The sequence below is a fragment of the Marinilabilia sp. genome (genome assembly GCF_016278715.1).
Taxonomy (GTDB): domain Bacteria; phylum Bacteroidota; class Bacteroidia; order Bacteroidales; family Marinilabiliaceae; genus Marinilabilia.
In genome coordinates this window covers 1-45,636 of record NZ_JADQBH010000130.1, presented here as the reverse complement: position 1 = coordinate 45,636, position 45,636 = coordinate 1, and the positions used below count along the sequence as shown (strand labels likewise).

The 45,636-nt window shown below is 40.7% G+C and carries 28 protein-coding genes; 8 read left to right on the top strand and 20 right to left on the bottom strand.

From position 1 onward, the window contains the following. The 4 genes from QZZ43_RS08220 to QZZ43_RS08205 form a co-directional block, all read right to left on the bottom strand. A partial coding sequence (locus tag QZZ43_RS08220) for an aldo/keto reductase (RefSeq protein WP_291857822.1) occupies positions 1 to 941 on the bottom strand: 941 nt, incomplete at its 3' end. Positions 942 to 1,501: 560 nt separating this feature from the next. Continuing rightward, positions 1,502 to 2,578, bottom strand: coding sequence for a glycosyltransferase family protein (locus QZZ43_RS08215; RefSeq protein ID WP_291857820.1), 1,077 nt, complete (start codon positions 2,576 to 2,578; stop codon positions 1,502 to 1,504). 19 nt (positions 2,579 to 2,597) lie between these two features. After that, positions 2,598 to 3,452 (bottom strand): UDP-2,3-diacylglucosamine diphosphatase, encoded by an 855-nt coding sequence (locus tag QZZ43_RS08210; RefSeq protein ID WP_291857818.1) that lies wholly within the window; start codon positions 3,450 to 3,452, stop codon positions 2,598 to 2,600. A 207-nt stretch (positions 3,453 to 3,659) separates the two neighbouring features. Next, complete coding sequence (locus QZZ43_RS08205) at positions 3,660 to 4,781, bottom strand: 4-phosphoerythronate dehydrogenase (RefSeq protein ID WP_291857816.1); 1,122 nt, start codon at positions 4,779 to 4,781, stop codon at positions 3,660 to 3,662. A 317-nt stretch (positions 4,782 to 5,098) separates the two neighbouring features. On the opposite strand from QZZ43_RS08205, the gene QZZ43_RS08200 reads away from it, so the two are divergent. Together QZZ43_RS08200 and rimM are read left to right on the top strand one after the other, a co-directional pair. Next, a complete protein-coding gene (locus QZZ43_RS08200) occupies positions 5,099 to 7,126 on the top strand; it encodes a transketolase (protein ID WP_291857815.1) in 2,028 nt (675 codons plus the stop codon). A 135-nt stretch (positions 7,127 to 7,261) separates the two neighbouring features. Then, a complete protein-coding gene (rimM, locus tag QZZ43_RS08195) occupies positions 7,262 to 7,792 on the top strand; it encodes a ribosome maturation factor RimM (protein ID WP_291857814.1) in 531 nt (176 codons plus the stop codon). A gap of 13 nt (positions 7,793 to 7,805) precedes the next feature. Here the strand turns inward: rimM and QZZ43_RS08190 are convergent, their stop codons facing one another. The 16 genes from QZZ43_RS08190 to QZZ43_RS08115 all read right to left on the bottom strand — a co-directional run bounded on the left by QZZ43_RS08190 (position 7,806) and on the right by QZZ43_RS08115 (position 37,583). Next, the gene (locus QZZ43_RS08190; protein ID WP_291857813.1) at positions 7,806 to 10,211 is read right to left on the bottom strand and encodes a glycoside hydrolase family 95 protein; all 2,406 of its coding nucleotides are present in this window, start codon (positions 10,209 to 10,211) and stop codon (positions 7,806 to 7,808) included. 126 nt (positions 10,212 to 10,337) lie between these two features. Continuing rightward, the gene (locus QZZ43_RS08185; RefSeq protein WP_291857811.1) at positions 10,338 to 11,750 is read right to left on the bottom strand and encodes a glycosyl hydrolase family 28 protein; all 1,413 of its coding nucleotides are present in this window, start codon (positions 11,748 to 11,750) and stop codon (positions 10,338 to 10,340) included. A 38-nt stretch (positions 11,751 to 11,788) separates the two neighbouring features. Then, a complete protein-coding gene (locus QZZ43_RS08180; RefSeq protein WP_291857810.1) occupies positions 11,789 to 15,823 on the bottom strand; it encodes a hybrid sensor histidine kinase/response regulator transcription factor in 4,035 nt (1,344 codons plus the stop codon). 179 nt (positions 15,824 to 16,002) lie between these two features. Continuing rightward, the gene (locus QZZ43_RS08175; RefSeq protein WP_291857809.1) at positions 16,003 to 17,238 is read right to left on the bottom strand and encodes a DUF5009 domain-containing protein; all 1,236 of its coding nucleotides are present in this window, start codon (positions 17,236 to 17,238) and stop codon (positions 16,003 to 16,005) included. Position 17,239: 1 nt separating this feature from the next. Continuing rightward, a complete protein-coding gene (locus QZZ43_RS08170) occupies positions 17,240 to 19,471 on the bottom strand; it encodes an alpha-N-acetylglucosaminidase (RefSeq protein ID WP_291857808.1) in 2,232 nt (743 codons plus the stop codon). Between the two features lie 8 nt (positions 19,472 to 19,479). After that, the gene (locus tag QZZ43_RS08165; RefSeq protein WP_291857806.1) at positions 19,480 to 21,030 is read right to left on the bottom strand and encodes a glycoside hydrolase family 28 protein; all 1,551 of its coding nucleotides are present in this window, start codon (positions 21,028 to 21,030) and stop codon (positions 19,480 to 19,482) included. A gap of 55 nt (positions 21,031 to 21,085) precedes the next feature. Next, positions 21,086 to 23,404, bottom strand: a complete 2,319-nt coding sequence (locus tag QZZ43_RS08160; RefSeq protein WP_291857804.1) for a GH92 family glycosyl hydrolase — start codon at positions 23,402 to 23,404, stop codon at positions 21,086 to 21,088. Between the two features lie 49 nt (positions 23,405 to 23,453). Next, complete coding sequence (locus QZZ43_RS08155) at positions 23,454 to 24,425, bottom strand: family 43 glycosylhydrolase (RefSeq protein WP_291857802.1); 972 nt, start codon at positions 24,423 to 24,425, stop codon at positions 23,454 to 23,456. 24 nt (positions 24,426 to 24,449) lie between these two features. Continuing rightward, positions 24,450 to 26,774 (bottom strand): GH92 family glycosyl hydrolase, encoded by a 2,325-nt coding sequence (locus tag QZZ43_RS08150; protein WP_291857801.1) that lies wholly within the window; start codon positions 26,772 to 26,774, stop codon positions 24,450 to 24,452. 299 nt (positions 26,775 to 27,073) lie between these two features. Beyond that, complete coding sequence (locus QZZ43_RS08145; RefSeq protein WP_291857825.1) at positions 27,074 to 28,654, bottom strand: RagB/SusD family nutrient uptake outer membrane protein; 1,581 nt, start codon at positions 28,652 to 28,654, stop codon at positions 27,074 to 27,076. A gap of 54 nt (positions 28,655 to 28,708) precedes the next feature. Further along, positions 28,709 to 31,705 (bottom strand): TonB-dependent receptor, encoded by a 2,997-nt coding sequence (locus QZZ43_RS08140; protein WP_291857800.1) that lies wholly within the window; start codon positions 31,703 to 31,705, stop codon positions 28,709 to 28,711. A 368-nt stretch (positions 31,706 to 32,073) separates the two neighbouring features. Continuing rightward, positions 32,074 to 33,906, bottom strand: a complete 1,833-nt coding sequence (locus QZZ43_RS08135) for a metallophosphoesterase (protein WP_291857798.1) — start codon at positions 33,904 to 33,906, stop codon at positions 32,074 to 32,076. 50 nt (positions 33,907 to 33,956) lie between these two features. Beyond that, positions 33,957 to 34,391 (bottom strand): thioesterase family protein, encoded by a 435-nt coding sequence (locus QZZ43_RS08130; protein ID WP_291857796.1) that lies wholly within the window; start codon positions 34,389 to 34,391, stop codon positions 33,957 to 33,959. A 71-nt stretch (positions 34,392 to 34,462) separates the two neighbouring features. Continuing rightward, the gene (locus QZZ43_RS08125; RefSeq protein ID WP_291857794.1) at positions 34,463 to 35,032 is read right to left on the bottom strand and encodes an L-threonylcarbamoyladenylate synthase; all 570 of its coding nucleotides are present in this window, start codon (positions 35,030 to 35,032) and stop codon (positions 34,463 to 34,465) included. A gap of 388 nt (positions 35,033 to 35,420) precedes the next feature. Then, positions 35,421 to 36,239 carry a 2,3,4,5-tetrahydropyridine-2,6-dicarboxylate N-succinyltransferase gene (locus QZZ43_RS08120; RefSeq protein WP_291857792.1) on the bottom strand — a complete coding sequence of 273 codons (819 nt, stop codon included), beginning with the start codon at positions 36,237 to 36,239 and terminating at the stop codon, positions 35,421 to 35,423. A gap of 444 nt (positions 36,240 to 36,683) precedes the next feature. Further along, positions 36,684 to 37,583 (bottom strand): diaminopimelate dehydrogenase, encoded by a 900-nt coding sequence (locus QZZ43_RS08115; protein ID WP_291857790.1) that lies wholly within the window; start codon positions 37,581 to 37,583, stop codon positions 36,684 to 36,686. A gap of 212 nt (positions 37,584 to 37,795) precedes the next feature. On the opposite strand from QZZ43_RS08115, the gene QZZ43_RS08110 reads away from it, so the two are divergent. The 6 genes from QZZ43_RS08110 to QZZ43_RS08085 form a co-directional block, all read left to right on the top strand. Then, positions 37,796 to 38,524 (top strand): carboxypeptidase-like regulatory domain-containing protein, encoded by a 729-nt coding sequence (locus QZZ43_RS08110; RefSeq protein ID WP_291857788.1) that lies wholly within the window; start codon positions 37,796 to 37,798, stop codon positions 38,522 to 38,524. A 571-nt stretch (positions 38,525 to 39,095) separates the two neighbouring features. Then, complete coding sequence (gene ilvD / locus QZZ43_RS08105; protein WP_291857786.1) at positions 39,096 to 40,922, top strand: dihydroxy-acid dehydratase; 1,827 nt, start codon at positions 39,096 to 39,098, stop codon at positions 40,920 to 40,922. Between the two features lie 144 nt (positions 40,923 to 41,066). Then, positions 41,067 to 42,800, top strand: coding sequence for a biosynthetic-type acetolactate synthase large subunit (gene ilvB / locus QZZ43_RS08100; protein WP_291857784.1), 1,734 nt, complete (start codon positions 41,067 to 41,069; stop codon positions 42,798 to 42,800). 79 nt (positions 42,801 to 42,879) lie between these two features. Then, positions 42,880 to 43,434, top strand: a complete 555-nt coding sequence (gene ilvN, locus QZZ43_RS08095) for an acetolactate synthase small subunit (RefSeq protein ID WP_291857782.1) — start codon at positions 42,880 to 42,882, stop codon at positions 43,432 to 43,434. Positions 43,435 to 43,456: 22 nt separating this feature from the next. Continuing rightward, positions 43,457 to 44,509, top strand: coding sequence for a ketol-acid reductoisomerase (ilvC, locus tag QZZ43_RS08090; RefSeq protein ID WP_291857780.1), 1,053 nt, complete (start codon positions 43,457 to 43,459; stop codon positions 44,507 to 44,509). Between the two features lie 162 nt (positions 44,510 to 44,671). Next, the coding region (locus QZZ43_RS08085; protein ID WP_291857778.1) for a 2-isopropylmalate synthase at positions 44,672 to 45,636 on the top strand (965 nt) is incomplete at its 3' end.

Genomic DNA, 45,636 nt, shown 5'->3' with positions numbered 1-45,636 from the left:
AGTTTCTCCAATTCATCAGGAGACAATTCCACATCTACCGATTTGAGGTTATCAGTAAGCTGATCTGGTTTTTTAGCCCCCACAATTACAGAGGTGACCACCGGCTGATGCAAAAGCCAGGCAAGGGCAATTTGGGCAACAGTAACCTTTTTGGATTCTGCAATCTGCTGCATTACATCAATAATATCAAAAGCCTTCTCCTTATTGACTGGGGGGAAATCGAAATTAACGCGGCGACCCTCTTTGGTTTCGGTATTTCGATTGTATTTTCCACTTAACAAACCTCCGGCTAAGGGGCTCCAAACCATCAGTCCCATTTTCTGATCCAGCATCATAGGAACAAGTTCACGCTCCAAATCACGCCCTGCAATAGTATAGTAAGCCTGAAGAGAGACAAATTTGCTTAGGTGATTTAGATTAGAAATACCCAGTGCTTTCATTATCTGCCAGGCCGCAAGATTGCTACATCCGATGTATCTCACCTTCCCACTTTGCACCAACGAATCCAAGGCTTCCAGTGTTTCCTCTATGGGGGTAAGGGCATCAAAGCCGTGAATCTGATAAAGGTCAATATAATCGGTGTTCAGCCTTTCTAAGCTCTCATGTGCCTGCTGAAGAATATGCTTCCGACTGAGGCCTGAATCGTTGGGCCCTTCACCCATAGATCCCCTTACTTTAGTGGCAAGAACCAGGTCATCCCGCTTTAGTCCAAGATCACGGATGGCTTGCCCCGTCATTTGTTCGCTCAAGCCTTCACTGTAAACATTGGCGGTATCGATAAAGTTGATCCCACTTTCAACAGACATTTTTACCAATTCATTGGTCTTTTCCTGAGGTAACGCACCGATGGCTGTCCACATCCCACGCCCGCCAAAGGTCATGGTTCCCAGGCAAAGTTCCGAGACTTTTAATCCTGTGTTTCCTAACATGTTGTACTTCATGGCTTCATGTTTTTTAGTGTTCAACGTATCTTTTTTCTTTGGGAAAGGCAGTATTTTATCTTTGTAAAAAATATCTATGTTATTGGTTTGATGAAACTCGTATGATTAAATTTAATACATATTCCTATTGGGCAAACATTGCCATGCTCGTTTCATATAGTGAAATAATACCAAATAAATCTTGCTTCAGATTCTGATATTCGAAGCACTACCAGGCCTGTAGAAAAAGCTCCCACTCAAAAAGAGGGGCTAAAAAGACCAAGCCGGGGTTCCTCCTGAAGATATGATAAAAAAAGCCCTTGTGCCCTGAATGGATTAACCGACACATGCACATATTGTTCATTCCCAACCCAATAATCAAACAAAAGAATCGACAGAGATAATTAAAGTAAATCGAATGGATTTTTGTTAAAAGAAACCAAACCTGTCCTATCCTGAATCAAAGACTTCAAAAAGTCAACGACAGAACCTGAACATGACTTTCTCCTTTCGGGAAGCAAAATAGGGCCCCCTCACATCAATACAATCTCTGCTTTGATGTAAAACAATCCGTGCATTATTCAGCGGACGTTCCCAACAGTTACATGTGCCATTTTCCGATGAAATGACAGGAAAGGAAACAATGGTCGAAAAGAAGTCTCTAATTCCCGCGCCTCAGCCATTTCCATTACCCGCTCCACTACCTCAGGAACATTGTCCGGATAGTTTACACTAAATACTTGCGCCTCCCGGGTCCATTGACGAATTTTCGAAACGCTGGCCGCAGACATTTTTTGAAGCACAGGAATTCCCATGCTTCTCAGCATTTCGGCATTACAAGCTTGTTCGTATTGATGTTTCATGGGAATTACACACAATTTCTTGCCCAGAAACAATGCCTCGGATGGAGTTTCGAACCCTGCATTGCAGAGTACACCAGCACTTCCGGCAAGGCTTCGTATAAACCCCTCGTTTTGCACCGGACGCACCGAGATATTATTAAACGAATAAGAAACGGATATGTGTTTCGAGAACACCTCCCATTTAACATCTCTTATTTCAGCAAGAACGCTGATAATATGAATATCGGCCCAGGCAGGAAGATAAACTGTATAGTGGCCCTGATTTCCGGGAACAAGTTCTCTTACAGACTTACGAATTACCGGTGTGGAGATATGCTCGTTTAATGCTTTAAAATGAAAACCGGTGTTTTGAGTAGCGGGTGCATAATACTTTAGAATGACTTTTCCCCACCAATTGCACACCGATGGTCGGGGTGCTTCAACATCCACCACGGCTGACTGGTGACTCATGCCAAAGCAATCCTTACCTCGCAACCTGCACGCCCAGGCTGATACAGGTTCAAAGTCTGAAACCACTAAATCGTATTCGTGAACAGGCAAGTCCACCACCTCTCTGAAGAATTTTCCTACAGAATTTCTGCGCCAGGTTTTTCCCAAATCAATCCCTCCTTTCTTTCCGAAAAAAAACCCCAGTCCCTGAACCCGGTACTTTACATCAAAAGGGAGTTCAAGCTCACAATGTTTCCCGCTTAACAGCACATCCACTTCGCCGTATTTTTTAAACTCAGGAACCAGGTCGGTAGCCCGGGCAACATGACCGTTTCCGGTTCCCTGTATGGCATACAAAATCTTCATAACAAATAATTAAAAAAAATCAACTACCCATTACCTCATTAAATGCACTAATAAATACCGCTTTTGATGGCCGTGCAAAGGTTTCTTCAGCTACAACGTCGCTGACTTCTGCCCAATGAGGTTCCCAATATTTCAGGTTCCACCCTCCGTTCTCATATTCCAGGGCCGTCATGTTCTCCACCCAGTCGCCTGAATTCAAATAACGAATTTGACCTTTTCCAGTATCAATCAGCTTATCCGCCGGGGTATGAATATGTCCGCAAATAACATAATTGTAACCCTTCTCCACGCCCAGCCCCGCAACGGTTCGCTCAAACCTGGAAACGGCGTTACCACTCCCCTTTACTCGTTCTTTGATTGATTTAGAAATAGAAAGACGCCTTTTGCCGAAAAAAGCCATCAGGCCATTTACCAGCTTATTCATGATGGTAAGAATACCATATCCTTTGGCTCCCAGGCGTGCCAACCATTTGGAATGATGCATAAAAACATCGAAGACATCACCGTGAAAAATCCACGTCTTCTTACCGTCCAAGTTCAGGACCACCTTATTTACAAAAGAAAAATTGCCCAGTTTGATTCCGGAAAAGCGACGCATTACCTCATCGTGATTCCCGGCAACGTAAATTACCCTGGTCCCCCCTTCCATCATCTTGATAATCTGACGAACCACTTTTAAATGGGAAGCAGGAAAATAAGAACGGGAGAATTGCCATCCGTCCACAATATCACCATTGAGCACTAACGTTTCCGGATCAATTCCCCTCAGATAATCAAGAACCTGAGGTGCTTTACAACCATAGGTTCCCAAATGAAGGTCGGAGATTACGGCTACCCTTATTTTGCGTCTTAGAATGTGTTTTGTTGTTTGCATCAGCATTGGATTAAAATATCTGATGCAAGATTAGTAATGCTGTAAGAACTAAATGTAACCGTTGGGAAAACAAATTGTTAAGAAAAATCCAATTTGGGGATAAAATGAATGTTGGTCGTCAGTTTTTAGTCAGTGAGCGTGTTGGGGGTTAGGGATAAGGTATCAGAAAACTACTTTAAGTTCGCATATCTTTGTGGCGTGAAGTTTTCAAACTACCTGAAAACCCAATAACTCAAATGATTTTTTTAGCTCATCATTTCCTTCAGGCACCCGGATAGTCCAGGCCGGAAATTCCCGGCGAATCGGATAATGGCCTCTGATGGCTTCAAAATTTCCCGGATCTTCAGCCAGTCTTTTTGCATCTACTCGGACATCATAAGTGGAAAAAACGGCTTTGGCAAGTTTTAAGTTCAAACGTTCATCCACATCACTGACAGATAAAGACATATTATCCAGCAGGGGAAGTTCCGAGGGTTTCCAATTGTCCAGGCCAAATCCAAACCGGCGGCTCATGAATTGCACAGCAGCCGAAGTTCCATTGGCTTTCCCGTCAACAGAATATCCGGCGATATGAGGTGTCCCAAGCATCAAACGATCCAGCATATCACGTGAGATATCAGGTTCATTCTCCCAAACATCCAGGATGGCTCTGTCGATTAATCCCGAGCTGATGCCTTTCATCAGGACTCTCTGTTCAACCACTTCCCCCCGGGAGGTATTTATCAACACACTTCCCCGTTTCATCATCAACAGAGTCGTATCATTCAACAGATATTGGGTAGGATATTCCCCTTCACAAGTAAGTGGCACATGAAAAGTAACCACATCCGACAATTGCAGCAAAACATTGAGATCAACATTGGGAAAATCAGTCTCGTCCGCAGCACGTGGAGGATCATTTAGCAAAACCTTCATACCAAAAGCTTCGCCAACTTTGGCCACCTTGCTACCAACATTTCCAACTCCCACAACTCCTAAAGTTTTTCCTCTCAAAGGATAGTAATTCTCTTCCAAACTGGCAAAAACGGATGCAATGTATTGCTTTACTGAGCCTGAGTTGCATCCGGGTGCATTGGCCCAGGCAATGTTGTTTTCTTCCAGCCAAGGGATGTCCATGTGATCGGTTCCAATGGTTGAGGACACTACCGCTTTTACGGAACTTCCTTTCAGCAGAGAACTATCAACCTTTGTTCGGGTACGGATGATGAGTCCGTCTGCATTTTTTACGTCTTCCGGGCCAATGTCAATTCCCGGAATATAAACAACCCGGGCGTGAGGCTCTAGTACACCTTTCAAAAAAGGGATTTTATCGTCGGCAACTATCAACATGGTTTTTTAAACTTTGATTTCTGAATACCAAAGTAACAATAAATAGCCAAAACTATGGCTATTTGCATGTAGAGAATTTCATAGCCAATCAGAAACCGGAGATTTGCAATAACACACAAAAAAATACAAATCTTTTAAAGGTATTTTTTACCCTTATTCCCCCGATACTAAAAAAATTACTTACTTTTGTCATTGAAAAATAATGATTAAGTGTTTTTTAACTCAAAAAAATAAGTTGTTTTTATATATTTGCAGTCCAAAGACATAAAGAACAGACCAGAACAGTCAAAGTCATAAAACTAAAAATCAAAAATATTATGAGCACAGACATCGCAAAAAGATCAGCAGACAACATACGCGTGCTTTCGGCAGCTATGGTCGAGAAAGCCAAATCAGGACACCCGGGGGGAGCCATGGGAGGTGCAGACTTCATACACATTCTCTTCTCAGAATTTATGGAATTTGACCCCACCGACCGAGGATGGGCTATGCGCGACCGTTTCTTTCTGGATCCGGGACACATGTCGCCCATGCTTTATTCTCAGCTGGCACTGACAGGTGCTTACACAATGGAAGAACTTGCTAACTTCCGTCAGTGGGGAAGTCCTACTCCCGGCCACCCGGAAGTAGATTTTGAGCGTGGCGTGGAAAACACTTCAGGTCCTCTGGGACAAGGTCATACCATGGCCGTTGGTGCAGCTATCTCCGAGCGTTTTCTGGCACAAAAATTTGGTCTCTGGAGTGCCCATAATATTTATACTTTTATTTCAGACGGAGGTGTTCAGGAAGAGATCTCTCAGGGAGCAGGTCGTCTGGCCGGATACCTGGGACTTGGCAACCTGGTCATGTTCTACGATTCCAACGACATTCAATTGTCGACCGAAACCAATGCTGTATCAATTGAAGATACCGCAATGAAATACGAAGCATGGGGGTGGAAAGTTAAAACCATTGATGGACACGATCACGCACAAATTCGTGAAGCCCTCGAAGAATCTAAAAAAATTACAGATCAGCCCTATCTCATTATTGGAAAAACCATCATGGGAAAAGGTGCTTTAACTGAAGATGGAAATTCCTTTGAGCGTAAAGTATCCACCCACGGACAGCCTTTGGGTGCCGCCGGTGCTTCTTTCCGCAAAACCATTGAGAATTTGGGTGGTGATTCAGATCAACCTTTTGCAATCTTTCCTGACGTAGCCGAGTACTACAAAAAATGTATGGAGGAAAAAGCAGTACATGCCAGCCGCAAAAAAGCTGAGCAGGAAACCTGGGAAAAAGCCAATCCTGAACTGGCTGCTCAACTCCACAAGTTCTTCTCCAAAGAAGCTCCTGAAATTGACTATGCTTCTATCGAACAAAAAGCTGACAATGCATCCCGCGGTTCATCAGGAACTGTTTTGGCTCATTTTGCCGACAAGGTTGAAAACATGATAGTCATGTCAGCCGACCTCAGCAACTCGGACAAGACCGACGGATTCCTGAAGAAAACCCACCCAATGGTCAAAGGCGACTATTCCGGGCAATTTGTTCACACAGGAGTATCGGAGCTTACTATGGGAGCGCTTGCCAACGGCATGGCCCTCCACGGAGGTGTAATCCCGGTTTGTGGAACCTTCTTTGTATTTTCTGGTTACATGAAGCCTGCCGCTCGTTTGGCCGCACTCATGCAATTACCTGTCAAGTACGTCTGGACCCACGATGCTTTCCGCGTAGGAGAAGACGGCCCTACTCATCAACCGGTTGAGCAGGAAGCACAAATCAGACTACTGGAAAAACTGAAAAACCACCATGGAGATAACAGTATGTTGGTAATGCGTCCTGCTGATGCCAACGAAAGCACTGTCGCATGGCAAATGGCTATGGAAAATACAAAAACTCCATCTGCTTTGATACTGTCGCGTCAGAACATCCCCAACTTACCCGGAAGTTCTTACGAAACCGCTCTCAAAGCCAAAAAAGGTGCTTACATCGTTCAGAAGGACGAAGGAAAACTCGACCTTGTAATGGTTGGTAATGGCTCTGAAGTATCTACTATGGTTGAAGGTGCTGAATTGCTCCGCAAAGATAAAGGCCTTAAAATACAGATAGTTTCAGCTATTTCTGAAGGGCTGTTCCGCAATCAGTCGGCCGAATATCAGGAAGAAGTACTTCCCGCGGATGTGCCTCGCTACGGTCTGACTGCCGGCTTACCAGTGACCATTGAAGGCCTGACCGGAGCCAACGGAATTGCTAACGGGCTGGACCATTTCGGATATTCTGCTCCATACAATGTCCTGGACGAGGAATTTGGATTCACCGGGAAAGCGGTTTACGATGCGGTTTGCAAGTTTCTGAAACTGTAATTTTTCTGATCCATGAGTTTGGCTCTTAAGAAACCTTTTTGACCGGACTCATCCAATTAATACAAAATCCTTCTCAATTTACTTTGGGGAGGATTTTTTTATTTATCATCTCTGTTAAAATTGTAAATTTACCCCATGCTAAAAAAATCAGAATTCATAAATATTGGCACCTTATCCAAACCACACGGTGTTTCCGGAGAAATTGCCATCAGATTGCTATCTGAAATAGCCGAACAGGATCTTAATCCGTCATTTATATTTCTGGATATCGATAACGGACTGGTTCCTTTCCGGGTAGGTGGATTTCGCTACAAATCAGATAATGTCCTGTTGGTAAAACTTCCGTTGCTGGAGTCGGAAGAGGAGATCCGTAATCTCATGGACACTGCTGTCTATCTGAAGGAAGACGAAATTATCGATTCGGAGAAGGAAGTGAACAACATAACGGCTTTTAACGGGTTCAGGATAAGTGATATCAACGAAGGAGAATTAGGGATAGTAGAGAGCATTCAGGACATTTCAGGGAATCCGCTCTTTATCATCCATGGAGAAAAAGGAGAATTACTGATTCCGGTGGCTGAAGAGTTCATTGTAAATATTGATGAAGAGGCAAAAACCATAGAAGTAGAGCTGCCTGAGGGATTAGTGAACCTAAATGAGGGATAAATCTTTATACTCATTACCACGCAACCTCAACTTGCTGGCCAGCTTCAAGCATAATATCCTTCTGCAGGCTTCCATAAACCAAAGTTGTTTTACCGCTAACCTTTGCCTTAACAATAGTTCTAGTCAACTTCATCTCTTTCCATTCGAGCAAAATTTCAAGTCCCCCTCTGGCACAAATTCCATTAATACTACCTGTGACCCAGGAATCGGGTAAAGCCGGTAATAATATAATTTTATCTTCACCCGACTGCATCAGCATTTCGATTACTGCCGCAGCCCCTCCAAAATTCCCATCAATTTGAAAGGGTGGATGGGCATCTAAAAGGTTTGGATATGTTCCACCATGATGATCTTCTTGAGTAACATGCAAAGCATCCGGCTTGACATATTGCAATAGTTCACGGTACATTTTATAGGCACGATTTCCATCTCCTAACCGGGCCCAAAGATTAATACGCCATCCTTTAGACCATCCGGTTGTTTCATCGCCTTTTATTTCCAGGGTTGTTTTACAGGCATTGGCCAATTCAGGTGTTTCCATAGGAGAAATATGATGCCCCGGAAATAACCCAAATAAGTGAGACTGATGTCGGTGTTGAGGATCTTCATCTTCCCAGTCGAAATACCACTCTTGCAGATTGCCTTTCGCTCCGACCTTATAGGGGAGGATATTTGCAAGAACATCATTCGCCCGCTGTTGTAAATCTCCATTAATATTTAGCACCTTTGATGCCTTCAGGAAACTGGTTAGAAGTTCACGAATCATTGCCAAATCAGCGCTTCCTCCATAGAACGTAGATCCATGATATCCTGTAGAAGTAATGTATTTATTTTCAGGAGAAGTACATGGAGAGGTAATCCAATATCCATCTTTATTCTTAATCATCCACTCCAACGAAAAAGTAACAGCTCCTTTTAATAACTCATAGGCAAAATCATTAAGATAAGTACTATCCTGAGAAAATGTATAGTGCTCCCACAAATGAGTCGCCAGCCAGACTCCACCCATATTCCAGTTGGCCCAATTGGGATCGCCACCGCCAAAATCACCCACCGGATTACTCAAAGCCCAGATATCAGAATTCTGACAGACCGTCCATCCATTTACACCATAATAGGTTTTGGCAATGACTTTTCCGGTTTTTGATACATTCCTGATAAAACCCAACAATGGTTGGTGCAACTCCGACAAATTAGCAATTTCCGCAAGCCAGTAATTCTCCTCAACATTAATATTCACAGTATAATTACTACTCCATGGTGGCTGAATATATGGGTTCCAAATACCCTGCAGATTTGCAGGTACATCTTTGGTTCGTGATGATGAGATCAACAAATACCGTCCATATTGAAAATACAACATCTCTAACCCTTTATCCTCATTGCCCTTATCATATTGAAGTAATCTATCATCAGTTGGTAATTCATTGTGGTCAGGCCCTTCAAGATTCAGGCTCACTCTATTAAAAAAGGACTTATAATCTGTGAGGTGGCTTTGTTTTAACGATGAATATGGCTTTTCAATGCCGTTTTGTAATTGTGTGAAGGCAATTGACTGGTTATCCACACCTTCTTTTGCCGGATCTTTATCAAACCCATTAAAACTGGTTGCTATGGAAATATAAATTATTGCTTCACTACAATTACTTAATACGAGTGTGCTATCGGTAGAAGAGACTTTACCATCTTTATGACTAATTTTAAATAAGGATGTAAAACGCGTTCCTCTCTCCTGATCAAACAAAACGGCATTGGGCATATCGCCCCTATAGCTTGGTTCAGCATGATAGGGAGCATACCCATTCACCGTTAGCACTTCATCGGAGACTGTTGCTTTAAACTTTAACAGACTCTCAAAACGAATAGTGCAATTCAACGACCTTTTTTTACTGCTGGTTAGTTTGATTGCCATTATTTTATCAGGGTGCGACACAAAATACTCGCGTTGATATTTTACTCCATTTACATCGTAACTGACCTTTGAAACTGCGTTCCTTATATCTAACTCTCTCTTATAATCGGAAAATGCTTCCTGATTATCAAAATCAATATACATTGTGCCTAAGGGGGCAAACGACTGCGAATATGCCCCCTGCAAATAGCGATTTAGAGAATCGGCTAAGGCATAGTTCTCCTCTCGTAATGCTTCCCTAACCTTATCAACGTATTTATAAGCTTCGGGATTATTATTGGGATTGAAAGGTTCTCCTGACCAAAGCGTTGCATCGTTCAAATAGATCTTCTCCAATTGAACACCTCCAAACACAGTGGCCCCCATCTTACCATTTCCCAGAACGATAGCCTCTTCGAAATGATTGGCAGGCTCATCATACCATAACGAAAGACTGGATTGCGCTTTAATACAAAAGCCACTAAATAAAAACGTGAGAAGAAGTATTAATGAGGTTTTTTTCATCATGACTAATTATTTTTACTTAGACAGATTCATTTTTAATAAAGTCCTCTGTCCCTTGTGCCATTATTGCACATTATGAAGATATAGGAATTTGATCTTCAATCCAACAAACCAATCGACCAAAACAGCTTACCGGATTTTGGTTCCCGGGATGGATGTGTTTGTTCGATGAATCAAATCTCCCATATTTAATGGAGGATTGGCTCCAAGGCGAATATCACAATCCCGAACCTGAACATCATTGGCGTTATCAATGAAAAAAGCCGAAGTTTTTGCTTTAACCAGGCCTTCACCTTCGCAGGGTCTGCGATCGTAGATTCCACCTTCATAATCGGTAACTCTGTTTAACACCACCGAAACACCATCAAACAGAATATGATTGATTTTGTCCTTTGATTCAGCACTTACGTAAATACCATTTTCTGAGCGACATTGAATATTTTGAAATGTTATATCATTCACCTGCCCCACAAAACCTTCTGTTGCTCCTTCAGGAAATCTCCAGCTGGCATCCTTATGGTCAATATTTGCTCTACGATAAGCAGTTACATATATAGGTTCTGATTTCCCCCACCATACATCACTAAAAAACCTGCTTTCAACAATAATATTTGAAAACAGTACGTTTTGCACCACACCCTCATCTCGGTTTTGAATACCAATACCTCTGTTACTGGCAAGAATAGTACAATTGTTTACAGTTACATTTTGAATAGTATCCATATTTTCCGATCCAATTTTAAAAGCGCACGAACGGGAACTCATCAGACAATTGGTAACTACAATATTTTCACAATTCCCATATTCTTTGAATTCTCTTCTGTTTTTCAAACAAATACTATCATCGCCACTTTTGATATTACAATTACTAATACGGATGTTCTTACTATGATCTAAATCTATCCCGTCACTATTCCTGATTTTCAAACTGTTATCGATGGTAATTCCGTTGATTACTCCATCATCACACCCAATCAGGTGGACAGTCCAATATGCAGAATGTCTGAAAGTCACATTCTCAATTCGTAAGTTATGGACATTTACAAGGGTCAACACATGTGGACGGGGATCTTTAACCTCAAAAGGTAAAAGCTCATAAGAGTCTTCCAACTCTTCTCCCATGAATTTAATGCCATTACCATCAATAACACCAAGGCCTGTAATAGCAACATCATGAAGGTTCTCGCCACCAATCCAGATTGTTCCTTCGCCAGGATTTTCACGAAAAGCACTTTTTGTATATTCCGAAGTATCAGGATTGGCAAGTAATACTGCACCGGCTTCGACATGCAATTCCATTTCAGAAGCTAAGTCAAAAGGCCCGGATAGAAACACCCCATCTCCGGGAATTACCACTTTACCCCCACCCGATTGAACACAGGCATCAATCGCTTTTTTAATGGCTAAGGCATTATCGGTTACGCCATCAGCCATAGCGCCATAGTCAACGATATTAAATAGTATTTCGTTATTTGTTGCAACCTGACAACTCATCAACAATATCAGTGAGAATGAAATTAAAACAGACTTAAGATTCTTCATATAGCTTAATTGCTTTTATATAATTACTATCAATCATTTCACAACAAATCACTTGGAGGGAATCCGAATTGTTTCTTAAAACACCTGCTGAAATAATATGGATCGTTAAAGCCTACCATGTCGGACACTTCCGAAACATTATTACCTTTGGATCTTAGTAGCTGAACCGCTTTCTTCAATCGGATGGTCCTAATAAATTCATTTGGTGATAAATCAGTCAACTCTTTAACTTTCCGGTATAGAGTTGAGGAGCTAATCCCCAGCGTAGAACACAAAAAATTACCAGTCAGGTTAGTTTCCCTTAAATTATTCTCAAGAATCGCAGTTATTTTTTTTAAGAATTCCTCATCTACCGGAGAGTGGGTTAACAGCTCAACAGAACTTTCAACATCCCCCGAAAAAGTTTTCTTAAGGTCAGATCGTACCTTTACAATATTATCGACCCGGGTTTTTAAAAGTAATGGGTCAAACGGCTTAGTTAAATATCCATCAGCCCCTAACTTATAGCCATTTATTTGATTTTCACTATCGGCAAGTGCAGTTAATAAGATAACCGGAATATGACTAATCCGCTCATCATTTTTTAGCGTTTTACAAAATTCAAAGCCATCCATGACAGGCATCATAACATCGGCAATACAAATTATTGGTTTTACTTGCCGACAGATCTTCAGCCCTTCTTCTCCGTTTTCGGCTTTATAAACTTTGTAATTCTCCAACAGACAATCAGCAATATAATCCCTCAACTCCTGATTATCTTCTATTATTAAGACTTTCATTTTAAGTTCGGTAGAGCTGCTCTTTTTCTTAACCTTTTGATTTAAAGGCAACATTGATTCGACAGGTTTCTTTTCATAATCAAAAATCTCATCCTCCTCATAAAACTCCATCTCAACGGGAATTTCAAGTGTAAACACACTCCCTTTTTCAGGAGTGCTGCTTAATTGAATGTCAGATTTATGAACTTTAATCAATGATTTGACCAGGGATAAACCAATTCCACTTCCGGTATGATTATCTTTCATGCTTTCAACCTGATAAAACCTTGTGAAAATTTTTTTATGGCTCTCCTCCGGAATCCCAATCCCATCATCACTAACCTCAACGATTAGTTTTCTTAATCCTTTTTCAGTTTTTATGATTCCGAGAAACAGATCAACGCTCCCAAATTTATGGGTAAACTTTAGCGCATTTGACAGTAAATTGCTTAATATTTTGTCATATTTATCTGTGTCAATCCAACCTGATATCTCATCACATTCACAGATGAACTGATAGTTAACTGCCTTTTCTTTGGCCAAACCATCAAATGAATGAAAAATATTTTGTGTATATGCAAGGATATCTGTTTTTGACACTTTAAGCTTTAACTCACCATCCTGAGCTTTTCTGAAATCCAGAAGTTGATTTACCAGATTAAACAATCGGTTGGAATTTTGAAGAATAAGCTGCATACGACTTTTCTGATAATCGGTGATTAAACCTTCTTCGGCCAACTGTTTTGCCGGACCAATGATTAAAGAAATCGGCGTTCGAAGCTCATGCGAAATATTGGTAAAAAAGCGTAATTTTTCCTGATTCAGTTTCTCTTCTCTTTCACGGTGAACTTTCTCCATCAACAACTCATGCTTCAACATCCAGCTTTTCCTCAATTGCCGATAAACAAGATAGATCACCCCGATTAGAAAAATAAAAGTCAGAATGATGGCTTTAGATGTTAACCAAAAAGGAGGATTAATTATTATTTCATAAGTGGAAAGATCGCTCCAATATCCACTGCTATTCGCAGACCTTATCTTAAAAGTATAATCTTTGGGATATAGATTGGTATATTGAACATTCGTTGAATTATCATCCACTGTAATCCACTCTTGGTCGAATCCCTCAAGCATATACTCATACTTATTCAATCGTGTATTTGCATACGAAGGTGATGAAAAGGATAATGAAAAATTTCTGTTCACATATTCCAGTTCCATTCGACGTGAATAATTAATATTTTCATCCAAAACGACCTGCCCTTTAATCAGGTCGCCTGGCAATACCGTCTTATTCTGAACCTTCACTTCGCTAATAAATGGAGGATCAGACCTCAAATTATCCTTAAGATCGTTAATTGTAAAATGAATGATTTCATCTTTCCCGGTAATATAAACGACCGAATCCTCATATAATAAAAACCCTTTATTACTAAAGATATCCAGTCGATTACCACTACCAACATCATAAGTATTCAGGCTGTTCTTCTGTGGATTAAAGCGCCCGACCTGTCCATTGTTAAAGTTTAACCACAAAATGCCATCTTTATCTTTTACAATATCGGTAATCCAGTTTTCACGCAATTCCCTGGGGCTTTCAACATGCATAAAGTCATCAATAGCTGCCTGGTAAAAATTTAACCCCATCCGGGTTGATACCCAGACAGTCCCAGAGTCATCTATGCAAACCGCCTTTGCACTATTGTTGGTTAGCCCTTCAATTTCGCCATCTTTTGATAAATAGATTTTTGTCTGATGATTTTCCGGATTAAAAGTAATCACTCCGTTTTCGGTAGCGAGCCATATTACACCGTCTTTTGAGGCTGTAACCTGATTTATTTCAATGTTAGGAAACTTTTTTAGAAGGGTAGAATCAACGTTAAAATTTTTTGGATCTAGAATTACAGCACCGCTCCCATGAGAGCCGATTATTAAATTACCGCTGGCCAATTTTTTAAACGCAAAAACAGGTACGGGTTTAAACCCAACATCCAATAACTTCGAAGTATTGGTTACATAATTGACCACTAATATATTACCAGACCACAAGCCACAATAAAAAATTTTGCCATCGGGTGTGTAAATACCAGACACATCATTATTAGCGACCTTAATTTCTTTAAACTGATTATTATCTTTTATAAACAATCCGCTATTGTGAGTGGCCACTATTAATTTGCCGTCATAAGTTTTGGCATAATCTGATATTCGGGGAATTTTACCCTCTACGACTAAGGAAAACGAATTAATGGTTTTAAACTGATTTCTAAAGGGATCATACTTATCCAATCCATTATCGGTACCAATCCAAAGTAATCCTGAGTTATCAAAAAAGAGCGCAGAAACAGAATTATCAACCAACGATGTTTTTTCTGACTGTTTCGAATAATACCATTGAAAATTCCCTTTCGCGATACCTTCCAACCGATTACAAACAACAATCCCCCCAAGGGTTCCTAACCAGTATTTCCCATCCGGAGCCAGCGTAATACAAGTAAAATACGGTCCTATGGTTTCTCTGAATATTGAGTCATGAATAGGCTGCAACTCAAAAACATCATCTTGCTTATTCCATTTAAACAGGCCTTCTCGGGTTCCTACAAACAAATCAGATTTATCATCCTGAAAAATAAAATAGACATAAGGATTATCAACTTTTAACCCGGGAACAGACAAGGTATATGATTGAATAGCTAAAATCTTGCCATTCTCATCCAGAGTTATCTTTGAAATTCCGCCAGTTTCAAAACTTCCAATCCATATATGACCATTTATATCTTCAAATATTGTTTTGATATAAAGAGAGCCATCAAGAGGCACCTTAAAAAACTCATTGTTTATTTCATCATAAATACACAAACCTCTGTCTTTAGTACCAATCCATATCCTTTTATATTTATCAATATAAATTGACCTGATTTCAGAATCCGGAATTGATTTGGGATTATCTTTTTCGTGAAGGAATGTAGTAAACTGATGATTTCTTAAATTAAATTTTGTGAGTCCTCCTCTTGTTCCAATCCACATAACATCCGAATCCTCATCAAGCACTAATGCTGTAATGTCATCATCCTGAATTCCATTTTTCAATTTTGAGTTGCTCAAATAAGCGGTAAACCGCTGTCCATCGAAGCAATTCAGGCCTTTAAAAGTTCCTAACCAGAGTAGTCCAAATTTATCCTGCACAATATGGCGAACAGAATTATGCGACAGACCATTATCCCTACTATAATGCTCCAGCTTAATATCTTCGGCATAAAGACTTGTAGAAAACACCAGTGAGAATATAAATAAGACGCTAACGGTTACCTTCATAGGTTTTTATTTGATTGGATATCCAATCTTAAAAATAGGGAATAAATATCATATCATTAACTAATGTATCTTCATAAAGTCCAGAGTTTGTTCTTTAAAGTTCAAGGATTGCAATTGGCACTCCTTGACCAGACACATGACCAAAAACAAACTTTGCTTAGTTTATGGATAGACTCTAACTAGATCTTAATATATATATGCTTTTTATGCAACACATATCCCAACAACCAACAAATCAACATGTATGCAATTGCAGTCAATAAAGACCCAAATGCACCAGGTGCTATATTCTGAAATATTGATTCACTGACCCATTCAAATGCATTTAAATCATTTCCGACCGAAATCAGACAAAGGGTTACAAAAAACAACTCTGAAAACAAATAAATTAACAGAGGATTCTTTCCAAACACATCAAAGAATGAAACAAATCCTGAGGATATTCGCTCAACCAGGGAGGATATTATCGGAGAGTTCCACCGAATACCCATAAAGGAAACATAATTTTCATGAGATGAAACACCAGCCTTCTCTTTCTTTATCTCAACAAGATATATAAGGATGGCCATGATGGCAAAATCTATGCCTACAGTGTACAGCACAAAAGAACTGGTCCATAGCTTTTTACTAATTGGAAAGACTAAATCCCACCATAAAGCCAGTGAAGTCAATGCAAAGCCAACCATCAAAAGCTGTGCGATTCCTTCAAAAGATTTCCCCTTCTTTTGAATAAAGATCCCGGCAATATAGCCCATAACAACATTGACAATAGCAGGTAAGGTACTCAGTAAGCCCTCCGGATCAAAGGGGATGCTGTCTCTTTTATAAATATGCCCCAAACCCAGAATTGACAAATCAAACTTTGATGCAGCATTGGTAACCATCTCCAATTCGAAGCCGGGCTCTCCAAAAAGGTACAGGATACCCCAATAGGCCAAAAGAATTAGGACCGAAAGAATGATTGCGACCTTTTCGGACAGATAATAGAAAATTATTGAAGCAAAAAAATAACAAAGAGCAATCCTCTGAAGCACTCCCATTATTCTGGTTTCTGAAATTGGCTTCAGAATTAAGTCACCGGCTTCACCAATCTTAAAAAATGGAAACCAGTACATTAAATACCCCAACAAGAATATAATAATGGTTCTCTTAATAATCTTAAACCATACCTCCCTGCCCGGAGCATACTTCATCTTCACCATCGAAAAGCTCAATGAATTCCCTACAGCAAACAAAAAGGAAGGAAAAACCAAATCGGCCAAAGTAAATCCAAGCCATTGAGCATGGATTAAATATCCATATATTTCAGCTCCCGTCCCGGGTGTATTTACTAAAATCATTAAAGCTATTGTCAGTCCTCTAAACACATCCAACGAAAGAAAACGTTCCTGCTTCTTGGTAATACTTCCTTCCATATTAATAATTATAATCTATTTGAGGTTGAATATTGGTTAATGGTACAATCTTATCCCTGTATTTTTTGTACAGTTCAACAACAATTTCAAATGAGTTACCCTGAGGATTAACGGGGAATTCATTTTTTGACAAAACCCATTGCCATTCCCACTGCTTAATGTTTTTGTCGAAGGCTTTTTGATCGAAATGATCCCAGTCGGTTTTAGCCTGAGAAATAAATTGCTCCCAACGCGGTTTATAAAAATCGTTTAATAAACCACTCCATTGACGGTTACTGTATTCGTGCAACCGGTTATCAGCATTTCCCCATAATGTTATTAAATCTCTGGCATTTTGCTCATATAAATCCTTTTCTTCGACCGTAAATCCACATTCTCGGGCATGTGCCAGCCAGGGACCCAGCATAAAATCTTTTTGGGTAGCCAATAAACGATCCAAATCTTCAATGAGTACAAGCAACTCCTGACTATACTGCTCAAATTTTTCCTTGTCCTTATTTTTAAAGGCCAGGGACATCTGTTGTTGCACGGGCAAGGCATAATTGGCTAAAACCTGGCGGGAAAGATCAACAAGGTCATAAAGAAAGCCTTCGTACTGATTGCCATCATCCATTGATCCTACAAATAAATCCCAGGCTGGAAGCAGAAATTCCGGTGCATAATTTAATTTAGTACGGGCCCATCTTCTATAACCTTCAAATGTTGGTCGGGCTACAATAATTGACTCAGCCCCGTCTCTGATGACTTGACCATTATACACCGTTTGAACCAGTATTTGCCATGCCTTTTCCAGATCCGGGGTCGTTCTTCCATATCTGTTTTTTATGTACTTTTTCAACCAGGAATCAAGATCAATGGGCGTATCCCGCCAGATATTGTCGGTCATTAATTCATATAAAACAGGATTTTGCTCAATAGCTTCCATTGTTAATCCTACCCCCTTCAACTGGCCGGAATTTTCATCATGTAAGGCTTCTGCTGGATTATGGGCCACATTTTCTATTCGTCCGAACATACTGATATTACCTCCGAAATTATGAAGCATACTCCAGATCCATTGCTTGCCGTAAAAAGCCTCAGTCCTTTTCCATACCGGTTCTATTTCAGCTGCCAAATCAAGAATAATCATCCGGTCATCAGGTATGGTACTCAACAAGCCTTTAATCTGAGGGGCTTTCCAAAAATCACGGTGACTATAGAATAACCAACCCTGCATCACCCAGATGGCATCCGAATCGGCAGACTTCATGCCTTCAAATATTTTGTCACTAAGCTCTGCTAAATATTTCGGATCATCAGTGGGCGGTTCATTCTCATTAAAAGTATCGGCAGAGTACAAATGATCGGTTCCATACACCTCTGACTGAACTTCCAGAAATTTTTTGCCGATTTCGGCAAATAAAGCATCTCCGGCATCCAGGATGTATGTATCCTCAAAATCGTTCCCCCAATTGGTTCGTTTTAATTTGGCATCCGGAAAATACTTTTTAAAAGAGGCCGGCACATGACCTGTAAATGCCGGCAACACAGGTTTCATGCCTAATTCACGCTCACGTTGAAGTATTTTAAGCTGTAAATCTTTATGACTTTCTTTCCAACGCTTAGGCAAAGGTCCTCCCCAACCATCCAGATTTCCCATCCAAAACCAGGAAAAGTAAGCAGGACCACTAAAAAAAGGATCTAAATCCGAATCGGTAAAACCATAAGACCGATAGACCTGATCCCAGATATATTCCTGTCCGGTGATGGCCAGGGGCATATTAATTCCGTGCAAAGCCATCCAATCTATCTCTTTCTCCCAGCGCTCCCAGTCCCACCAACTCATACTATAATTAAAGGTACAGTAATTCAGGTAGTAACGATATTCATAAGGACTATCTTTGCGGATTCTTCCTTCCACAACAGGAAGTTTTTCAGGTAATTTAAGATTCGTTCCATTCCAGGTGATCTGGCAATGACCATATTCTCTTAAATAATAATACAGTGCCGAGGCAATGGAAACACCATTATTCCCTCTCAAAACAATTTGATTATTAACGGATTCTATTTCAAACCAATCTGAAGAATCAGAAGGTATATGTTCTACCGAAAATTGATCGGCATATTCCGGAACTATCCTTTTAATCAAATCATCAGCGAATGATTTCTCAGGATGAGGACTTGAATTAGTCGTACAGCTAACAAGGACACTGCCAAGGCCCCAAATCAGTAATAGATGAAAAATAACTCTCATGTGGTTTCCTATTTACCGATTGATATGATTTCAGCCGGAAATTCAATCTTATGATTCACTACATCTTTTAAAACAAACTGAGCTTGTGAACCTGCATTCTCAATTTTGGTGCATTCTATACGCAAATTAGTTACATCATCAAAAACAAATGCCGGTCGATAGTCCTTATCCTCAAGTCTCAAATGAATGTTCTTTAACACAACATTACTTGCGTGTCGAACATATAACCCCCAAGCGGGAAGTTCTCCAAACATTGAAAACTCAGGGTATTTCTTAATTTGTTCCGGAACCCGATCTAAGTCACTTAACGGAATATAGGCCATTCCTTTTGTGGCTCTGCCAGGATAAGTAATTGTTATGTTTTCGATTGTGATATTTTCAACTTTATTATCCGGGATCCCTGCAATGGATGATGGAAATGGATTATGAAAAAAATCAACCTCAGGTCCGCGTAAGTCATAATCAATATCAGGTCTGTTAAACGGAACTTCAACCTGCATATCCGAGATATGAATATTTCGGATCATCCCGGGTTTTTGGCCTCCCCGATGCCCCAAACGAATAAATAAGGCATTGCCGGTATTTTTAGCGACAATATTCTTCACCACAATATTTTCAATTACCGCACCATCAACTGATTCTATGGCTATTGCAGAACGAAAAGTATCGAACACCTTAATATTTTCAATGGTCACATTTTTAAACCCTCCAAAGGATCCGGTTCCAAACTTAATGGCACTTGCGCTGCTTCTAACGATACAGTTGGCAATATTAATACTATCGCTACAGGCATTAGGATGATATGATTTGAGACAAATTCCATCATCTGCAGAATTAATATTACAATGAGTGATTTTTACATTTTTACAATCTGTAATATCTATTCCATCGTTATTCCAGTAGGCGCGATTGATGATTGTCAGACTATCCAGAACCAAATTCTTGCATAATTCAAATGACAATCCCCAATTGGCACTGTTGGTTAAGGTTAAGTTTTTAATCTCTATATTTTCACATTGAAGGAAACGGAATAACTTGGGACGAACCAGTTCGCCAGGTCGCATCCTCCTGTAATTATAATTTTTATCCACCAATATCCCTGCATGATGAAGACTATCCCCATTCAAGGCCAAAGCCAATCCCTGCCCATCAATGGTTCCTTGTCCCGAAATTTTAACATGCTTCGCCTCAATGGCCAGGATAAGTCCCAACTCAGAATTGTCATCAGTCTTTGGACGATGTGTCTTTTCGTTTCCCTCTGCTTTAAAATAATCAAACGGACTTGTGCTCCCCAATAAAAGAGCGCCTTCTTCTAAATAGAGTTCGACATTACTTTTTAATTGTATGCTCCCGGTTAAGAATTTTCCGGAGGGAAAAATCACCCTCCCTCCACCTTTTACATAAGCCTTGTTTATTGCTTTCTGTATGGCTTCGGTATTTAACGTGGTACCATCCGGAATAGCACCAAAGTCACGAATATTATAAGACCTTGCTTCAGCCGACTGAACCATAGCGATACATAATATCCAAAAGAAGACCATCATCATTAACTTTCTCACCTGCATACATTTTTAAATTTAATGTAGTTCTTTAATGAATTCCGATTCTTCAAAATTACATCTCATTATCTGAAAAGGAAGGCGGTAATATTTCTGTCCCCCATTTTGGGGACGGTGTTGCCCCCATCTTTAGAACCAAAATTCCGCCATTAACTATATCCCTGTGCTCAATCCATGATCTGGTATAATCAACACCATTTAGCTGTACCGATTGAATATGTTTATTCGTTGATGAAAAATCTCTGGCCTCAATTATAAAGTCTTTACCATTCTCTTGATGGATGGTTATTTTCTCGAAATAAGGCGCATTAATTAAATAGTACGATTGACCAGCATTGGGATATAAACCAATCATATGAAATGCCAGCCAGGAAGACATGGCACCTGAATCATCATTTCCAGGTATCCCACTGGGACTGCTATTGTAATTTTGATCAATAATGGCGTGAATTCGCTCATTGCTTAAATCCGGACGTCCAATCCAATGATACAAATTCGGACTAAGGAAGGATGGCTCATTGGCAACATTATACAAACCTTTATCAAACAAAGTATCCAGTCTTTTTTGAAAGGCGGATTTCCCGCCCGACAACTGCACTAATTTAGCCACATCGTGAGGAACCGACAAAGAGTATTCCCATGAACTGGCTTCGTAGAAAAAGCCGCACCACCAACATACACAAATTGGCCAATCCTGCATAACCGGGGTGTAGCGAACATAGCTTGTCCTTCCGTATTTTGCATCACACTGAATGCTATCCACCCAATTTCCATATGCGTCTTTGGGCATAATAAAACCTCTGGATCCATGATCTTCTATATCGCGCCAAAGATTTTGCCAGTTATCAGCCTGTTTAATAAACCGCCAGTATTCTCCTCTGCGTTTTATGTTTTTAGCAACTATAGCCAGGCAGTAATCGTTATAGGCATATTCAAGAGTCCGGTTTCCGGCCCTGACAAAATCAGTGGAAACATACCCCAACCGATTATAATCGGTTAAACCACCTCGACCTTCCTTCTCCTCAGTATTTCCAGGAGGAATGGAAGCATCTTTTAGCATGGCCTCTAATGCCAGTTTATAGTTTATGCCATCCAACCCTTTAACAAAAGCATCCGCAATTACTACCTCTCCATTTGAACCACCCTGAGTTCGTCCATTATAGTTACCACTACGAGCGTCGGGCATATAACCCTCACGTTTAAAGATGTTCAGCATGCTATTAATAATAGCAACCTGACGCGATGGCGTTAACAATGTGATTAAAGGACTAGATGAACGGTAGGTATCCCAAATGGCATAGAAATCATCATAGTATGGCGAATTATTTTCCCAAAGAGGATTTTCCCCGGTTCGATCCACTGGCATAAGCATTGTGTGGTACAATCCGGTATATAACATGGTTTTAAGCTCTGCCGAAGCATCCTCATTTACTTCCAGCCGCTTAAAGATCGACTCCCATTTCTCTTGTACCTGATTATGCGTCTGATTAAAATCCCAATGAGCTATTTCACTATCGATATTAGCGCGGGCCTTCAACTCACTCAAAAATGAAATACCTATTTTCATTTGTATATCATTGGTTGCTCCTGAAAAAGCAAGTATAGCTCCGGTTTTCTCTCCCGTATCAATTTGAATTTTTTGATCAGGATACAGACGCTCTCCCTTCCATGTTGAAAACTCTGTAATAGGCTGATCAAAAACTGCAGAGAAGTAAACAGAATAAGCACCCCCATTATTCCATCCACCTCGAATCCTACTATAGCCACGAACCTCATAATCGGACACAATCTCAATTTCAGAGCTAACAAATTGTTGCGATTCTCGGGCCTCTGGGTTAGGTATTGACGGTTCACCCAGGAACTTTCCTAAATCAATTTTTACAAATCGCTTGACGCCCTTCGGATATGAAAAATGATAGAAAGCGGCCCGGTCAGATGTGGTAATTTGTGTTTGGATATTCCATCTGTTAAGATTAACACTATAGTAACCGAGTTCAACTTGTTCTTCGCTTCTGAGGGAAGTTTGATCTAATGAAATGGAGCCATCTTCTGATAAAAATGGCATTACAGATATATTTCCATACTTTGGCCCTCCTCCGGTGCCACTAACATGAACCTGGCTAAACCCATAAATCTCCCGATTGGCATCTGCCGAATAACCACTATTGGCTTTCACATCATTGTCGGGGCCGGGTTTTATCATTCCATAAGGTGCTGATGGCCCAATAAAAACATTCCCTAAACCCTCCGAGCCAATTAAAGGATCGACAAACTTATAGTTCTGTGCCTTTAATGATATTGAAAAGGCCAGAAAAATGAACAATAAGCCCCATTTATTTAGACATCTGTTTTTTATCATTAACAATACTTTCATTTTCAATTCATTTTAACGAACATAAAGATTAAGCTCAAGAACTCGCGTATCACTCCAAAAACCCTACAACACCTTGTGGATTTACCTTTCTGATGTTATGCTTTTCATCAAAATTCAAGCTATCGATGCATAATTGACGCAATACATATTTCTCTTCCTGAGGAAAAATGCGATGATACAACAGATAGTCTTGTCCATTTTCGGAAAACACTGCATGATGCCCTGGTCCAACAGTAATGCTATCTGCTGTTGTTTCTAAGATTGGACTGCTCGCTCCATCATAAAATGGCCCAAGTGGGTTGTCTCCCACAGCGTATCCGATTTTATAAGTAGCATCAATAGCTTTACCGTCGGAAAACATCAGGTAGTACTTCCCAAAACGTTTAATCATGTTTGGCGCTTCAAAATAATGATCAGGTGTAACATCCAATGGCTCACCGCTAAAAGAAACCATATCCGGATAAAGCTTAACAGCCATACAAATACCATTTACCCAATGAAATCCGGAACCCCAATAAAGATAAGCCTGACCATCATCATCAATAAAACAATCTGCATCAATGTTATGTACTTTTGGAAAATCTCCTGCCGCAATCAATGGCGTATTGTCGCTTTTCCCATTTTCCCAGGGGCCTAATGGACTATCACTTATACCAACCCAAATTTCACTCCCTACAGAAACATACATATAATACTTGCCATTGGGGGCTTTTCGTACCGATGGAGCCCAGACCATCGAGTTGTTGGAACTGGCACTTGTACATTGCTGTTTAGTAGGCCAACTTAGATGATGACGCGTAAAATGAGAAAAGTCGGTTGTTGAAAAGACCGCTAATTCCTCCCCTCCCCAGGGATCAATCGTAGCATAGATATAAAAAGTATCGCCCTCTTTCACAATACAAGGATCAGCAAAATATCCATCCATCAAAGGATTTCCGATAACGCAGGCTGGCTGTTTCTTTGGTGAAGCGCATGCTGTTATCAATGCCAAAATCAATATGACTCTAAGACTTCGTTTCATATTACCAGATAAGTTAAATAAATTCTATTTAGTAGCCCATTGCTCGTTGGGCTCTTTGCCCATCTCCAAAATCAGCGTTCCTCCTTTAACGATATCATTGTGCAGAATATACCAATTGTGAAGTTCCTTTCCATTCCAGCGGGCCGATTGAATATATCTATTTTGAGCTGAGTTGTTTCGGGCCTCTATCACTAGTTCTTTCCCAGAATAATAACGAGGATTGAGTTTAATGGTAATTTTATCAAAAACAGGGCTACCCAACTCTATCTGAGGTTCCAGTGAACATCCCCCCTTCATTGAAAACAACCCAATTTTCATTAAAACAGATAATGACCCCATCATACCCTGATCTTCATCACCATTGTAACCCCGTTGAGGACTAAGACCCTCATAAACCTCTTCAGTAACTCTGCGGGACCAATACTGTGTTAACCATGGCTTCCCCAGATAATTAAAAATGAAGGCTGTTTGAATAGAGGGCTGATTCCCATAGTTAATCGGAATTCGGCTATATTCGGGATGCGTCTCTCTTTCATGCGATGGCCCGGCAGTAAAACCAAGTTTTTCAGCCTCTAAAAAAGCCTGGTTTAATTTTGTGGAAGCAGCCTCATCTCCCCCCATCAACTGACTCAGGCCCTTAATATCATGAGGAACAAACCAGGTATTTTGTGCACCATTCGTTTCTATAAAACCATTCTCAATCTGATACGGATCAAAATCTGCTTTCCATTCCTCTTCTTTGTTCTTAGGCCGTATCCAACCACTTATTGAATCAAACAGATTTTTATAGTTACAACTCCGACTTAAAAAATACAAGGCATCATCAGTTTTATCCATTTTTCCAGCCATCTGTGCTAATGCCCAATCCTGATAAGCATATTCCAAAGTTTGGCTGGCACCATCCTGATGTGACCCATAAATAATATCTGACAACGGATAAGGGACGAACCCTTTTTCCATATAGTACGACAACCCACCTCCTATACTGGTATTATGCTCATAACCGACCTTATCCATAATACCTCCAGGCAATTGATTTTTCCTGAGTGCCTGATAAATAATGTCAAAATCATCTTTCACAATCCCTTTTTGAACAGCACTAATAATAAAAGGGCTTGACGAGGCTCCGGTCATCACATAGGTGTAATTTCCTCCCGAAGGCCCCCTTGGTATCACTCCTCCATCATCATAGTATTGCATCAATGAGTGAACAAATTCATCCATCATTTCAGGATAAACCAACCCCCAAAGAGTATTAAGGGTCCATTGAGCCCCCCAAAACGAATCGGAATTATAATGATTAAACAATGGCTTTCCTTCATCATTCAGCGGAAGTTGTCCTATTCTGAATTCCTTCCCGGTATTATCAGGATAAGCTCCATTTACATCACTAATAATTCTGCGTCCTTGTAAAGCATGCCATAAGTCGGTATAAAACCGTCGCTGTTGCTCAACAGAAGCTCCTTCAACTTCAATTCGTGACAACCAACGATCCCACTCGTTTAACGATTCTTCAACAACCTGATCGAAGTCCCATCCGGGTATTTCCTCTTTCAAATTAATCTCAGCATTTTTCACAGAGGTATATGATACAGCAAATTTCGCCATTAAAGGTTTTGCCCTGGAATTTTCAAAATAAACGACATAATTACCTGTGGAAGAATCTTGTTTAATCTCTTCAACGGGGATATTAAACTTCACCGCAAAAAAAACCGTGCAGGGCTTTGGCCGGCGGAATGTAGGCAGGTTGGTTACCTGCCCTGTTACAAGATCTGGTTCCTCCGATGTAGAAAGAACTCCATGATTCATGAAGCTTGGACCCAATTGTCCATTGAGGTTAAAAAGCAAAGCAATATTTTCATCATACGAATAGCGATGAAAACCCACCCGTTTAGTTGAAGTAAGCTCCGCTTTGATTTGATATCTATCCAGCAAAAGTTGATGATAACCTGGGAATATCTGTTCGGTTTGGTGATTAAAACTGGAATAAAAATCGTGAAATACAGATTTCTTATCCATTACATCAGGATTTATCGGCATAATGGATGGTCCGGCCAATTGCCAGGCATGAATGTGGCTAAAACCTTTTACAGTATCCGTATTATATCGGTATCCGCTGCCCCAGGCTCCATCAATTTCTGTATCTGGACTTAAATTAACCATCCCAAAAGGTCGGGAAGCAGAAGAAAAAAAGAACCACCGCGAATGATTGGTATCAAGTAGAGGATATACTTTTTTTGCAAACTTGCTGTCTGAGATTCTTACCTCCTTCTTTATCTCACAGGATAACCCCAGAAAAAGAAAAAACAGCGCCCCGATAACCCGGAAGAAAAAATACTTTAAAATCATCAGCGATATGAATATTGATTTTGAAAACAATGAGAGACAGGACAATACTTTCGCACACACAGAAACAATGTATTTTAGTTTTCAGAGGCTAATTTATATTAAGCCAAAGCATCCCCGACCTCTCAAAAGCGCTATAGATGAATGAAACGTTCATGTTTTTTATATCGTTAAAATCACAAAAGGAAATGATATAAAAACATGATAAGCTCCATTAGGCCAATTAAAAAGTAATTTTTATTCGAATAGAATAAAAGGAGGATGTTTTGAGGAACCTCCTCCTTTTATTTGGTAGATTGAAGTTAATACCCTTCATTCTGAGTCCAGTTGGTATTCTCATTTAGCACACCTGTAGGAACCGGGAATATCCTTTTAGTATAATCGGTTTTGGCACTGGGATTGACCGTGTGTTTGAACCCCCAGTCATCCTCAAAGTGTCCAAAACGAATCAGGTCATTACGGCGCCAGTTTTCATCGAAGAACTCACGACCCCGTTCATCAAGCAGCTCGTCCAGTGTGGGATTTGACGCTAAAGTGGGTGCATTTACATAGGTGCGGATCTGATTAAACAGCCCCATAGGTGTATCCCCATTTGTGGCTGTGGCACCACGAAGAATTGCCTCGCACTTAGTCAGCAGGATATCGGCATAACGGAAGATCGGAACATCATTGTCCTGACAACGACTGTATAATCCAAAATCATTAGGATCCATAATGAACTTATTAAAGCGATAGCCTTGTGACCATCCGGATACATTTGCTCCTACATTCAGATTTTCATCCACTACTGCCAGCGAAATATCCTTAGTTAAAACAACCTGCTCTCCCTTATATTCAAATGGAGTTGATGTCACCTGGTAAGTAGAAGGGTCATATTGATACAATGCATCTTTAAATATCGCATTGTTCCTACGATCTCCTTCTAAGCTAAATAAATCGGCAAATTCCGGATTCATAGCGAAATTACCGGCACATGACTTAGCCAGTTTAATTCCATAAAGACCAGCACCTCCATCTCCATCAGAATCTCCCTTACGCCAGGTACGGAAGCGGCCATAGGTCAAACCATCTTGATTTGCTGCTGTATAAGGCATCGCATAAATAAAATCTTTAATATGTGAACCATTGGTTGGATAAAACTTCTCAAGGTAATCGTCATTAATATTGAAGATTCCGGATTGAATAATGTCATCACATACCGCCACGCAGTCATCCAATTTTTCATTATTTGCGAGAGCCGACCAACTTGAACTGGTAACATCTTGTGTATAAACATTCCAATTGATATACAACTTTGCAAGAAGAGCATCAACCATCCAACGCGTAGGTTTGCCATAAGTTGATGCATCCACATTAGTGGTCATATGGTCAATAACTGCCAATAATTCAGATTCAATCCACTCAGCAACATCAGCGCGGGAGCTACGTTCCAAAGCCTCATCTGCCTCCAGAACATGATCTAAAATAGGCACATCACCATAGCTATCCATCAAAATAAAATGATAGAAAGCACGAATAGCCCTAATTGGTGCAATTACTTCTTCTTCTTTTCCACCAAATTCTACAAGCACTTGGTTACACTTTGTGATTCCACTAGCCAGATCATACCAATATCCCATGCAGGCATCATCAGGCATAAAATCATGCAGGCTTGGATGAGCATAGTTCCCTGAGTCATAATAATCTCCATCAAAACTTACGCCCATACACTCATCAGAAGAGAATGTCATTGCCTCATTATAACGACGACCTAACATACCACGAAATGCATAATAAACATCAGCCGTTTTGGCTTCGATGGCAATTTCTGAATCCGGATAAGACGTATAAAGAGAATTTACATCCACATCTAAATCTGTACAACTACCAGTAGCAAAAGCCATTATCGCAGTTGACAGAAACAGTTTAATATTCAATTTTTTCATAGAATTCAAGTATTAGAAGTTGATTTTAAGGCCGAGCATGTAAGTACGGGTTCGTGGATAAAAATATTCACGACTGTCGATACCCGGAGTCAGACCACCTAACGATATTTCAGGATCAAGTCCCTTATATTTGGAAATAGTAAATAAGTTATTGCCGGTAGCATAAACATTTAACCCTTTAATGAACTCTCCAATCTTTCCAAAGTTATAGTTCAAAGACAAGGTTGACAAACGCAAATAATCACCTTTCTCAAGGTATCTGTCAGATGGAGCCTGTGCATTTACATCTGCAAAATTCTGATTGGTAGCCACTTCGCTTAACACATTCTTTCCTGTTGCAACCAAAGCAACATAATTATACTGAGCCCGGGTTGAGTTCAAAATTTCATTACCCGTTACTCCCTGTAAGAAAGCTGTTAGTGACCAGTTTTTATAGGTAAAAGTATTATTCCAACCATAAGTAAACTTAGGCTGTGCACACCCCACTTTAGTTCGATCTGTTTCTTGAGGACTGGTCGTAAATTCTCCTGTTCGTTCCCCGGTTTCAGCATCATGTACATAAAATTGAGAAACGCCACTGTCATTGTATCCGGCCCACTCCCACATATAGAAAGTTCCGATAGCTTCACCTTCCATAATGCGCTGAACATTGGCAGTAGAGTAACCACCAATATTTGGATTAGCGGCATTGATGTAATCAACCGAATAAGTTTGATTAGAGAGACTTATTACCTCATTTTTATTATGAGAAAGATTAAACGATGATTCCCAGCGGAATTTTTCTGTTTCAACAGGAATTACATTCAACGATAATTCAATACCCTTGTTGCTAATCTCGCCAACATTAGCCAGCATACTTCCATATGGATAGCGGTTGGTCGATACTGCATAACTGTATATCAAATCCTTTGTTCTTTTATCGTAATATTCCAAAGTCGCAGTGAGTCTGTTTTTGAAGAAACCGAAATCCATTCCAATGTTGAACATACTGGTACGTTCCCACTTCAAATCGGGATTTGCATTGCTTGTTGCAGCCAAAGTACGATAATCAGAAGTATTTCCGTTGGCATCCGTATAAGTAAACCATCCTGAAGCGCCATAGGTCTGGATTGCTGTAAATGCGTCAAAACCTAATGAATTACCACTAACACCATAGCCTACCCGGAATTTCAAATCATCAAAAACATTCATATTCTTAATAAAATCTTCTTCAACCATACGCCAGGAAGCTGAAACAGAGGGGAATGTAGCCCAACGATTGTTTTCCCCAAAGGCAGAACTACCGTCACGACGCATTGTTGCCTGGAACAAGTATTTGCTATTGTAACTGTAATTCAGACGACCATAAAAGGAAATCATACGCAGTGTAGAAAGAGTATAGCCACTATTGATTCCAGAGATATCCATATTGTTGGCATACCCAAGGTTATAGTATTTCAGGTCATCATTATAGAAATTGTAAACTGTAAGCCCAAATCCATCGTTATAATCATTTTGTTCCCATGAATAACCGGCCATTATTCCAAGCTTATGTGTTTCATTAAAAGTTTTATCATAATTCAGATAAGTCTCGAATACAGTTTTCTTGTTTTCTACCGCTGTGCGACTAGCCAAACCATTTTCAGATGAATAAATCTGAGAATCAGAGGTGTTATAATTGCTATAAATATTTTGCTCGTTCTGATGCGAAAGACTTAAATTATAGAGTAATCCATCAAAAAGCTTTACAGAAGCTTTAGTGACACCCTGCAACCTTTTGCTCTCTGTATTGTACTCATCTTCCCTGATCATAGACATCGGATTGTAATTCTGTGATATACCAGAACCCTCGTACCAACTGCCATCTTCATTCCTAACAGGAACCAATGGAGAATAATAATTCATTGCATCAAGTACACTGGTTCCCTGAGTCCCAATTGGTACATTATGATTGTTCGTAATGCTTCCATTAAGGCTAAATGACAATGTTAAACGGTCGTTCAGGGTTGTGGTTTCTAAGAAAGAACGTGCAATGATACGATCCATCTCAGTCCCCTTGATTATCCCTTCTTTTTCCATATAATTAACACTTGCACTGTAACTGGTCTCCTCGTCACCACCATTCATAGAAAAATTATGGTTCTGACTAAATCCAGTACGTTGAACTTCTTTCTGCCAGTCTGTGTCAGCCCCTTCATCATTTGGAAGAGTGATTTCATTGGCTGACGCATAGGCACGAAGCTCACTAGCCGTCATCATATCCAAATTCGACAACACATTGTCGGCAGCAATATAACTACTGTAACTTACACTGGTTTTACCGTTTTTACTCCCTCTTTTTGTTGTAACTATGATAACTCCATTGGCTGCTTTTGACCCATAAATTGCAGTAGCAGAAGCATCACGAAGCACATCGATGCTTTCAATATCCTCAGGCGCAACCAGCGAAAGTGACATTCCCGGAATTCCATCAATTACGTAGTAGGGTTCTTGTGCTTCACCTGTTCGTAAAGTGGAAGCTCCGCGTAAAGTAATGGATGAACTACCGTTAGGGTCGGAAGTTTGAGTAATAGTTAATCCTGGAACTTTCCCCTGCAACAACTGAGAAGGATCGCTATACGCCCCAACGTTTAAATCCTCAGACTTAACAGTTGTGATTGAACTGGTAACATCCTTTCGTGTCATTTTTCCATACCCAACAGCTACAACCTCATCAAGAAAGACAACACTCTCAGTTAATTCTACATTGAGCTGGGTGGTGTTCGCATCAATTGAAACTTCTTGTGTTTCAAAACCAATAAAAGAAAAAACCAACACCTGCGCCTCTGAAGGTACGCTTAAGGAAAACTTTCCATCAACATCCGTAATGGTTCCATTTGAGGTTCCTTTTTCAACAACAGATACACCGGGAATTGAAATCCCATGAGCATCTACTACTGTACCGGATAAATTAATATCCTGCCCCCAAATGTTCAATGAATAACCTAATATAAGGGCTATCATTACTAATTTTAAAGTGATTTTTTTCATGAAATTTTATTTAGATTTGAATGCACAATTTTACATTTTGTAATATATCTTCACCAGGATTATTCATTCAAAATGATAGACATTTCATCCAACCTCCAATAAATTATAGAATAATGACCGGACAGTTCAGATTCTTGAATGATTTGTACAAAAGGAAAATGAAAAAAAGGGACAAAGAGATCCCTTTAACATACATTCACATAACTGGTCAAAAAAACATTTCATAACAAACATTTTCTTTCCAGAAAAAAATGGACGTACTAAGTTACCCACAAAGAACTCTAAATGGGAAAAAATGAATAACGAGAAGAGGAGTACTCACCAACAGGCAACCAATCGCAGTTATATAATGGCTCAAGATGAAAGATTTATTCAGGATTAATGTCAACAATTATCCCTTTCTCCAGTTCGATTTTAAAAAAATCAGAGGGTTCGCCATGAAGCAGATCGTTAAAAACCCGCACAAACAAATGAAAATCAACGCTCAAAGAATCCACATCCGGTTTATGAGCACAAGATTTTGTTAATTCTGCATTAATAATGGATTTATATTGGGCGATTCGCTGAGAACCTATGTCGTTTAAAGCTAAATGATCTGCATTTAAAACCCTGTAAAAATCAAAAATCATATCAAACCCGGCCCACTTAAAGCTGACAGTTGTATCAATTTTATCGACCCCGGCATATTTCTGTAACGCAACTCCATCTGCATTAAGCATAAAATTCCTAAAACCTTCAGGCCAATCTCTCTTGAGAAATCGTAATCGAACCAATTCCTTTAAGTGCCAATTCAGGAAATCCCCATAATTCTTTGAGCTTAATATATCTTTATTCCAAATATCCTCTGCCCCGGATTCTTGCAAATAGGCGTACTCCTTCTCATACAGGGGGAATAAATTATTAAACCCAGAAACTGAATCCAGCTTTACTGTTTCAATAATCATTTCACCTGGGTTTTTGATTGTTAATATTTTGTATGCAGCAGGATATCCGGCAAGTGAAGGAACCTGGATATTCACCAAAAAAGATCCATCCTCATAGTGCTTTATCCCGGTATCATTAAGATGCAGATGACCCCCAAAATGAATTTTAACGCCAGCTTTTGCAAATTGATCCGCAATGTTCTTGTCTGGCACTCTGTGTAATTGCATCTTCCCCGTTCCAAACAATGATTTCAATTCTTCGACAGCTCCATCATAAAAATCAATCATTGGATAATGACTAAATACAATTAAAGTCTTATTCAACCGCTCAGATTCTTTAACAACTTTTGTGACCCAGTCTATCAGATAGGGTTTATATCTAATAACATTAGAATATTCCCCTCCCTCTTTAACCGAAGCTCTCTTAAAATTATTATCCTCTTTTTCTGAAGGTAAAAACACATTCCCGTCAAGGGCCAACAACCACAAACCATCCACTGGCTCAACCAAATAACTAACATCAGGCAACCTCCTACCTAAACTATCCACCAAATAAGACCTTTGTGAAATGGATGATTGAAAAACAGCCTGGTTAAATTTATAATCTTCGTAATTATAGGAAGAAAATGGCGTTTCCCAATATTTATAATCTTTCTGAGGAAAGAAACCATAGTCGTTCAAAATATTTACAATCTGTTCATAACCCAGCTTAGAAACATCCTTCGTCACAACTACAGGATGATCATGCGGTAATTGAGAATTGTAAAATCCTTCTTTACTCATAATGGCTTGAGGCCTGCCATCCTTACCCAAAAAATCGGGTTTCCCGGAATCCATTGTAAATGGACCAACAGGATCATGATTGCCTGTTATAATAAAAAATTGAATTCCATATTTGGAAGTATAAGATCGGAGTATTTCTCGTATCTTTTTAACATTATATGGTTGTCCATCATCACTAAAATCACCTGGAAGCACAACGAATTCAATACCCCTTTTCAGAATATCATCCAACGCTGCTCTTAACGCAAAATAGTTCTCATTAAAAATACGCGTAGAATGAAGCTGCGATGCCATTGTACGAATATTTACATACTTCTCGTTCGCAGGGTTAAAGACACCTTTATAATCACAGTCTTCAAATGCGACATAAATATCATTCAAATGCGAATCGGCCAGAAATGCAATCTGAATATCATCTAAATCTGATTGGATTGGTTTACACGCATTTGTGGCAATCAATACAAATGCAAAAAAAACGCTAATCAAATTTCTCATCACATTTCGCATCTCTGTTATACCGAAAGGCACCAAACAATACCATTTAATTATTTCTCAAAACCATCAATCGCTTTGCGCCACTCATCCGGCAACACAAAAGAGGTGCCCGTACTTCGCTGAAATCCGGCCATTACCGATTCGCAAACAGACAAGGGCTCTTCAGACCCATTTTCCACGATCCATTGAACCATTTTCAGGCTTTTGTTGCCTAATGACACAACCCGGGTAAACACCTCAATGGACTGGCCTAAAAGAATCTGTCCAATAAAATCAGTTTTGGTATTCACCACCACCAGCTGGTAATCACGCCCCGAATCGCCGGGGAGCCACCCCAACACATCACGCATATAGTACATGCGGCCAATGTCATAATAGTCGTTATAGACGCCGTTATTTACATGTCCAAAACCATCCACATCACTGAATCGCATTTGAACCGGCACCCTGTGTTTAAAATCTTCTTTCTTTATGTTTGTTTTCACTGATTCAACCTCTTTATACAACATTATCTTATTTGTGTGTAGTGAAAAAAACATCACCAATTACTTATAAATTACTCCCTTATCACTTGAACCTGCCCGTCCACATTCAGTTTAATAATTCCTGACGGCGCCGGGTTGGACAATTCATCCTGTCGGTACTTTACCACGTAATCCACACCATTCAAGATCTCCTCTCTAATAGCTGAAAAGTCCTGAGGCGAAGAATCTCCGCTAACATTGGCAGAGGTTGAAACAACGGGCTTACGAAATTTTTGACACAGTGCTTGGGAAAAAGCCTCTTTCGTAACACGAATACCAATGCTGCCATCTTCAGCAAGAAGATTTCCTGCCAGATTTTTCCCCTGTGGATAAATTATCGTCAACGGTTTATCTGACAACTCAATCAGGTCAAAAGCCATTTCAGGAACCTCCCGAACATAGGAATTCAGGCGGACTTCATTTTCCACTAACACCAGCATGCTTTTGCTGTCCTCTCGTTTCTTCAATGCATACACTTTTTTCACAGCTTCAGCATTGGTGGCATCGCAACCAATTCCCCAAATGGTATCGGTAGGATAAAGAATCAATCCTCCATTTTGAAGTACTTCTACCGCTTTTTTTAGATCTTCCTGATAATTCATAAATTCCTTCTTCTGTTTACCACAAATATAAAAGTTTTTTTAAGCTTCTTATTCTTCTGCGCCCTTCATCTGCCACCTATTAAAGTCTCTCCCTTTGCATGTTTCGATTTATTATTGCATTATTAAAAATAAGAAAGTCATTAAAATTGCGGTTTGGCAGTTTTCACTTTGATAACAGCACCTTTGCGTTATCATATCTCTGCGTTTACACTTTTTTAACAAACTATTGTCAAAACAATAGTTCGTTAACCTTTTGCGAATCCCTCTGAATCGGCTGTTTATATTTAAAAATCTAACGGTCTATTGCACCACTGACCTACAAAAAAAGGCCGGTACCAAACAGGCCCGACCTCATTCTTTCATTCAACTTAAGCGTCTGCTTTAAAAATCAGACCGCAACACCAAAATCACGTAATGCTGAGTTCAAGGATGTTTTTTTATCGGTTGATTCCTTGCGTTGTCCTATTATGAGTGCAGCAGGAACCTGAAACTCTCCAGCAGGAAACTTCTTGGTATAACTTCCAGGAATAACAACCGACCTCGGGGGAACATAACCTTTGTATTCTTTTGGCTCAGGTCCACTCACGTCGATAATTTTAGTGGAGCCGGTGAGAACCACATTGGCACCCAACACAGCCTCTTTCCCAACTCTGCAACCTTCAACAACAATGCATCTGGAACCAATAAAGGCATTGTCTTCAATAATTACCGGAGCAGCCTGAATGGGCTCCAGAACACCACCAATACCAACACCACCACTTAAATGAACATTCTTGCCAATCTGAGCACAACTTCCAACTGTAGCCCAGGTATCAACCATTGTTCCGGAGTCCACATAAGCACCAATATTCAGATACGAAGGCATCATAACAGCACCACGGCCGATGAAAGCACCATAGCGGGCTACGGCATGAGGAACAACCCGCACACCCAATTCTTTATAATTGCGCTTCAGAGCCATTTTATCATGGAACTCAAAAGGCCCCAGTTCAATGGTTTCCATCTCCTGCATGGGGAAATACAAAATAACTGCCTTTTTAATCCAGTCGTTAACGATCCAGTCGTCCCCATCTGGTTGTGCCACCCGAAGTTCGCCAGCATCCAAAAGAGCTATTACTTCACGGATTGCGTCCTGTGTTTTTTTATGGTCCAGCAATGCACGATCACTCCATGCTTTCTCTACAATTTCTTTAATAGTCTCGATCATAGATTCAAAATTTTTATTGAATTTTCTATTACATTAATTTTCCCTGTATCTCACCCCCAAAAAAATAAAGAGTAAAAAGATTGTTACATACAGCAACTCAACCCGCCGGGAAAGGGGTACAATCTTCCCAATTTCAACAGATGGTTGAATTGAAGTGATTACAGTTTTACGTTGGAGGCTTTGACTTCTATAACTATAGGTTTGTAACGAAATAGTGTCAGTCTTTTAATCTAAGTTGTTATATTTTTAACGACCTGAAAAACATTGCGAACAGCACGCTATTCAAATGAATTTTCTAAGAAGTTAAAGATCAAAAAACAAGTTTAACAAATCAGCATATTTCGATACAATCCAAAGGAGAGGGTGGAAGACAAACAACTGTCTGAAAAAAAATCCAGACAGTTGTCTCTTTAATTATTTATATAAACGAATTTGCTTCGGCAATCAGACCAATCTCTTCAGCAAATCCTCTTTGTCACCTGTCAGATAATCAAGTGGAGCAATCTCAGGCATGGTATAAGAACCGGGAGCCTGCTTCAAAACAGCCCTGGCACATGACACAAGAATCTGTGAGGTCAGAGCAGGATTGTTAATCTTCATTTTAAACTCGAACAACTGATTCTGAGTTTCTCCGGATACCCCTTTATGTTCCATCAATACACCATGGCCCATATCTTTAAGCTCATCCACACTGGAAACAGCAATTACATGAGTTTCATCGTTACTAAAGTAACTATCGGTTTTAATATCCTTAGTTACTTTATCAATATTTGCTCCTTCTTCCAGTTCAACATAAACCATCCTTCTGTGAATACTGGTTCCTAACGGTATGGTCATTGAAAGAGCATCTTTAACACCATCTTTGCCTTTAGCTGCAACCGAATGGCCCATACTCATACCCGGACCAAAATTAGTATAAGTAAGTCCTTTAGGAGCCATTGCTTTCATAAGTGTTCTAACCACAGAATCACTTCCCGGATCCCATCCTGCAGAAATAATAGCCTGAGAGTTATGCTTCTTTCCGGTTTCATCAAGCAACCTACGCAGCTTTAACATCTCATCGCCATGAATATCAAAACTATCAACGGTACAAATACCTTTTTCCATAATAGCTTTTGCCGTTTCGGGAATACTTCTGGTAGGAGAACAGAGAATAGCAACATCAACTTTTCCCAATTCTGAAATGTCAGTAACCACCTTAACATCAGCCAATTCAGAAGGGTTGTTCTCAGTGGAACGACGAACAACGCCTGCCAATTCCATATCAGGTGCTGCATTTACTGCCTCTACTGCAAACTTTCCAATATTTCCATAACTAACTACTGCTACTTGAATCTTACTCATACTGTATAATTTTGATTTATATTATTTCAAAACACAAATATACAAATTGTTAGCGAGCATTTCAAATTAATGTTTTTAACCATTGTTTAATAACATTTTGATTTGTTTTTGCAGATTTTTGTTAGTTTTCATCTTGTTTCATCTAATTATTCTTAGATAACATCAACTGGCACATTTTTTGAAAATATCTCCCAACAACCTATCCTAAATATATGAAAAAAAGATTTCTGATGTTTTCCGGATTTTCTGTTTTGATTTTCCTTTGCCTGGCGAAGGTTCAGGCACAAAAAAACATCATTGCCACAGGTACCATTTATAATAAAGAAGACAGGAAACCTTTGGGATATGTTCAAATGGTCAGTTTTAATTCCCATTTATCCTATACATCCAATGCGGATGGCGTATTTCGTATTTCTCTTCCCGAAAACGACTCTATCCGGATCGTATCCATGGGCTTCGAACCGAAGACCATGAAAGCCGTGGACTTTCTAAATAGCTCTAAAACAGACAGTATCTTTCTACTCCCAGCAAGTTATCTGTTAAATGAAGTAATCGTCAGAGCCGAAGAGCGGAAAATAAACCTCAATCTGCCAGGGAACTTCGGTGCAAATGTGGATCCCGATGCAGAACCGGACAAATCAATACCGACGCCTAATATTGGGATGGTAATGAGTCCATTGACCCTCGCACAATCTGTATTTAGCAAAGAGGCTAAAAACCAAAGAAAACGACAAAAAATAATAGCGCATCAACAAGAATTATCTTTATGGGAAGAAGTAATATCTTCCGGAATGCTCAGAGACTGGGTTGAAATTGAAGATAATAAATTGGATAGTTTCATCATCTTCTGCAACCAGCATTTAAAGCCCTCCCACACGGATAACCTTCTTACGCTTCAAAACAAAATATTGATTCTGTGGGAAGAGTACAAAAAGAAATAGACTTTCCCTAAACTTTTCCAAGTCGGACTTGTTTGTCTTAATAATTGACCAAGAAAAAGAAAACACCAAAAAATGAATATTTATCGATAGCCACAGAATAACTATTTATTGATCATAATCAGCAAACAGGGGTTTACCTCATGTTCAATACTTTCATAACTAAGAACAACACTTAACACACAATACAGACAACCACTTACATCGCAACAGATGAACCACAAAAAGCAGAAAACAAAAAAAGTTCAAATTTTTCATCGCAGTAAACTATGATTTCATCAGTCTTCAGGGGTGATTTCTCACTAAATTGCAAGAAAAATTCATTTTTTTATTACAAAATGCTTGATGGTATTCTCAAAATATATACATTTGCAAAGAACAAATGAATTTGAACTTTAAATATGAACCTTTTTCTATCACTCATTCTCGTCAACATTATTATTCTCGTGGGACAACCAGGCAGAAGTGAGAATGGTGTATAGCTAAATATAGCAACCGAATTTTAAACCCCTCTCACTTCTGCGTGAGAGGGGTTTTTATATTTTATACAGGATACGTAAGATTACATTTTATTATGAAGCGACCATTAAGAAGCAATACCACCACACAGGGCCGACGCATGGCCGGAGCCAGAAGCCTTTGGAGAGCCAACGGAATGAAGGACGAGCAGATGGGCAAACCCCTTGTGGCGATTGTCAACTCTTTCACCCAATTTGTTCCGGGGCATGTTCATTTGCATCACATTGGCCAGGAGATAAAACAAATTGTGGAAAAACAAGGTTGCTTCGCAGCCGAATTCAACACCATTGCTGTTGACGACGGTATTGCCATGGGCCATGACGGAATGCTTTACTCACTGCCGTCGCGCGACCTCATCGCTGATAGTGTGGAGTATATGATCAATGCACACCGCGCCGATGCCATGATTTGCATCAGCAACTGCGACAAAATAACCCCCGGTATGCTTATCGCATCCATGCGCCTGAACATTCCCACCATATTTGTTTCCGGTGGCCCGATGGAAGCAGGTAACAACAACGGAACAGCACTTGACCTAATTGATGCCATGGTGATGGCCGCCGACGACAATGTTTCGGACAGTGATGTGCTGGCAGTTGAGCAAAATGCCTGTCCCACCTGCGGTTCCTGTAGCGGAATGTTTACCGCCAACTCAATGAACTGCCTGAACGAAGCCCTGGGCCTAGCCTTACCCGGCAACGGGACCATTGTAGCAACACATGCCAATCGCAAGAAATTATTTGAAGAGGCTGCCCATGAAATAGTAAATCTGGCCTATCGGCATTATCGCGATGGCGACGATACAGTTCTTCCCAGGTCAATTGCTACCAAGCCGGCATTTATGAATGCCATGACCCTGGATATTGCCATGGGAGGCTCAACAAATACAGTTCTTCACCTGTTGGCCATTGCCAACGAGGCAGGAGTGGATTTTACCATGCAGGACATCGACCAGCTGTCCAGGCACACCCCTGTACTGTCCAAGGTCGCACCCAACAGTCATTACCACATTCAGGATGTGAACCGTGCAGGAGGGATACTGGGAATTTTATCCGAACTGGCCCGACACAATCTTTTGGACACATCGGTTAGCAGAATTGATTATCCATCCCTCGCCGAGGCAATAAAAGACCACGATCTTCTAAGTCGGGAAGTCATCGAAAAAGCCAAAGAAAAATATAAAAGTGCTCCGGGAGGATTCCGAAATCTGGTGTTGGGCTCCCAAAATGCTGTTTACGAAGATTTCGACCTCGACCGGGAAAAAGGGTGCATCCGAAACGTAGAACACGCTTATTCTCAAGATGGCGGACTGGCTGTTTTATTTGGAAACATTGCTTCCAAAGGGTGCATTGTTAAAACCGCGGGAGTAGATGACTCTATCCTCCATTTTGAGGGAACAGCCAAGGTTTACGAATCGCAAGACAGTGCCTGTGATGCCATCCTTAAAGGAGACGTTAAAGCAGGAGATGTAGTCATCATCAAATATGAAGGACCTAAAGGCGGTCCGGGAATGCAGGAAATGCTCTACCCCACTTCTTATATCAAATCAAGACATCTGGGCAAAGAATGTGCTTTAATCACCGATGGTCGTTTCTCCGGAGGTACATCAGGATTATCCATCGGACATGTCTCTCCCGAAGCAGCAGCGGGTGGTGAAATTGGCCTGGTGGAAACAGGTGACAAAATCGTCATTGATATCCCGGAAAGAAAAATCAACGTGGAGATATCTGATCAGGAAATGGAAAAACGCAGACAAAAAGAGCTGGCAAAAGGAGATCAGGCATTCAAACCGGCACCCAGAGAACGCCAGGTTTCAAAAGCACTCAAAGCCTATGCGTCGATGGTATCATCGGCAGACAAAGGAGCAGTAAGAATGATTTAACGGGACAGGATAGTCCTACACGACCCGAAAAGCAGTAGTATACTATTGACATAGGACCGAAGTTGACCTAATCTTGTAACCCCGACAAAAATATGGAGAGCAGGTTTTTTTAATTTAATTTTCTCAAACGCAACCATTATTGTCATGGAACCACAATCTCAATTACTAATGAAAGAAAAAACCAACGAGACAAGGAGGATGAGCGGATCTGAAGCTGTGATGCAGTCTTTGCTCAAGGAAGGGACATCGATTATATTCGGATATCCCGGTGGAGCAATTATGCCCATTTATGATGCGCTATATAATTATCATGACCAGATGCATCATGTGCTGACACGCCATGAGCAAGGGGCCGTACACGCTGCTCAGGGATATGCGAGGGTAACAGGAAAGGTAGGAGTTTGCTTCGCCACGTCTGGCCCTGGAGCCACCAATACCGTTACAGGACTGGCGGATGCCATGATGGATTCAACCCCTTTGGTGGTAATCACGGGACAGGTAACATCTTCTTTGCTGGGAACCGATGCCTTTCAGGAAACCGATGTCGTTGGGGTAACACAACCGGTAACCAAATGGAATTACCAGGTTCGTAAAGCCGAGGACATCCCTGCAGCACTGGCAAGGGCATTCTACATTGCCCGTTCGGGACGACCAGGTCCTGTGGTCGTTGACATCACCAAAGACGCCCAAATCAACGAGCTGGATTTTCAATACAGACCGGTTAAATCCATCAGAAGCTACACCCCGGAGAGCCCCATCGACTTTCATCAGATCGAAGAGGCAGCCAAACTCATCAATCTGTCAAAAAAACCACTGGCATTGATTGGGCAGGGTATTGTTTTGGGAAATGCAGAAAAAGAATTGCTGGATTTTCTTGAAAAATCAGGTATTCCGGCTGCGTGGACATTGTTAGGCCTTTCGGCTATTCCGTCCAGTCACCCCCAGAATGTGGGTATGCTGGGAATGCACGGAAACTATGGTCCCAATATTAAGACCAATGAAGCAGACCTGATCATTGCCATCGGCATGCGCTTTGACGATCGTGTAACAGGTGACCTCACAAGATATGCCACCAACGCCAAAGTAATTCACATGGAAATTGATCCGGCAGAGATCAACAAAAATGTACATGCGGATGTTCCTGTTCTGGGAAATGTTAAAAAAACATTGCCCCTGATTACCGGGAAAATCACAAAAAACGAACATAAAGACTGGCTGGCTGAGTTTGAAGCCTGTTTCAGAATTGAGTACAATCGCATCATCGATAAAGAAATTGCTCCTGACGATAAAGGACTGAGAATGGGAGAAGTCATTTCCAAAGTTTCATCAGCCTTTAACGACGATGCCGTGATGGTGACCGATGTGGGGCAACACCAGATGATGAGCGCCCGGTACTTCCGATTCAAGCAAACCAGAAGTGTGGTTACTTCAGGAGGACTGGGAACTATGGGCTTTGGTGTTCCGGCAGCAATGGGTGCCAAGTTGGGTGCTCCCGAACGCCCGGTATGTGTTTTCGTTGGAGATGGAGGTTTTCAGATGACTATCCAGGAGTTGGGTACCATTTTTCAAACTAAGATCCCTGTGAAAATTGTATTGCTCAACAACAATTTCCTCGGAATGGTACGTCAGTGGCAGGAACTCTTTTTCGACAGAAGGTATGCCTCCACAGAGTTAATTAACCCTGATTTCCAGACCATCGCCAAAGGATATCATGTTCCTTCTGTTAAAGTAACAGAACGTGAGACGCTGAACGACGCCATCAAACAAATGGTGGAATCCGAAGGCCCCTTCCTGATGGAAGTATTGGTAGAAAAAGAAGGTAATGTATTCCCGATGGTTCCTTCAGGAGCATCAGTATCTGATATCCGCCTGGAATAAACATCAAGGGAACCCTGTACAGAATCATCAGAAGTTCCCTTTTTGTTTGAGGAAAAAACCAATATTAAAAATTAGTAACATGAAAACACCAGATAAAGAAGAGTTTACACTCTCCATATATTCGGAAAACCATGTGGGTCTGCTCAACCAGATTACCACCGTATTTACACGCAGACACATCAATATCGAGAGTCTGACCACTTCCGAATCGGCCATAAGCGGCATACATAAATTCACCGTTGTGGTTGATGCCACGGCCGATAACATTGAAAAACTGGCCAAGCAGATTGAAAAACGTATTGACGTATTAAAAGTATTCGTTTTCAGAGCGGATGAAATCATCCATCAGGAAATAGCTCTTTACAAGGTATCAACCAGTTCATTGCTGGGGGGTAACGAGATAGAAAAACTGGTTCGTCAATATGGCGCGCGCATTCTGGAAATCACCCCGGAATATACGGTCATTGAAAAAACCGGACACAAGGAAGAAACCCAGGAGTTGTTTGAAAAGCTCGACCCTTACGGAGTCTCCCAGTTTGTAAGATCCGGACGAATCGCAATCACCAAGACCAAAAAAGAACTTCTTGAAAACTATCTTAAGAAATTAGAAACAGATCAAACTCAATTAAACTAAAACAGTTAACAACAGATTAATCATGGCAAAAATCAACTTTGGAGGAACAGAAGAAAATGTGGTAACCCGCGAGGAGTTCCCATTGGCAAAAGCACAGGAAGTATTGAAAGACGAAACCATTGCCATTATCGGTTATGGTGTTCAGGGTCCCGGACAGGCACTCAACCTTAAGGATAACGGCTTCAACGTTATTATTGGGCAGCGTAAAGAATCCAAAACGTGGGACAAAGCCGTTGCTGATGGCTGGGAACCTGGAAAGACCCTCTTCCCTATCGAAGAAGCACTGGAAAAAGGAACCATTATTCAGTATCTTCTTTCCGATGCCGGACAAATTGCTGTATGGCCGACTGTAGAAAAATACCTGAAGCCGGGTAAGGCTTTGTATTTCTCTCATGGTTTTGGCGTTACTTACAAGGAACGTACAGGCATTATTCCTCCCAAAGACGTTGACGTAATTCTCGTTGCGCCAAAAGGTTCAGGAACCAGCCTTCGTCGTATGTTCCTCGAAGGACGCGGACTGAATTCCAGCTACGCCATCTTCCAGGACGCTACCGGCAAAGCATTCGACCGTGTCGTTGCACTGGGTATCGGTGTGGGTAGTGGATACCTTTTCGAAACTACTTTCAAGAAAGAAGTATTCAGTGACCTTACCGGTGAGCGTGGAACTCTGATGGGTGCAATCCAGGGAATTTTCGCAGCTCAATACGAAGTATTGCGTTCCAACGGACACTCTCCTTCTGAAGCTTTCAACGAAACCGTTGAAGAGCTGACTCAGAGTCTGATGCCACTAGTTGCTGAAAACGGAATGGACTGGATGTATGCCAACTGTTCTACAACCGCTCAGCGGGGTGCCCTCGATTGGTGGAAAAAATTCCGTGACGCTTCCATGCCTGTATTTAAAGAGCTTTACAGCGAAGTAGCCAAAGGTAATGAAGCACAGCGTTCCATCGATGCCAACAGTCAAAGTGACTACCGCGTAAAACTCGAAGAAGAACTCAAAGAATTGCGTGAGTCTGAGATGTGGAATGCCGGAGCAGCTGTACGCCAGCTTCGTCCCGAGAATCAAAAAAAATAGTGCACCAACTCAGTGAATAATGCCCCTTTACCCCATCCCTACATTATTCACCGTTTGTTGCCAAATCATTTTTAACCATTATGGTTTCGGAAATTGGAGAAATCCATTTCCGAAACCATTCTTTAACCGGAAAAATCACCGGACTGAAAAAAATTTTTAACCATGAGCAATAAAGTCTATATTTTCGACACCACATTGCGGGATGGCGAACAAGTCCCGGGTTGCCAGTTGAATACCATTGAGAAAATCGAAGTGGCCAAACAACTGGAAAAACTCGGCGTGGACATTATCGAAGCCGGTTTTCCGGTCTCCAGTCCGGGAGACTTTAACTCCGTTGTCGAAATATCCAAAGCAGTAACCAATCCCACCATCTGCGCACTGACACGTGCCGTAAAAAAAGATATCGAAGTGGCTGCCGATGCTTTGAAATTCGCCAAAAAAGGACGGATCCATACAGGTATCGGAACCTCTTTTTATCACATCAACTACAAGCTGAAATCCAACCCGGAAGAGATAATTAAAAGAGCGGTTGAAGCAGTTAAATATGCCCGGAACTTCATCGACGACGTTGAGTTTTATGCCGAAGATGCTGGTCGTACTGACAACGAATATCTTGCCCGTGTGGTAGAAGCCGTTATTGCAGCTGGTGCTACCGTTGTCAACATTCCGGATACAACCGGGTATTGTCTTCCGCACGAATATGGTGAGAAAATTGCCTATTTAATAAACAACGTCCCAAATGTCGATAAGGCCATCCTTTCAACGCACTGTCACAACGACCTTGGAATGGCAACTGCCAACTCAATGTCGGGAATCCTCAACGGAGCCCGCCAGGTTGAAGTTACCATTAACGGTATTGGAGAGCGGGCAGGAAACACTTCGCTCGAAGAAGTGGCTATGGCCATCAAGAGCCATAAAGATTTGGATCTGGAAACCGGTATCAACTGCAAAGAAATTATCAAAAGCAGCCGTCTTGTATCCACATTAATGCGTATGCCGGTGCAGCCCAATAAAGCAATTGTTGGACGTAACGCTTTTGCACACTCGTCAGGAATTCATCAGGATGGCGTACTGAAAAACCGGGAGAATTACGAAATTATTGATCCAGCTGAAGTTGGTGTGAAAGA

Coding starts and splice junctions, on each gene's coding strand:
- QZZ43_RS08215 (WP_291857820.1), bottom strand. CDS start 2,578: ATGAAGATTTTGTATGCCATACAGGGAACCGGAAACGGTCATGTTGCC.
- QZZ43_RS08210 (WP_291857818.1), bottom strand. CDS start 3,452: ATGCAAACAACAAAACACATTCTAAGACGCAAAATAAGGGTAGCCGTA.
- QZZ43_RS08205 (WP_291857816.1), bottom strand. CDS start 4,781: ATGTTGATAGTTGCCGACGATAAAATCCCTTTTTTGAAAGGTGTACTA.
- QZZ43_RS08200 (WP_291857815.1), top strand. CDS start 5,099: ATGAGCACAGACATCGCAAAAAGATCAGCAGACAACATACGCGTGCTT.
- rimM (WP_291857814.1), top strand. CDS start 7,262: ATGCTAAAAAAATCAGAATTCATAAATATTGGCACCTTATCCAAACCA.
- QZZ43_RS08190 (WP_291857813.1), bottom strand. CDS start 10,211: ATGATGAAAAAAACCTCATTAATACTTCTTCTCACGTTTTTATTTAGT.
- QZZ43_RS08185 (WP_291857811.1), bottom strand. CDS start 11,750: ATGAAGAATCTTAAGTCTGTTTTAATTTCATTCTCACTGATATTGTTG.
- QZZ43_RS08180 (WP_291857810.1), bottom strand. CDS start 15,823: ATGAAGGTAACCGTTAGCGTCTTATTTATATTCTCACTGGTGTTTTCT.
- QZZ43_RS08175 (WP_291857809.1), bottom strand. CDS start 17,238: ATGGAAGGAAGTATTACCAAGAAGCAGGAACGTTTTCTTTCGTTGGAT.
- QZZ43_RS08170 (WP_291857808.1), bottom strand. CDS start 19,471: ATGAGAGTTATTTTTCATCTATTACTGATTTGGGGCCTTGGCAGTGTC.
- QZZ43_RS08160 (WP_291857804.1), bottom strand. CDS start 23,404: ATGAAAGTATTGTTAATGATAAAAAACAGATGTCTAAATAAATGGGGC.
- QZZ43_RS08155 (WP_291857802.1), bottom strand. CDS start 24,425: ATGAAACGAAGTCTTAGAGTCATATTGATTTTGGCATTGATAACAGCA.
- QZZ43_RS08150 (WP_291857801.1), bottom strand. CDS start 26,774: ATGATTTTAAAGTATTTTTTCTTCCGGGTTATCGGGGCGCTGTTTTTT.
- QZZ43_RS08145 (WP_291857825.1), bottom strand. CDS start 28,654: ATGGCTTTTGCTACTGGTAGTTGTACAGATTTAGATGTGGATGTAAAT.
- QZZ43_RS08140 (WP_291857800.1), bottom strand. CDS start 31,705: ATGAAAAAAATCACTTTAAAATTAGTAATGATAGCCCTTATATTAGGT.
- QZZ43_RS08135 (WP_291857798.1), bottom strand. CDS start 33,906: ATGAGAAATTTGATTAGCGTTTTTTTTGCATTTGTATTGATTGCCACA.
- QZZ43_RS08125 (WP_291857794.1), bottom strand. CDS start 35,032: ATGAATTATCAGGAAGATCTAAAAAAAGCGGTAGAAGTACTTCAAAAT.
- QZZ43_RS08120 (WP_291857792.1), bottom strand. CDS start 36,239: ATGATCGAGACTATTAAAGAAATTGTAGAGAAAGCATGGAGTGATCGT.
- QZZ43_RS08115 (WP_291857790.1), bottom strand. CDS start 37,583: ATGAGTAAGATTCAAGTAGCAGTAGTTAGTTATGGAAATATTGGAAAG.
- QZZ43_RS08110 (WP_291857788.1), top strand. CDS start 37,796: ATGAAAAAAAGATTTCTGATGTTTTCCGGATTTTCTGTTTTGATTTTC.
- ilvD (WP_291857786.1), top strand. CDS start 39,096: ATGAAGCGACCATTAAGAAGCAATACCACCACACAGGGCCGACGCATG.
- ilvB (WP_291857784.1), top strand. CDS start 41,067: ATGGAACCACAATCTCAATTACTAATGAAAGAAAAAACCAACGAGACA.
- ilvN (WP_291857782.1), top strand. CDS start 42,880: ATGAAAACACCAGATAAAGAAGAGTTTACACTCTCCATATATTCGGAA.
- ilvC (WP_291857780.1), top strand. CDS start 43,457: ATGGCAAAAATCAACTTTGGAGGAACAGAAGAAAATGTGGTAACCCGC.